The sequence below is a fragment of the Vibrio sp. 10N.237.312.B06 genome, from assembly GCF_041464685.1.
Classification (GTDB): domain Bacteria; phylum Pseudomonadota; class Gammaproteobacteria; order Enterobacterales; family Vibrionaceae; genus Vibrio; species Vibrio tasmaniensis_A.
This window is the reverse complement of record NZ_JBFSPI010000043.1, coordinates 1-40,596: the sequence shown is the minus strand read 5'-3', so window position 1 is coordinate 40,596 and position 40,596 is coordinate 1. Positions and strand designations below refer to the sequence as shown.

Annotated in this window: 32 protein-coding genes and 1 pseudogene; 16 read left to right on the top strand and 17 right to left on the bottom strand. The window is 45.5% G+C overall.

Annotation, left to right across the window (positions count from 1 at the left end):
* Positions 1–92 precede the first annotated feature (92 nt).
* Together AB6C75_RS13140 and AB6C75_RS13135 are read right to left on the bottom strand one after the other, a co-directional pair.
* A complete protein-coding gene (locus AB6C75_RS13140) occupies positions 93–3,524 on the bottom strand; it encodes a PAS-domain containing protein (RefSeq protein WP_372107952.1) in 3,432 nt (1,143 codons plus the stop codon).
* A 117-nt stretch (positions 3,525–3,641) separates the two neighbouring features.
* Positions 3,642–4,838 (bottom strand): 3-phenylpropionate MFS transporter, encoded by a 1,197-nt coding sequence (locus AB6C75_RS13135; protein ID WP_372107951.1) that lies wholly within the window; start codon positions 4,836–4,838, stop codon positions 3,642–3,644.
* A gap of 228 nt (positions 4,839–5,066) precedes the next feature.
* On the opposite strand from AB6C75_RS13135, the gene AB6C75_RS13130 reads away from it, so the two are divergent.
* The 10 genes from AB6C75_RS13130 (at position 5,067) to AB6C75_RS13085 (ending at position 15,994) form a co-directional block, all read left to right on the top strand.
* On the top strand, positions 5,067–6,896 hold the full coding sequence (locus tag AB6C75_RS13130) for a DUF294 nucleotidyltransferase-like domain-containing protein (protein ID WP_372107953.1): 1,830 nt from the start codon (positions 5,067–5,069) through the stop codon (positions 6,894–6,896).
* Positions 6,897–6,907: 11 nt separating this feature from the next.
* Complete coding sequence (locus tag AB6C75_RS13125) at positions 6,908–7,540, top strand: 3'-5' exonuclease (RefSeq protein ID WP_371702828.1); 633 nt, start codon at positions 6,908–6,910, stop codon at positions 7,538–7,540.
* Between the two features lie 218 nt (positions 7,541–7,758).
* Positions 7,759–9,708 (top strand): acetate--CoA ligase, encoded by a 1,950-nt coding sequence (gene acs / locus AB6C75_RS13120; protein ID WP_009844693.1) that lies wholly within the window; start codon positions 7,759–7,761, stop codon positions 9,706–9,708.
* Positions 9,709–10,031: 323 nt separating this feature from the next.
* Entirely contained in the window at positions 10,032–10,481 is a 450-nt protein-coding gene (gene aroQ, locus AB6C75_RS13115) for a type II 3-dehydroquinate dehydratase (RefSeq protein WP_009844692.1), read from the top strand.
* A 74-nt stretch (positions 10,482–10,555) separates the two neighbouring features.
* Entirely contained in the window at positions 10,556–10,999 is a 444-nt protein-coding gene (gene accB, locus AB6C75_RS13110) for an acetyl-CoA carboxylase biotin carboxyl carrier protein (protein ID WP_102456468.1), read from the top strand.
* Between the two features lie 15 nt (positions 11,000–11,014).
* Positions 11,015–12,358, top strand: a complete 1,344-nt coding sequence (gene accC, locus AB6C75_RS13105) for an acetyl-CoA carboxylase biotin carboxylase subunit (protein WP_009844691.1) — start codon at positions 11,015–11,017, stop codon at positions 12,356–12,358.
* A 188-nt stretch (positions 12,359–12,546) separates the two neighbouring features.
* Entirely contained in the window at positions 12,547–13,434 is an 888-nt protein-coding gene (gene prmA, locus AB6C75_RS13100; RefSeq protein ID WP_012604987.1) for a 50S ribosomal protein L11 methyltransferase, read from the top strand.
* A gap of 140 nt (positions 13,435–13,574) precedes the next feature.
* Positions 13,575–14,543, top strand: coding sequence for a tRNA dihydrouridine synthase DusB (dusB, locus tag AB6C75_RS13095; protein WP_009844689.1), 969 nt, complete (start codon positions 13,575–13,577; stop codon positions 14,541–14,543).
* Between the two features lie 23 nt (positions 14,544–14,566).
* Positions 14,567–14,863 (top strand): DNA-binding transcriptional regulator Fis, encoded by a 297-nt coding sequence (fis, locus tag AB6C75_RS13090; RefSeq protein ID WP_004729744.1) that lies wholly within the window; start codon positions 14,567–14,569, stop codon positions 14,861–14,863.
* A 171-nt stretch (positions 14,864–15,034) separates the two neighbouring features.
* Entirely contained in the window at positions 15,035–15,994 is a 960-nt protein-coding gene (locus AB6C75_RS13085) for a GGDEF domain-containing protein (protein WP_372107950.1), read from the top strand.
* A gap of 47 nt (positions 15,995–16,041) precedes the next feature.
* Here the strand turns inward: AB6C75_RS13085 and zntR are convergent, their stop codons facing one another.
* Positions 16,042–16,482: a Zn(2+)-responsive transcriptional regulator gene (gene zntR / locus AB6C75_RS13080; protein WP_009844687.1), complete on the bottom strand. Its 441-nt coding sequence runs from the start codon at positions 16,480–16,482 to the stop codon at positions 16,042–16,044.
* A 325-nt stretch (positions 16,483–16,807) separates the two neighbouring features.
* Here zntR and purH point away from each other — a divergent pair, with 325 nt between their 5' ends.
* Both purH and purD read left to right on the top strand, forming a co-directional pair.
* Complete coding sequence (purH, locus tag AB6C75_RS13075) at positions 16,808–18,418, top strand: bifunctional phosphoribosylaminoimidazolecarboxamide formyltransferase/IMP cyclohydrolase (RefSeq protein WP_009844686.1); 1,611 nt, start codon at positions 16,808–16,810, stop codon at positions 18,416–18,418.
* 282 nt (positions 18,419–18,700) lie between these two features.
* Positions 18,701–19,990 carry a phosphoribosylamine--glycine ligase gene (purD, locus tag AB6C75_RS13070; RefSeq protein ID WP_017103309.1) on the top strand — a complete coding sequence of 430 codons (1,290 nt, stop codon included), beginning with the start codon at positions 18,701–18,703 and terminating at the stop codon, positions 19,988–19,990.
* Between the two features lie 169 nt (positions 19,991–20,159).
* On the opposite strand, the gene AB6C75_RS13065 is transcribed toward purD, so the two are convergent.
* Together AB6C75_RS13065 and hupA are read right to left on the bottom strand one after the other, a co-directional pair.
* Entirely contained in the window at positions 20,160–20,858 is a 699-nt protein-coding gene (locus AB6C75_RS13065) for a DUF1481 domain-containing protein (RefSeq protein WP_372107949.1), read from the bottom strand.
* A 47-nt stretch (positions 20,859–20,905) separates the two neighbouring features.
* The gene (hupA, locus tag AB6C75_RS13060; protein WP_004729753.1) at positions 20,906–21,178 is read right to left on the bottom strand and encodes a nucleoid-associated protein HU-alpha; all 273 of its coding nucleotides are present in this window, start codon (positions 21,176–21,178) and stop codon (positions 20,906–20,908) included.
* A 270-nt stretch (positions 21,179–21,448) separates the two neighbouring features.
* Here hupA and AB6C75_RS13055 point away from each other — a divergent pair, with 270 nt between their 5' ends.
* The gene (locus tag AB6C75_RS13055; protein ID WP_280603728.1) at positions 21,449–22,600 is read left to right on the top strand and encodes a hemolysin family protein; all 1,152 of its coding nucleotides are present in this window, start codon (positions 21,449–21,451) and stop codon (positions 22,598–22,600) included.
* Positions 22,601–22,683: 83 nt separating this feature from the next.
* Here AB6C75_RS13055 and AB6C75_RS13050 read toward each other — a convergent pair whose 3' ends face one another.
* On the bottom strand, positions 22,684–23,271 hold the full coding sequence (locus AB6C75_RS13050) for a YjaG family protein (protein ID WP_017055908.1): 588 nt from the start codon (positions 23,269–23,271) through the stop codon (positions 22,684–22,686).
* Positions 23,272–23,342: 71 nt separating this feature from the next.
* Between AB6C75_RS13050 and AB6C75_RS13045 the strand changes: the two genes are divergently transcribed.
* Positions 23,343–24,269 (top strand): D-2-hydroxyacid dehydrogenase, encoded by a 927-nt coding sequence (locus AB6C75_RS13045; protein ID WP_017096515.1) that lies wholly within the window; start codon positions 23,343–23,345, stop codon positions 24,267–24,269.
* Entirely contained in the window at positions 24,269–24,862 is a 594-nt protein-coding gene (locus tag AB6C75_RS13040; RefSeq protein ID WP_017096514.1) for a uracil-DNA glycosylase family protein, read from the top strand. The genes AB6C75_RS13045 and AB6C75_RS13040 overlap by 1 nt, the downstream gene beginning before the upstream one ends.
* 110 nt (positions 24,863–24,972) lie before the next feature.
* Here the strand turns inward: AB6C75_RS13040 and hemE are convergent, their stop codons facing one another.
* Both hemE and nudC read right to left on the bottom strand, forming a co-directional pair.
* Positions 24,973–26,040 carry a uroporphyrinogen decarboxylase gene (gene hemE / locus AB6C75_RS13035; RefSeq protein WP_004729761.1) on the bottom strand — a complete coding sequence of 356 codons (1,068 nt, stop codon included), beginning with the start codon at positions 26,038–26,040 and terminating at the stop codon, positions 24,973–24,975.
* Positions 26,041–26,339: 299 nt separating this feature from the next.
* On the bottom strand, positions 26,340–27,149 hold the full coding sequence (nudC, locus tag AB6C75_RS13030) for an NAD(+) diphosphatase (protein WP_009844679.1): 810 nt from the start codon (positions 27,147–27,149) through the stop codon (positions 26,340–26,342).
* 164 nt (positions 27,150–27,313) lie between these two features.
* Between nudC and AB6C75_RS13025 the strand changes: the two genes are divergently transcribed.
* A complete protein-coding gene (locus tag AB6C75_RS13025; RefSeq protein ID WP_012604999.1) occupies positions 27,314–27,811 on the top strand; it encodes an Rsd/AlgQ family anti-sigma factor in 498 nt (165 codons plus the stop codon).
* A 338-nt stretch (positions 27,812–28,149) separates the two neighbouring features.
* On the opposite strand, the gene rpoC is transcribed toward AB6C75_RS13025, so the two are convergent.
* The 9 genes and pseudogenes from rpoC to tuf form a co-directional block, all read right to left on the bottom strand.
* Positions 28,150–32,352: a DNA-directed RNA polymerase subunit beta' gene (gene rpoC, locus AB6C75_RS13020; RefSeq protein WP_009844676.1), complete on the bottom strand. Its 4,203-nt coding sequence runs from the start codon at positions 32,350–32,352 to the stop codon at positions 28,150–28,152.
* Between the two features lie 90 nt (positions 32,353–32,442).
* A complete protein-coding gene (gene rpoB / locus AB6C75_RS13015) occupies positions 32,443–36,471 on the bottom strand; it encodes a DNA-directed RNA polymerase subunit beta (RefSeq protein ID WP_009844675.1) in 4,029 nt (1,342 codons plus the stop codon).
* A 234-nt stretch (positions 36,472–36,705) separates the two neighbouring features.
* Positions 36,706–37,071 (bottom strand): 50S ribosomal protein L7/L12, encoded by a 366-nt coding sequence (gene rplL, locus AB6C75_RS13010; RefSeq protein WP_009844674.1) that lies wholly within the window; start codon positions 37,069–37,071, stop codon positions 36,706–36,708.
* A gap of 57 nt (positions 37,072–37,128) precedes the next feature.
* Entirely contained in the window at positions 37,129–37,623 is a 495-nt protein-coding gene (gene rplJ, locus AB6C75_RS13005) for a 50S ribosomal protein L10 (RefSeq protein WP_009844673.1), read from the bottom strand.
* Positions 37,624–37,865: 242 nt separating this feature from the next.
* Positions 37,866–38,570, bottom strand: a complete 705-nt coding sequence (gene rplA / locus AB6C75_RS13000) for a 50S ribosomal protein L1 (protein ID WP_012605004.1) — start codon at positions 38,568–38,570, stop codon at positions 37,866–37,868.
* Positions 38,571–38,574: 4 nt separating this feature from the next.
* A complete protein-coding gene (rplK, locus tag AB6C75_RS12995; protein WP_010435555.1) occupies positions 38,575–39,003 on the bottom strand; it encodes a 50S ribosomal protein L11 in 429 nt (142 codons plus the stop codon).
* A gap of 212 nt (positions 39,004–39,215) precedes the next feature.
* The gene (nusG, locus tag AB6C75_RS12990; protein ID WP_012605006.1) at positions 39,216–39,764 is read right to left on the bottom strand and encodes a transcription termination/antitermination protein NusG; all 549 of its coding nucleotides are present in this window, start codon (positions 39,762–39,764) and stop codon (positions 39,216–39,218) included.
* 13 nt (positions 39,765–39,777) lie between these two features.
* A complete protein-coding gene (gene secE / locus AB6C75_RS12985; protein ID WP_017096511.1) occupies positions 39,778–40,155 on the bottom strand; it encodes a preprotein translocase subunit SecE in 378 nt (125 codons plus the stop codon).
* A 223-nt stretch (positions 40,156–40,378) separates the two neighbouring features.
* Positions 40,379–40,596: pseudogene (tuf, locus tag AB6C75_RS12980) on the bottom strand (elongation factor Tu); the annotation flags it as partial.

Below are 40,596 nucleotides of genomic sequence, written 5' to 3'. Positions count from 1 at the left end.
GAAGTACATCGAGCGTTTTAGTCAATCAAGTGTCAACCCATATCAGGACGGGTCACGTTCATTAATTAGAAATTTAAGCTGATTACTCTTAACTAACTCACCCGATTTAGAACCGCTCTGAGTTTTAGTGGCTTCACAGGTTTAGCAATAAAGCTAAAGCTGTTAGCCTTTATCGCTGCCAACATGTCATCGGTTCTATCTGCACTGATGATGACACCTTCAAAAGAATCTCCAAGGCGCAAACGACACTGCTGCAATACTTCGAGCCCCGTTCGGCCATTATCGAGGCGATAATCAGAGAAAATCACATCCGGCTGCCAATCATCATCGAGACACTTCAAACTTTCGACTAAGTCGACGGCGGTCTTAACCTCACAGCCCCAACGACCAATCAAGTTCTCCATGCCGACTAAAATCTCGCGCTCATTGTCGACACACAGTATTTTCAGGTGCTCGATGTCGCTTGTCGCCATTGGCGTCGAAGCTTGTACAACCGGAGCCACCTGCTCTGCTCTCGCTAAGGTGATGGAAAAGACGCTGCCTTCTCCCGGCCATGAACGCATCGATATTTGATGACCAAGCACATGAGCAATCCCTTTCGAAATCGCCAACCCTAATCCTAACCCCTGATCGGCTCGTACTTGGCTACCACGCGTAAACTCTTCGAAGATCTCTTGTTGCTTGTCTTCATCAATACCGGTTCCGTTATCCCACACATCAACGCGTACTTGACCATTGACTCGTCTCGCACCGAGTACCACTTTTCCTTCAGGGTTATAGCGAAACGCATTCGTTAAAAAGTTCTGAATCACTCGTCTTAATAACTTAGGGTCAGAGTGAATAAACAGTGACGATGGGATCATCTGGAATTGGATCTTCTGTTGCGTTGCTAAAGCACTAAATTCCGCATTCAAGTTGGTCAGCACATCATGCACGGCAATCGCGTGAATGTTGGTTTCTAATTTTCCTGACTCCAATCGCGAGATATCAAGCAGGTCGCCAATCAGATCTTCAGCCGCACCAAGCGCACTTTCGATATGAGAAGAAAGCTGCTTCTCCTCTTGTTCTTTTGCCACCTCAGACAATGACGAAGCAAATAGACGCGCGGCATTGAGCGGCTGCATCAAATCATGACTCACCGCAGCTAAGAATCGACTCTTAGATTGAGATTCTTGATCCGAAATTTGAGTGGCTTTAACTAAACGTTGGTTAAGCTTTTCGAGCTCTTGAGTTCGCTCATGAACTCTCGACTCCAAGCTTTCATTGGCATCTTTCAGCGCTTGTTCTGCTTGTCGGAATACCGTGATGTCGGTAAAGCTCATGACGAAGCCACCACTTGGCATTGGGTTACCTTGCACCTCAATCACTCGACCATCAGGACGAATACGAGATGAGGTGTGTCGCGTGCCTTGCTCAAGGTGATAAACACGGCGTCGAACGTGATCTTCTGGGTCGCCTGGGCCACATAAACCTTGCTCAGCATTGTGACGAATTACATCTGAAATGGGTCGACCCACCTGAATCAAGCCTGCAGGGAACTCAAACAGTTCTAAGTAACGTTGATTCCACGCCACCAGCCTCATTTGTTTGTCAATTACTGCAATGCCTTGACCAATATGTTCAATCGCACCTTGCAGTAAACCACGGCTGAAATCGTACAGTTCAGAGGCTTCATCAACGATGGTCGCAACTTCTTCAAGCTGCATATTTCTGCCCTGCAAGGCCGAAGTAAGTACTAACTTAGCGGAAGATGCACCGAATACACCAGCGAGCACACGTTCTGCATGTCGAATCAGGCTTGCGGGCGCTTGTTGGTTAGGAAGTAGCGGCTGCCCGTGCTGTTGCCAATAACTCTGTAAGGCACTTTTCGCACGCTTGCGCCCCACAAAACGAGACGCTAGCATCTCTAATTCAGCGACCGTCACACGGCTCTGATAGAGGCTGATGTTCTCATTTTCTGGTAATGGTGTGCCAATAAAAGCAGCCGATTGTAAACGCTCACTTAGGCTTGGTCTGGTCACCATCGAAACCACGGCATAACACAAAGTATTCAGCAAAATACTCAGCACAATCCCCCAGTTTGAACTGCTGATCTCCCAACTGTTGAGCAACTCTGGTGGCGTGATAATCCACAGTAAAAGGTTACTTTCACTATCGCCCGCCAGCATACTGGTTTGGCTCATCAGGGTGATCAGCCAAATCAACGAGCCCACCATTAAGCCGACATAAACCCCCTTCCGGTTGCCCGGACGCCAGTACAAACCACCAATAAGTGCTGGCGCGAATTGAGCAATCGCCGCAAAGGAAAGAAAGCCAATCGCCGACAGTGAGTGAATGGTATCGAGCGCTTGATAGAACAGCCAAGCACCAAGTAACAGCAGTAAAATCAACCCGCGTCGAATCACCAGCAACATGCCAGAAAAATGTCGATGGGTTCTTTGAGTTAGACGCATACGGCGCAGCAGCAATGGCATTACTAAATCATTCGATACCATGATCGCTAATGCGATGGTCGAGACAATCACCATGCCACTCGCCGCCGAAGTACCTCCGAGGAAAGCTAACAAAGCAATGTGATTCGCACCTTCTGCCATTGGTACACTGATCACGTAAGTATCAGCCGGCATGTCGGTGAGCAGCCCTTGTCCTGCCCAAGCAATTGGCAGCACAAACAGGCCCATCAAAATCAGATAAAGTGGAAACAACCAGCGAGCGGTATGCAAATCTTGAGGACGTTCGTTCTCAACCACCATGGTGTGGAATTGGCGGGGCAGACAGACAATCGCCAACATGGTCAAAACGGTGTGAATAATTAAGGTCGGAATATTAGGCGATTCGTAGGTAGAAGCAGCCACATCAAACAAGTCAATTTTGTCACTGCTCATCGCCAGATAGATAATAAATAGGCCAACAATCAGGAATGCCGCTAGCTTAACAATTGACTCAAACGCCACCGCCATCATCATGCCACGGTGATGCTCTGTGTTATCGATATGCCGAGTACCAAACAGCATGGTAAAAATGGCCAAAGCACCGACCACAAACCAAGACACGTGATAATCCTGATAGCCGAAATCAGACGCTAGGTTTGGCGCAACAATATCTAGCCCCATGGTGATACCACGCAGCTGTAGCGCGATATAAGGAAGAATACCGACCACGGCAATCACGGTGACGGCAACAGCCAAGCCCTGAGATTTTCCATAACGAGCCGCGATAAAATCGGCAATTGAAGTGATGTGTTCACGCTTTGCAATCAGGATCAACCGCGCCAAGATCCGCCACCCGAGTGTAAAGACCAGAATGGGGGCGAGGTAGATGGGTAAAAAGGACCATGGGTTATTGCTCGCCTGTCCGACCGTTCCATAGAAAGTCCAAGAGGTACAATACACTGCAATCGAAAGACTATAGATCCATGGGCGCCAACGCGATAGCCAACGAACCTGCCTGTCTCCATACCAAGCGATCAGAAATAACACGCCCAAATAGGCTAAAGAGACTGGAATTACTATCCATCCTTGCATTAAAAACCCTTTTTCATCCATAAAAAAACCTCTCCATAAGGGAGAGGTTTCATTTAACTAAGGATGGGTCATTAACTCAATCGAATCGCTTAAATTCTGTGCTTCAGACTCTAATTATCAGCATTTGCTGTTAGATTCTAATTGTTCCGTACCTGATTGATTAATCTCAACCACTGAACTTCTCTCGTCCAACTTAATGAACAGAGCAAGAGCCCCCATCGCGGCCATACCCCAGAAGATGTTTGCCCCCCAAAGCTCATAGCCCCAACCACTTAAGGTCGTCATTAGTGCGATAACAGCCCCCAATGGGATCGCGTTATACAGAGCTTGCAGCGCGACCATTTTATTCTGTTCTTCTGATTGAATGTATTGAATGGCTGCGATGTGCGCCATAGCAAACGTCACACCATGCAGCATTTGCACCATAACCAAGGCGAAAATCGCCGTTGTTGATGCGGTAATCCCCCAACGAGCCATCACACCGATTGCAGCTACCACGAATAGAGTACGCATTGACCAGCCAGAGAATAAGCGCTTACTGAGAGCAAACACAGCCACCTCAGCAACAACGCCTAGGCTCCATAAATAACCAATAATCGCTTCTGAGTGACCGGCTTCTTTCCAGTAAATCGCACTAAAACTGTAGTAAGCCGCATGGCTACCTTGCAGCAACGCCATCAAGGCCAAAAATTTAACCACAGACGACTCACGCAGTAACTCACCTAATTTTGGTCGCACTGCTTGTTTCTCAGATTGCGTTACTGGCATCACGTTAGGGTTTCTCATCGCCAACACTAACGACAACAGCACACCAACAAGCGCTGTATACAAAATCATATCAGTGCCGAACTGTGCGACTAAATAACCCACCACGGTTGAACCCGCAATAAAAGCAATCGAACCCCATAAACGAGTGCGTCCATAGTCAAGCATCTTAAGACGACTGTAATGGTTAGCCATTGCGTCAGAAAGAGGGATAACCGGCCCACAACACAGGTTAAACAATACTGTTGCCAACAGCATCAATAGAAAACTGCCTCCAGTAAAGAAGTGGAAACCAACAAATAACAAGGAGGCGAAGCTCAACCAGCGCAGAGCGGGCAAAAGATTCTCTACGTTATGGATGCGCGGCGTAATCACAAGGTTAGCAACACAGCGAGTCGCAAAACCAATACCAATCAATACACCGATGTCCCCTGCAGAAACGCCTTGGTCTTCAAACCACAACGCCCAAAATGGCAAGTACACACCATACGCAAAAAAGAAACCAAGAAAATACTGAGATATCCATCCGTAAGGAGAGGGGCTAAACATAAATAACCTATAAAGTGTGCGGAAAAAGGCGGCTCCAATTATGCCTATCTAGAGTAGGATGAAAAAGGGAATTATTACTGGGATAGCATTCCTATATTCAATTAGCCTAGATATCACTTATCACCAAGCTATATCACGTTCATCGATATCTAGTCTGCATTTAGACTAAAGTCGTCTGGAGCTTCGCTGGTATTTTGTCAGACTGATTAAAGACTCCCACTTCTTGTGATGCTTATGCCTGAAAAATTTAATATGCAGCACCCACCCTTCGATAGCCTGTCCGATACGGAACAATTGAAGCTTCGCTCTTCATTAGACGTGGTGTATTACCGCTCTCAAGAAGTGATACTGGAAGCAGATAGGCCGAGCAGACACCTGCATATCCTGATCAAAGGAGCCGTTGAAGAGCGCGCGAGCAGTGATGGTGAGATTTACGCACATTACGCCAATGACGATATTTTTGATGTGCGCAGCCAGTTTGAACCTCACACCAAACATCAATATATCGCACTCGAAGACACCTTAAGCTACCTACTGCCTACCGATGTTTTTCTCGATCTTTATCACGCCAATGGTCAATTTGCCGCCTACTTTGATAGTAACCTGTCGACACGGAAAGCTCTGATTGAGGCCGCTCAGCAGCAACAAAACCTTGCCGAGTTTATATTGACCAAAGTGGATGACTCTATCTATCACCCACCACTGATTCTTGAGCCAGGGCAACCCATCAACCAAGTAACTCAAATCCTAAAAGAGCAAGGCTTAGACTCGGCGCTGGTGCATTTAGACGACAAAGGCATAAAAGATTTTGGTTCAGGCTCCTTACCGTATGGGATTGTCACACGAACCAATTTATTGCACGCTGTAATGCTCGATAACTTCCCACAGGACGCGCCCGTCGGCGAGATTGCAACATTTCCAGTGATGCACGTAAACCAAGGGGATTTCTTATTTAATGCCATGATTACCATGACCAGAAACCGGGTAAAAAGGTTGATGGTTTGTGACGGTCTAAATGCTGTAGGCATGGTGGATATGACACAAATCCTCAGTGCATTCTCCACTCACTCTCACGTGCTCACTTTGCGTATTGCGCGCTCCACCAGCATTGAAGAGCTCGCATTAGCCTCCAACAAACAACGTCAACTGGTCGAAAGCCTACTCAGTAACGGCATTCGCACGCGCTTCATCATGGAGCTAATTTCAGCTGTTAATGAACAGATAATAGAGAAAGCGTTTGAGTTGGTTATCCCACCCGCACTGCATAATCATTGCTGCCTCATCGTGTTGGGTTCCGAAGGCCGTGGAGAACAAATCCTCAAAACCGATCAAGACAACGCGCTAATAATTCAAGATGGCTTGGAGTGGCACCAATGCCAGAACGCCATGAACGACCTCACTCATACATTGCAGCAATTGGGCTATCCACTCTGTCCGGGCAACGTGATGGTCAACAACCCCAAATGGGTGCATTCAGAACAAGAGTGGAAACAAACCCTCACCCGTTGGGTAAAAAAAGCCACGCCAGATACCGTGATGGATATCGCGATCATGGCGGATGCACACGCCGTTGCGGGCAATAGAGAGTTATTAAAACCCGTAAAGCAGCACCTAAGTGATTTGATGCTCGGACAAGAATTGATTCTGACTGAATTCTGCCGACCGGCTCTGAACTTCTCAGTACCCCTCACCCTGTTTGGCAATGTTAAACAATCCAAGTCAGGGCTCGATATCAAACAAGGCGGTATTTTCCCTATCGTGCATGGTGTGAGGGCACTCTGTCTTGAGCATGGTGTCACGGTAAACAACACCTTCGAACGCATTGAACAGTTGGTCTGTAAGAAAGTGCTTGAGCAAAGTACCGCCGATAACCTTAGTGAAGCACTCAAACAGTTCTTTAAGTGGCGCTTAGCCCAAAGACTTTCTCAGCAGCACAGTAGCAACAAGATTAACGTCAAATTGATGGAGCGAGCAGACAGAGACCTGCTTCGCCATAGCTTGCATGTGGTCAAAAAATTCAAGCAATGGCTTGGCTACCACTATCAGATACGGGATTAGGCGATTGAACGATGAATAGATTGGTTCGTTATTACTGGCATCATAAACTCAAAGGCTCTACTTATCAGCCTCTGTTTACTGCGCCTGCTAATCACGAATACGTATCTCTCGATTGTGAAACCACCAGCCTCGACCCCAATCAGGCAGAATTAGTCACCATTGCCGCAACCAAGATCATCGGCAACCGAATCATTACCAGCCAACCTTTTGAAGTCCGATTGCGCGCCCCTCAATCGCTCGATTGCAATTCAATAAAAATCCACCGTATTCGCCATCAAGATCTAAAGCACGGCATCGAAGAAAAACAGGCTTTAATCGAGCTACTGAACTTCATTGGAAATCGTCCTTTAGTCGGCTATCACATCCGCTATGATAAAAAAATCCTCGATCGCGCCAGTTTAAAACAGCTTGGATTTCCACTGCCTAACCGATTAGTCGAAGTAAGCCAACTTTATCAAGACAAGCTCGAAAGGCAGCTGCCCAATGCCTATTTTGATCTCAGTATGGACGCCATCTGTCGCCAGCTCGATTTACCTATCCCCGTCAATAAACATGATGCATTACAAGACGCTATCTCCGCCGCCCTGATCTTTGTTCGCCTGAAACATGGTGATCTGCCCCGTTTCAACTCTTCTTATTCTTAATTCAACCACTGGCGCTTCACATAGAGAGCAACATCTCAAAAATGAACTTAACTCGCTATTTTGTAAGTGAAAAGCACCGTCTCATCCTAAAGTCTAATTGTGGAAATCGCCGTCCTAGTCGAGAGTGATAACACAAAGATGGTTCTGTAATAGACCTAGAAACTGAACACAAAGGAAGTTGCCAGTTCATTAGGAATGTAGGCACAAGGAGAGATGCAATGAGTGAAGCCCACGTTTATCCGGTAAAAGAAAATATTAAATCAACCACACACGCGGATAATGACACTTACCTAGCCATGTACCAGCAATCTGTTTCTGACCCTGAAGGCTTTTGGGGTGAACACGGAAAAATCGTTGATTGGATTAAACCTTTCACACAGGTAAAAAATACCTCTTTCGACCCTGGCCACATTGATATTCGCTGGTTTGAAGATGGCACGCTTAACGTTTCGGCTAACTGTATCGACCGCCACCTTGCTGAACGCGGCGATGAAGTCGCTATTATCTGGGAAGGCGATGACCCGGCAGATGACAAAACTCTAACTTTTAATGAACTACACAAAGAAGTGTGCCTGTTTTCGAATGCTCTGAAAGAGCAAGGCGTGCGCAAAGGCGATGTGGTTTGTTTATACATGCCAATGGTTCCTGAAGCTGCAGTAGCCATGCTGGCGTGTACCCGTATAGGTGCGGTTCACACAGTAGTATTTGGTGGTTTCTCACCAGAAGCACTGTCTGGTCGTATTATCGATTCAAATTCTAAAGTCGTTATCACTGCCGATGAAGGCGTGCGTGGCGGCCGTGCTGTTCCACTGAAGAAAAATGTCGATGAAGCACTGACGAATCCTGAAGTGAAGAACATCGAAAAGGTTGTAGTATTCAAACGTACTGGCGGCGATGTTGCATGGCACGAACACCGCGATGTGTGGTGGCACGATGCTATTGCTAATGTATCTGCAGATTGTCCTCCAGAAGAGATGAACGCAGAAGACCCACTATTCATCCTTTATACGTCAGGCTCAACAGGCAAACCTAAGGGTGTTATGCACACCACCGGTGGTTACCTTGTTTATGCAGCAATGACCTTCAAATACGTATTCGATTACCAAGAAGGCGAAACTTTCTGGTGTACAGCCGATGTGGGTTGGATTACCGGTCACACATACCTTGTTTACGGACCGCTTGCCAATGGTGCAAAAACCATTCTGTTTGAAGGCGTGCCGAACTACCCGAACACAAGCCGCATGAGTGAAGTGGTCGATAAGCACCAAGTTAATATTCTTTATACGGCGCCAACAGCTATTCGTGCATTGATGGCGAAAGGCAATGAAGCCGTTGAAGGCACGTCTCGTGACAGCCTAAGAATCATGGGCTCAGTGGGTGAACCTATCAACCCAGAGGCGTGGGAGTGGTACTACAAAACAATCGGTAATGAGCAGTCTCCAATTGTTGATACATGGTGGCAAACAGAAACGGGCGGAATCTTGATTGCACCGCTACCAGGCGCAACAGACCTAAAACCGGGTTCAGCGACGCGTCCATTCTTCGGTGTACAACCCGCGCTGGTTGATAACATGGGTAACATTATTGAGGGTGCAACAGACGGCAACCTAGTGATTCTTGACTCTTGGCCAGGCCAGATGCGTACCGTTCATGGCGATCATGACCGTTTCGAACAGACTTACTTCTCGACCTTTAAAGGCATGTACTTCACCAGTGATGGTGCTCGTCGTGATGAAGACGGTTACTACTGGATTACTGGCCGTGTTGATGACGTTCTGAACGTATCAGGTCACCGTATGGGTACCGCTGAGATTGAATCGGCTCTAGTCGCATTTGATAAGATCGCAGAGGCTGCGATTGTAGGTATCCCTCATGATATTAAAGGCCAAGCGATTTACGCTTACATCACGTTGAATGATGGTGAATTCCCGACCGCAGAGCTTCATAAAGAAGTGAAAGACTGGGTACGCAAAGAGATAGGCCCAATCGCAACGCCAGATGTACTGCACTGGACCGACTCATTACCAAAAACTCGTTCAGGTAAAATCATGCGTCGTATCCTGCGTAAGATTGCCACTGGCGATACTGGCAACCTAGGCGATACGTCGACACTCGCAGACCCAAGCGTGGTCGATAAGCTGATTGCAGAGAAAGCGGAACTGGCATAAGCAACCCGTCACATTACGTAATTACTGTTTAAAACAACTCCTTTCTAAACCGTCACCTATGTGGCGGTTTTTTTATGGCTGATCTTGATCTCAAATATCCTCGACAAAATTAAGGCTAAGGCGCTTTTTTGTTAAGTTGGTAACAATCTCACACTCTCTCAATAGGAGATTAGACCAGTAAATTGCTGCGATTTGCGCTGAATTAGCTATAATCTGGTTCTAATTTTTAAATTTGGGTTTTTCTTACTGGAAATTATCCCCAAATTTTCAATAAAATGGCAACATTCACGTTCGTAAACACGATAAAGGAAGATACCCCCACAATGTCTACAAAGTTTCGCATTCTAGTTTTAAATGGACCAAACCTTAATCTGTTAGGCCTTAGAGAACCTGCACACTACGGTTCTCAAACACTTGACCAGATTATTAGCTCATTGACCGAGCAAGCGAAAACACACGATGTTGAGCTATCTCACTTACAGTCAAATCGTGAGTATGAGCTGATTGAAGCTATCCATAGTGCTTATCAAAATGTTGATTTCATTATTATCAACCCAGCGGCCTTTACACATACCAGTGTGGCGTTGCGTGATGCACTACTTGGTGTTGCTATCCCATTTATTGAGGTTCACCTATCGAATGTTCACGCACGTGAACCATTCCGTCACCACTCTTACCTGTCTGATAAAGCAGAAGGTGTGATTTGTGGCTTAGGTGCCCAAGGTTATCAATTTGCTTTGACAGCTGCGCTCAACAAGCTCAACGCAAAGTAAATAAAAACAACGAACTATTACTAACCTACTCAGTCAAAGAGTAAGTTCAATCAACAGATAAAGAGAAAGAAACAATGGATATTCGCAAAATCAAGAAGCTAATCGAATTGGTTGAAGAGTCTGGTATTTCTGAGCTAGAGATCTCTGAAGGTGAAGAGTCAGTACGAATCAGTCGTAACAGCCCTGTATCTGCAGCGCCTATTCAATATGCAGCAGCTCCAGCTCCTGTAGCGGCAGCAGCACCTGCGGCGGCACCTGTAGCGGCAGCTCCTGCGGTTCCTGCTGGTCACCAAGTTCTTTCTCCAATGGTTGGTACTTTCTACGGCGCTCCAAGCCCAGATGCAAAACCGTTCGTTAAAGTGGGTCAATCTGTAACTGCTGGCGAAACACTATGTATCGTTGAAGCTATGAAAATGATGAACCAAATCGAAGCTGATAAATCTGGTGTTGTAACGGCTATCCTAGTTGAAGACGGTCAACCAGTAGAATTCGACCAAGCTCTAGTAATTATCGAATAATAGAGAGCACTCATTATGTTAGATAAATTAGTAATCGCGAACCGTGGTGAAATTGCACTGCGTATTCTGCGAGCATGTAAAGAGCTTGGCATCAAAACGGTAGCAGTTCACTCAACCGCTGACCGCGATCTTAAGCACGTACTGCTTGCTGACGAAACAATTTGTATCGGTCCAGCTCGTGGTATCGATAGCTACCTGAACATCCCTCGTATCATCAGCGCTGCTGAAGTAACGGGTGCAGTTGCTATTCACCCAGGCTACGGCTTCCTATCTGAAAATGCAGACTTTGCAGAACAGGTAGAGCGCAGTGGTTTTATCTTCGTTGGCCCTAAAGCTGAAACCATTCGCATGATGGGTGACAAAGTGTCAGCTATCACGTCAATGAAAAAAGCGGGTGTACCTTGTGTACCAGGTTCTGACGGCCCTCTTGACGACGACGAAGCGAAAAACAAAGCGCACGCTAAGCGCATTGGTTTCCCTGTAATCATCAAGGCTTCTGGCGGCGGCGGCGGTCGTGGTATGCGTGTTGTTCGTACTGAAAAAGAACTAACAGAAGCTATCGCAATGACTCGTGCTGAAGCAAAAGCATGTTTCAATAACGACATGGTTTACATGGAAAAATTCCTAGAAAACCCACGTCACATTGAAGTACAAGTGCTTGCAGATGGTCAAGGTAATGCTATCCACCTAGGTGAGCGTGACTGTTCAATGCAGCGTCGTCACCAGAAAGTTGTGGAAGAAGCACCAGCACCAGGTATCACTGAAGAAATGCGTAAATACATCGGCGACCGTTGTACTCGTGCATGTCTTGAGATTGGTTACCGCGGCGCAGGTACATTTGAATTCTTATACGAGAACGGTGAGTTCTACTTCATCGAAATGAACACTCGTATCCAGGTTGAGCACACGATTACTGAAATGGTAACGGGTATCGATCTAGTGAAAGAGCAACTTCGCATTGCTGCTGGTCAGCCTCTATCATTCACACAGGATGATATTAAGCTGCGCGGCCACTCAATCGAATGTCGTATCAATGCAGAAGATCCCGTTCGTTTCCTACCCTCTCCGGGTAAGATCACGCGTTTCCATGCTCCAGGTGGTATGGGCGTACGTTGGGAGTCTCACATCTACACGGGTTACACAGTGCCACCACACTACGATTCAATGATTGGTAAGCTGATCACTTACGGTGAGAACCGTGATGTTGCTATCGCTCGTATGAAGAACGCATTGGGTGAAATGATTGTTGAAGGTATTAACGTTAATACTGAGCTTCAACTGTCTATTATGAACGACGAAAACTTCCAACACGGTGGGGCAAACATCCACTACCTTGAGAAGAAGCTTGGTCTACAATAGACGCTAGCCTTCCGTAATTCGTTCTCTGTAGAACAGTAATAAATGCTCACTTCGGTGAGCATTTTTGTTTGTAAATACTCGCAATAATCAATTCATCATCCCCATTATATTCCGTGGGGTTTTGGTGAATTTGCTCATATTTTCTGCTAGACTCGCCATCCAATTTTTCTCATATAGAAGATGCAGCCATGCCTTGGATTCAAATCAAGCTTAATGCTACCAATGAAAATGCCGAACAAATCGGCGACATGTTAATGGAAGAGACTGGTGCTCTTTCTGTAACTTTCCTGGATGCACAAGATACCCCTGTATTTGAGCCTCTGCCGGGCGAAACTCGCCTTTGGGGTGATACTGACATTCTCGCGCTTTACGACGCTGAGACTGACACTGGTGTCGTTCTAGCGCAGATTAAAGCAAGCAACATGTTCCCTGCAGACTTTGCTCACAAAGTAGAGCAAATTGAAGACAAGGATTGGGAACGTGAATGGATGGACAACTTCCACCCAATGAAGTTTGGTGAGCGTTTATGGATCTGTCCTAGCTGGCGCGATATCCCTGAACCTGACGCTGTAAACGTAATGCTGGATCCCGGTCTTGCATTCGGTACCGGTACTCACCCAACAACAGCATTGTGTCTTGAGTGGCTTGAAGGCCTAGACCTGACAGGTAAAACCGTGATCGATTTCGGTTGTGGTTCTGGCATTCTTGCGATCGCTGCGATCAAACTTGGCGCGGCAAAAGTTGTCGGGATCGACATTGATCCTCAAGCTCTGCTTGCATCAAAAGACAATGCACAACGCAATGGTGTTGCTGAGCAACTAGAGGTGTTCTTGCCACAAGATCAACCGGAAGGTTTGCTCGCTGACGTTGTTGTTGCCAACATTCTTGCCGGTCCATTACGCGACCTTTCTGGCATCATTAAAGGTCTAGTAAAGCCAAATGGTGTACTAGCAATGTCGGGTGTTTTAGATACACAAGCGGAAGATGTTGCAACTTATTATCGTGATGAGCTTCACATTGATCCAATCATTGAACAACAAGAATGGTGTCGAATCTCTGGTCGCAAGCAAGGCTAGGTAAGACTTTGGGCGCTAATTGACTGAAATTTAAACGAATTACAAAAACAAATTGTAAATGCTCAAATATTAGTCTTTTCACGCAGCGAAAAAATGCGTAAAATGCGCGCCCTTGCTGGTACAGAACTGTGATGACATTTTTGAAAATCGGAAATTATCAACTTAAGAACAATCTAATCGTCGCTCCTATGGCTGGCGTAACGGATAGACCATTCCGTGAGTTGTGTCTTCGTTACGGTGCGGGGATGGCAGTCAGTGAAATGATGTCCTCCAATCCGAAAGTTTGGAAAACGTCAAAATCTCAGCAGCGTATGGTACATGAAGGCGAATCGGGCATTCGTTCAGTACAAATCGCTGGTGCAGATCCACAGCTTATGGCCGAGGCTGCTCAATTCAATGTTGCTAACGGTGCGCAAATCATCGATATCAATATGGGTTGCCCAGCCAAAAAAGTGAATAAGAAGCTTGCGGGCTCAGCCCTACTTCAGCATCCAGAACTCATTGAAGATATTCTGAAGGCTGTCGTAAATGCTGTCGACGTTCCAGTAACGTTGAAAACGCGCACAGGCTGGGATACAGACAATAGAAACTGTGTCCAAATCGCGAAAATAGCCGAAGACTGCGGCATACAAGCTCTTGCCCTTCACGGGAGAACTCGCGCTTGTATGTACAAAGGTGAGGCAGAATACAAACACATTAAAGCAGCGAAACAAGCAGTATCTATTCCGGTTATCGCTAACGGTGATATCGATAGTCCGGAAAAAGCGAAGTTTGTGCTGGAGTACACCGGCGCTGATGCTTTAATGATAGGTCGACCTGCCCAAGGACGTCCTTGGATTTTTAACGAAATCCTACACTATTTGGAAAACGGCACCACGATGGACCCACTCCCGATTTCGGAAGTGAAAGACATCATGCTTGGTCATGTGCTCGCTCTACATGAATTTTATGGAGAGTTTTTAGGCCCTCGCATCGCTCGTAAGCATGTGGGTTGGTATCTAAAAGAGCATGAACAAGCGAGTGAGTTTCGCCGTACCTTCAACGCATTCGAAGCAGGTGATCTGCAGCTTGAAGCGCTAGAAGGTTTTTTTGATAACGTTGCACCATAATTACGAGAAGAGCTAGACCGAATATGTTCGAACAAAATCTGACTTCAGAAGCATTGACAGTAACTACAGTTACATCACAAGACCAAATCACGCAGAAGCCACTACGTGACTCAGTTAAAGCATCATTGAAAAATTACCTTGCTCAATTAAACGGTCAAGAAGTCAGCGAGTTATACGAATTAGTATTAGCTGAAGTTGAACAGCCACTACTAGACACTATCATGCAGTACACTCGCGGTAACCAAACTCGCGCAGCAACCATGATGGGTATTAACCGCGGTACTCTTCGCAAGAAACTTAAAAAATACGGCATGAACTAATCGTTCTTTCGTAATTTATTGAATTAGAAGCCGAGCTCTTTATTGAACTCGGCTTTTTTTTGTTTAGATGGCAACAAGCGAACAATTATCAATCAATTAATGAGATGTAACGATTGATAACGTAATCACTACCGATATAATGGCCCATTAATCTAATCGTCTGGAAGCTACATGCTTGATATGAAAAGGGAAGAATGGCTTAGCACACTGATCCGTGAACTGCCTGATCGTCATCTTCTGTTGGATACATCCGGACGTATTGTTGAAAACTTTGACAATCCAAATCACCACACAGTTTCAGAACTGTTGCCTCCCGCGGTTGAAAAGCAGCTGTTAGAGGCGGCAAAGCAAGCTTATTCCAGTCGCGAAATTCAATACATTCGATACTCTCTTGCGCCCTGTCAGCAACTTCAGCTTTCTATTGAACAACTTTTCGCTCAAGGGGAAGAATCTGCAGAATCAGACGATCGATATTTTGAATCGACATTAAAGCCATTGTACCTCTCGCCAGAAAAGCAATACGTGCTGTGGCAAGAGCGGGATATTACTAAAGCACAGCAACGTGAAGCTGAGCTGATAGAACTCGCTGAAATCGATGAGCTAACTGGGATTTTAAATAGACGTGCCTTTTTACTTGGGTTGGAAAGAGAGTTCAGTCAATCGCCTAAGCAAAGCTTAACGTGTTTGATGATAGACATAGACCACTTCAAAGAGATCAATGATCAAATTGGCCACCTTTCTGGTGATGAGGTAATCGTTCAAGTCGCGAGTTTATGCCAACAGTCAATAGACTGCGATGATTATCTAGGTCGCTTGGGTGGCGAAGAATTCGGTGTCATCCTCACACACACCAGTGCCATTGAAGCTTATTACGTTGCAGAGACGATTCGTAAAACGATTGAATCAACACCATGCACCGTAGACGGCCACATCATCTACCCAACAGTCAGCATCGGTGTTGCTGAATACACACCACATCTTAAAACCATAAAAGAACTATTGGCTCAAGCTGATAGAGCCATGTATTCTTCAAAGCAGACTGGCCGCAACCAAGTCACGCTTTACCATAATAACCTACCCACTTTAAAAATTGACGCTCAACTAAGAGCCAAAATACTGCAAGCTTCCTAGGGTTATTAACCGTAGTAAACCTCTCTCCCTAACGGGGACCTTCTCAGCTATTTACCATCAGCAGCACAGCATGAGCTTTGTTTATCTTCGCTCGCCAAAGCACCTAAGATAGAACAATGGCTCGCATCGTCATCTACATGACCGCAGCAAGCATCATTAATCTTCTTTAATGCCGTGCGTATTCTGCCAAGTTCACTGATTTTTTCATCAATAAGTGTCAGCTTTGCCGTTGTGATGGCTTTCACTTCTGAGCAACTGTGCTGCGTTGCTTCCAAGCGAATCTCGAGCAATTCCTTAATTTCATCTAAACTCAGCCCTAACGCTTTAGATTTAAGAATAAAGGTCACCTGTTTTTGATTGTTTTCATCATATAAGCGATATCCTGAGTCACTGCGACTGGCAGGAGCAATCAGGTTACTTTTTTCATAAAACCGCAAGGTATCGGCTGTCACACCGCATCTTTTCGCTAATTCACCGATCTGAAACATGTTTTTTCCTACTGTTCCGTCCATTCCACAATTAACCTTATCGTTACTTTTCAGGCTGAAATGGCACTTTTCATAATTAATTTTGAGATGCCAAACGATTGCGCGAGCTTTTTTGTAATAAATTAGTTAGAATCTGCGCCATCAAATTTGGAGTTGGTTATCTTATTGCTTAATCATAAGACAAACCCAAAAGGTCTTTACCAAAACTGGCCAATATTTTATCTCTTACTGGTATCTAAGATAATCCACGCTAAGAAGATAGAAACAAGTTCTTTTTTGGCAAATATCTTTATTTTAACCCCATGAATTTGAGGAAGATGGAAGCATGAATAACGCTCGTCCAATTCGCCGCGCTCTAATCAGCGTATCAGACAAAACTGGTATCGTTGAATTTGCACAAGCTCTTGCTAACCGTGGTGTAGATATCCTATCTACCGGTGGCACTGCTCGCCTGCTTGCTGAAAAAGGCATCTCTGTTACAGAAGTATCTGATTACACTGGTTTCCCAGAAATGATGGATGGCCGTGTTAAGACTCTGCACCCAAAAGTTCATGGTGGTGTTCTAGGCCGTCGTGGCCAAGATGATGACGTGATGGAAACTCACGGTATCAACCCTATCGATATGGTTGTTGTAAACCTATACCCATTCGCAGAAACCGTTGCTAAAGAAGGTTGTACCCTTGCTGACGCTGTTGAGAACATCGACATCGGCGGTCCTACAATGGTTCGCTCTGCAGCGAAAAACCACAAAGACGTAACTATCGTTGTTAACGCACACGACTACGAGCGCGTTGTTGCTGAAATGGACGCGAACGAGAAATCTCTAACGCTAGAGACTCGTTTCGACCTCGCTATCGCAGCATTCGAGCACACAGCTTCTTACGACGGCATGATCGCAAACTACTTCGGCACTATGGTTCCATCTTACGGTGCCTCTCTACTTGATGAAGAAGGAAAGAAGGCTGATGAAGAGTCTAAATTCCCTCGCACGTTCAACCAACAGTTCGAGAAGAAACAAGACATGCGCTACGGTGAGAACAGCCACCAAGCGGCAGCATTCTACGTTGAAGCGAACCCTGAAGAAGCGTCGGTTTCTACTGCTCGCCAAATCCAAGGTAAAGCGCTTTCTTACAACAACATCGCTGACACTGACGCAGCACTTGAGTGTGTGAAAGAGTTCGACCAGCCAGCATGTGTAATTGTTAAGCACGCTAACCCATGTGGTGTTGCACTAGGTGAAGACATCCTAGAAGCTTACGACCGTGCATTCAAAACAGACCCAACGTCTGCATTTGGCGGCATCATCGCTTTCAACCGTGAGCTAGACGCTGCAACAGCAACGGCTATCACTGAGCGTCAATTCGTTGAAGTTATCATTGCACCATCTGTTTCTGCGGAAGCAGTAGCAATCGTAGCGGCTAAGAAAAACCTTCGCCTGCTTGAGTGCGGTGAGTGGACAACTAAGACAACTGGTTTTGACGTGAAACGCGTTAACGGCGGTTTGCTAGTTCAAGACCGCGACCAAGGTATGGTTTCTGAAGATGACCTGAAAGTGGTTTCTAAGCGTCAGCCAACAGCTGAAGAATTGAAAGATGCTCTATTCTGCTGGAAAGTAGCGAAGTACGTTAAATCTAACGCTATCGTTTACTCGAAAGGCGACATGACTATTGGTGTAGGCGCAGGCCAAATGAGCCGCGTTTACTCTGCGAAAATCGCAGGTATCAAAGCGGCAGACGAAGGTCTACAGGTTGAAGGTTGCGTGATGGCATCAGATGCATTCTTCCCATTCCGTGACGGTATCGACGCGGCAGCAGAAGCGGGCATCAAGTGTGTTATCCAACCGGGCGGCTCTATGCGTGATGACGAAGTTATCGCAGCAGCAGACGAACACGGCATGGCGATGATCTTTACGGGCATGCGTCACTTCCGCCACTAATTTCCTCTTCGTATTTGGCACTGTGGCGTCGTTAGCTGCTTTCGCCCACCCCGGTCACATAGCGAGCTATGCTTCCGGGGATGGGCTCAATTGCTGCCTAGCCACATCACCAACTACTTTGAGCAAAACTTATAATTTTGTTTTTTAAATATTCCGATATTTGAAATACGTAGAGCAAGTCAGTGACTTTAGTTCAAGGAAAACACGCGGAGCTTATGACCATAAGTGAGCATGTTTGACACAGAAATAAAGGCTCTGAAGCAGCTATAAGGATTTTAAAACATGAATGTATTGATTATCGGTGCCGGCGGTCGTGAGCATGCACTTGGTTGGAAAGCGGCACAAAACCCAAATGTTGAAACAGTATTCATCGCTCCAGGTAACGCAGGTACTGCGCTTGAACCTAAACTTGAAAACGTAAACATCGGTGTTGAAGACATCGCTGGTTTAGTCGCGTTTGCTCAAGAAAAGAAAATCGAACTGACTATCGTGGGCCCTGAAGCACCATTGGTTATTGGTGTGGTTGATGCATTCCGCGAAGTGGGTCTACCAATCTTCGGCCCAACTCAAGCGGCAGCACAGCTTGAAGGCTCTAAAGCATTCACCAAAGACTTCCTAGCTCGTCACGATATCCCAACAGGTTACTACTCAAACTTCACTGAGATCGAGCCAGCTATCGCTTACGTTCGCGAGCAAGGTGCTCCAATCGTAGTAAAAGCTGACGGCCTTGCGGCGGGTAAAGGCGTTATCGTTGCGATGACACTTGAAGAAGCTGAAGACGCAATCAAAGACATGCTAGCGGGCAACGCATTTGGCGAAGCAGGCAGTCGCGTGGTTATCGAAGAGTTCCTTGAAGGCGAAGAAGCAAGCTTCATCGTAATGGTTGACGGTTCTAGCGTGCTTCCTATGGCCACCAGCCAAGATCACAAACGTGTTGGCGACAAAGACACTGGCCCTAATACTGGCGGCATGGGTGCTTACTCTCCAGCTCCAGTGGTAACTCCTGAAATCCATAACCGCATCCTTGAGGAAGTTATCTATCCAACGGTACGTGGTATGGACGCAGAAGGCGCACCTTACACTGGTTTCCTTTACGCAGGACTAATGATCGATGCTGACGGCACACCTAAGGTTATCGAATACAACTGCCGCTTTGGCGACCCTGAAACGCAACCTATCATGATGCGTATGGAGTCAGACCTTGTTGAACTTTGCCTAATGGCTATCGATGAGAAGCTAGACGAAGCAGAATCAAAGTGGGACCCACGCGCTTCTATCGGTGTTGTTCTTGCTGCTGGCGGTTACCCTGCTGACTACGCAAAAGGTGACGTTATTTCACTGCCAACCAGCGAAGTTGAAGGCCAAAAGGTTTTCCACGCGGGTACGACAAATAACGAAGCTGGCGACGTTGTGACAAACGGTGGCCGTGTACTTTGTGCAACGGCACTGGGTAATACGGTTTCTGAAGCTCAGGAGCGCGCTTACGCGTTGACGAAGCAAGTTAGCTGGAATGGTATGTTCCACCGCAATGACATCGGTTACCGTGCGATTGCGCGCGAGCAAGAACAGTAATCAGTCTACGACTCGCTTATGTTCGAATGACCGCAAGCAAGTAACAACAGAAAAGGCGCCTCGATTGGCGCCTTTTTTATTGCTTAATCTGTCCTGGGGTCTGTTCCTGTACACACAAATAAGCACTGACCTACAGCGGGTAAATTCTCTTAACCCTTTTAAATACGCTCTATTCTTTCAACAATGATGGTCTTGTAACACACTGATGGTTGTCATCTGCCAACATCAAAAATTCAGCAACAGATAGTTTTCTGAGAGACTCCTTGCCGACAAAAGCACCATAGCTCTCTACAGACGACAAACGGTTAATCACAAAATTAGGTAGTGTTTGATTAAATTCAATGTCAGAAAATTGCTTACCAGAGCAAGTCTGGAACGTTTTGCCATTCCAGTAACCCTGAACCAGTCTGAGCCCTTCGTCATGCTGCTTCATCGTAGTTTCTAAAACCGACTTGGCTTCTTTCTGGTAGCTTTCAAGTTGCTTAACTTGGATAGGCAAAATTTTGCTATCAATACGATACTGCTGATATACAGCTTCGCCTGACTTATTAAAACGCACATGGACACTATACGGAACCAGCTCATTAGAAGAATTACGTTGCTCACCTTCACGAATAAATTCACGCAGTACACCACCGGACCAAGCATAATCGGTTTTGTACCAACCATAGTCGCCCATAGTGACGTAATCAGCAGAAGTGTGTGGTTGTGTTAGCTTGTTTGTAACCCAGTAGAAACTTGTCGCGTCGCCCATGACTTGGCCGCCGGTATGAGTTTCAAATTGCTCTAGGTTTTTGCGAGGGCTGGTTGATGAACAGCCAATGAGAAATGTAGATAATATTGAAACGAGAAGAAATGCTTTTTTCATAAAAACCTGTACCGAGGTGGAATACGACTACCTCGGTACAGTTTAGATTATTTCACTGAATCTTTCAGCGCTTTACCTGCAACAAATGCTGGAACATTTGCAGCAGCGATTTGGATCTCGTCACCAGTTTTTGGGTTACGACCAGTGCGAGCTGCACGGTGGTTTACTTTAAAAGTACCAAAACCAATTAGCTGAACTTGATCGCCATCTTTAAGAGCATCTGTAACACCGCCAAGAGTCGCTTCTAGAGCAGCTTTAGCTTGTGCTTTAGAAAGGTCCGCTTTTTCAGCAATAAAGTCGATTAATTGAGTCTTGTTCATTTTAGGTTTCCCTTCTTTGTATTTTTGAATTCGATTCACTCTAAAACATAAATGCCCCATCTGGCAAAGGTTTGTCGTCGATCTTTAGCTCTAATGCCGTAGTTTTAGCCATAATATGAGTAATAACTCACAATTTGTTACTGATTTTACTGAGCAAGCCCTTGTTTAAAAGGGGCTGAGAGCAAAATTAATGATGACCTAGCCACTACTTATTCTCTATAATCCACGCTGAATCGCTGCTAAAGCGTACAATTTAATTTAAGGGCAAACATGCTGCTGCTAACTATTTACGTCTCCATTGCTATTGGAGTTTCTTTCATTTGTTCTGTTTTGGAAGCTGTACTTTTGAGTATTAGTCCGAGCTACATTGCTCAACTAAAACAAAATGGGCACCCTGCAGCAGAGTCATTAGACAAACTGAAAACCGATATTGACCGCCCGCTTGCGTCAATTTTAACGCTCAACACCATCGCACACACCATCGGTGCTGCGACAGCGGGTGCACAAGCAGCAGTCGTTTTTGGTAGCCAATGGTTAGGCGTATTCTCTGCCGTATTAACTCTGGGTATTTTAGTTCTGTCTGAGATTGTTCCAAAAACCATTGGCGCGACCTACTGGCGTCAACTTGCTCCAGCATCATCAAATGTGCTTCGCTGGATGGTCTTTTTCCTAACACCATTTGTGTGGTTCTCAGAGCAAATCACCAAACGTTTAGCTCGCGGCCACCAGGCACCAAAAATGCGTGATGAGCTATCTGCAATGGCTATTTTGGCAAAAGAGAGCGGTGAATTTGCTGAAGGTGAATCAAAAATTCTGAGCAATCTGTTAGGTATTCAAGATGTGCCCGTGACTCAAGTCATGACACCACGCCCTGTTGTATTCCGCGTCGATGCAGAAATGAGTGTCAATACGTTCCTAGAACAACACAAAGACACGCCATTCTCACGTCCTTTGGTCTACAGCGAACAAAGTGACAATATCATCGGTTTTGTCCACCGCTTAGAGCTGTTTAGATTGCAACAAGCGGGTTGTGGTGAGAAGGCTCTGGGTGAAGTGATGCGCCCTATCCACGTCTTGCTAAACAACATGGGCTTAGCTAAGGCCTTTGACCAAATGATGGCAAACCGCCTGCAACTGTCTTTAGTTGTGGACGAGTACGGCACAATTCAGGGCATCATCACCCTAGAAGATATCTTTGAACACCTAGTGGGTGAAGAGATTGTCGACGAAGCAGATAAAACCACAGACATGCAAGAACTGGCGTTCCAACGCTGGGAAACGTGGAAAGAGACACACGGTGTTATCGAAAACCGCGATGAAGAGGACGAGCTAGAAGAAAAAACTCTAGCAGACAACGACACCTCAGACTCAAAGTCAGCGGATGAAAGCAAGGTTCAAAAAGAAGACAAGAAAGACGCTTAATCTAAATTTGATAGCGTCAGATACAACAAAGGCTCCCTAGGGAGCCTTTGTTTTTTATTCTATTCGCTACAACTCAACATCCGTTATAACGCAACACCAATGTTGCTCACTGGGTCTTCACGCAGTTCGTGGCGTAGGTCTTTGATCAGCTCTAAGTCACGCTCAGTCGTTTCACGTAGAGGTCGGAAAATGGCCCACTGAACGTCCCACTCTTCACATACCGCTTCGTTTTCTTTCTGGTTTTCGTTCGTCACTTCTTCAGCGCCTTGAGCAAACTCAAGCTCAGCAACCGTCTTCACCGATTGTTGACTCACTTTAATTACCGCTTCCAACATATGCTCACGATCAAGTAGACCATGGATTAATGTTGCTAAGCCTTGGCATGCGTCCATTGCAGGGTAAACACCATAGAAATCAAAATCATCTGCGCTAGGGAATAGCTCTTCTACTTTCTCAAGTTGACGCTCAAAGTTCACCTTTGCCGTTTTAACGGTTAGGATTTCCCAAATGCTATCCAAAACATCACGGTAGATTCGAGCTTCCGCAAATTCTGTATTCTCACAAAACATGGCATAGTTAGGATACATACGCTCACATAGACACGCCATAAAAGTAATTTGTTGCCAAGGTTCTAACTTTTCAAGACGAACCTGCAGTGGATTCTGAAGCATAGTCACTCAATAATTGCAGAAAAAGACAGCGAAAGTGTACTTGATAAACCCTGGGGGGAAAAGGTAAGCCGATGAACAATTTTACGAATAAGCTCTATATTCTTACCGAGCATGACGATACCTATACGCAACTGATTCTAAACCAAGGGTTACCTGACCTCGAAATCACTCAAAACCCCGAATTAGCTGAGATCGTACTGGCTGCTCCTCCTTTAATAGTGGAGCGACTTAATGAGTTTAAAAAGCTAGACTGGGTGCAAAGTACCTATGCTGGAATCAATAAACTCACTCAGCCGGATCTTCGCCAAGATTATACGCTGACCAACGTCAAAGGCATCTTCGGCCCTGCGATTGCTGAATACGTGTTGGGTTACACGATCAGCCACTGTAGACACTTTCCTCACTACCACCAGCAACAAGTACAACGAAACTGGCAGCCGCAGCTTTATACCAGCCTAACTGACAAAACCATGGTGATTTTAGGAACGGGGTCAATTGGCAGTCATTTAGCTAAAACCGCTGCTGCTTTTGGTATTCACACCATAGGTGTCAACCGGACAGGTATCCCATCAAAGCAAGAAACCTTCAAAGACACTTTCCACATTAATGAACTAGAAGCCGCCCTCAAGCAAGCGGATATTGTAGTGAACACCCTGCCATCAACGGATGAGACCTACCAACTACTGAATCAAACCACCTTAAGCTACTGCTCTAACGTATTGCTGTTTAATGTGGGTCGCGGGGAAAGCGTAGACAATAAAGCGTTACTGCTTGCGATTAAGAATAAATGGGTTGAACACGCTTTCTTAGATGTCTTTGAATGCGAACCTCTCACACAAGAACACCCGTTTTGGACGTTGCCGCAAGTGACCATCACACCACACATTGCGGCTCTAAGTGAGCCAAGACAGGTCGTGGAGATCTTCGCCAATAATTACCAACAATGGCGAGATGGTTTTACACTGAATAACACCATTGATTTTGATAAAGGCTACTGATGTTCTCGTCACTGCTCACCGAGATACGACAATGCACCGCTTGTGAACCTCATTTATCACACGGTGCAAACCCAGTGATTCAGGCACACCCAAACGCGCGCTTGTTAATCATAGGCCAAGCACCCGGTATCAAGGTTCATCAATCATCTATCCCTTGGAACGACGCCAGTGGCGAGCGATTGAGAGAATGGCTAGAGATGGATAGCGATACGTTTTATGACGAACAAAAAGTCGCGATTGTCCCGATGGGCTTTTGCTATCCAGGAAAGGGAAAAAGTGGCGATCTACCGCCTCGAAAGGAGTGCGCTGCACTATGGCACCAAAAAGTACTGCAATCACTGCCCAACATCCAAATGACCTTGCTGATTGGTCAGTATGCGCAAAACTATTATCTAAAAGATAAAGCCACCAGCACACTCACTGAAACGGTACGTAACTGGCAGGCTTGGGCTCCAGAATTTTTGCCACTTCCCCACCCTTCACCACGTAATAATATCTGGCTCAAGAAAAACCCATGGTTCGAAAGTGAAGTCATTCCCTATATCAGGAAGCACGTATCAGAGCATTTGGCCTGCCATGATCCAAATGCCTAATTAGCTCTGCACATCAACGATGATTTAGCCGATATTGAGTGCGGATAGAAAGATAATAAAAAAGCGCTGCCGATTTCTCGACAGCGCTTTTTCTAAAAACACATACTGAATTACTTATGGTATGGCTTAGATAGGTCGTGAACTGCGTCCACAAATACACCAGCATTTTCTGGTGGCACATCTAGGTGAATACCATGGCCAAGGTTAAATACGTGGCCAGTACCGCCGTCACCAAAACCTTCAAGGATAGTGCCGACTTCTTCACGAATACGCTCAGGTTGTGCGTAAAGTACTGATGGGTCCATGTTGCCTTGTAGAGCCACTTTATCGCCAATACGTGCTTTTGCATCAGCAATATTGATTGTCCAGTCTAGCCCAACTGCATCACAGCCAGTCGCTGCGATAGATTCTAGCCACATGCCACCGTTCTTAGTGAACAGAGTAACCGGTACACGGCGACCTTCATTTTCACGAATTAGGCCATCGACAATTTTGTGCATGTACTGCAGTGAGAACAGGTTGTAGTCACGCGGAGTAAGTACACCACCCCATGTGTCGAATACCATTACCGATTGTGCGCCTGCTTTAATTTGCGCGTTCAGGTATTCAATAACAGTGTCAGCCAGCTTATCTAGAAGTAAGTGCAGCGTTTGTGGCTCTGCATACATCATCTTCTTGATCTTAGTGAACGCCTTCGAGCTGCTGCCTTCAACCATGTAAGTTGCCAATGTCCAAGGACTACCAGAGAAACCAATCAGTGGCACTTCGCCTTTCAGGTCTTTACGGATCTGACGAACGGCATTCATTACGTATTGAAGTTCACCTTCAGGATCCGGTAGGCCAATCTTTTCTACGTCTGCTTTACATGTGATAGGGCGTTCAAACTTAGGGCCTTCACCTGTTTCGAAGTACAAACCTAACCCCATCGCATCTGGGATAGTTAGGATGTCAGAGAACAAGATTGCCGCATCAAGCGGGAAACGACGTAAAGGTTGAAGTGTTACTTCTGATGCTAGTTCAGCGTTTTTGCACAAAGACATGAAATCGCCCGCTTCAGCGCGCGTTGCTTTGTACTCTGGAAGATAGCGGCCAGCTTGGCGCATCATCCATACCGGTGTGTAATCAACAGGCTGTTTTAAAAGTGCGCGTAAATAGCGATCGTTTTTTAATTCGGTCATTCCGTTAAATTCCAATTCAATCTTGTCTAGTTTTGATGGCAAGTATTCTAACACTGATTGAAGGGTAAAAGCTGTGTGCTTTGCAACCTAGATCAAGTTATTAACTTTTAAATCCATGCTTAATTTGCACCCAATTACAGGAGCATGTTAAAAATTTGTTCGCTAGCGAAAATTACAATTATAACAACTGAGTAGTCACTACTCAGCATCTCATAACGACATCTTACTTACCCCCTCCACTTGTGGAGGGTTTTTTTTAGTGTTTGACCACCCATAGGCCAAATACTATCACAGGTAATTTAATGTTCTAGTTCTTGCTCCGCGACGCCGGCTTTCCTTATGTCATCGACTGTATTCTCAATCAATTGTCTCGCAATCGTTCCGACTGGAGCAACATCAGGTAGGCTTGTTACGTCAAACCATTGGGCATCCGACAGTTCACTGTAATCGGGTTTAAGCGTACCACCAGCATAATCTGCAAGAAAGCCCATCATCATACTCGATGGAAACGCCCATGGCTGGCTACCAAAGTAACGAATGTTACTCACATCGATCCCCGTTTCTTCTTTGACTTCTCGCGCCACACACTGCTCTAGGGTTTCTCCAACCTCTAGGAAGCCCGCTATTACCGTGTACATACCCGTTTTATGCCTTGGGTGCTGCGCAAGTAATATCTTGTTGTCGTTTCGTACAGCGACAATGATGCACGGGAAGATACGAGGGTAATGAAGCGTTCGGCAGTCTCCACACTGCATCGCCACCTGATTATGATTGAGATGATTACGACCGCCGCACTGAGGGCAAAAACGCATACTTTGTGTCATGTTCCCATACTGGATAGCTTTGCTTGCGATCAGAAAACTTGATTCAGGCCAGTGAAGCAAATCTCTTAGGCTGACCATGCTCAGATCAATCTCCACATCGCAATCGTTGAGCCAATACACCTTACGACCTTGATGCTGACCAATGCAGATTGCATGCTCGACATCCAGCCCTAGCTCTTCAGCTGAGCCATAAGGGAACTGATCATTATTAACCCAAATATCACTACCTGAAACGACGCACCAATAAGCTTGCTCTGTCATTTTGTTATCACTTTTTTTTAACATCCCTATGCCTCATTGCTTGCAGTTCGTTCATTTTACTGGCAATCTGATTTCATACTAGAGTTGTAGCAGAGAATAATTCAAACTATTACTTTTAGTAGATACCAATAAATGGACCCTGCTTAGGCAATTACTTGATCACAAGGTTGTGATCAGATCATGAGGACATGGTCATGCTAAATAAATTCAAACAAATACAAGAACAATGGGGTGGCTCTAATGAGGTCATCGATCATTGGCTCGAAACTCGACAGTCTCTAATCGTTGAGTATTGTAAGCTAGGTGCCTTGCAGCCAGCTAGCAATGGGCAATCAAACGTTGTTGAACTCCCTTCTCCTAAAGAAATAAGCTCATTCTGCGATCATGTTGTCGATTATATCTCAGAGGGTCATTTTAAGATCTACGATATGGTCATGAAAAAATGGCAAGCAACAGGCTTTAAAACCAATGACGAGATTGATACAACTTACGCGAAGATCGTACTTACAACCGAGCCGCTTCTAGAGTTCAATGATAAGTACGTTAAAGTAAGTGCAGACGATGAGTTGCCTAACTTCGAAGGAGATATGTCAAAAGTAGGTGAACTACTCGAAGTACGTTTTGAAGTAGAAGATAATCTTATCCAGCTTATTGCAGACAGTTTAGCGATTCCACCAGGCGCTTAGTTAGCTGAATCCTTAATAAGCTTGCCTCTGTGCAAGCTTTTTGTTTTGTCTGTAGCGTTACCTAAAACATCCAACTCTTCTGCCAGAGCCTATTATTCGTCCCTACTCTGATGTGTTGTGATAACCAGACGTAATACTTGTCACCAGTTTCATCCTCACGCTCTCCCTGTAAACATCTAAAGCAGCCGACGAGAAAATACTCGTGACTAAGTCTACCAGCCATTTCAACGTCTAATCTATAAGCCTCTCGTTAAACACCAATACATCCAATACGACAGATACAAAAAAGGCACCCGAAGGTGCCTTTTTTCTTATCTCTTAGAGACTACTCGTAGAGCTTACTCTTCTGAAGAGAAACCAGCGTTTAGAAGTGCTGCTAGATTGTCAGTAGCTTGCTCAGCTGAAGGACCTTCTTGCTCTTCTTCACGTTGCTTTTGACGCTCTTGGTGGTATGCGAAACCAGTACCAGCTGGGATCAGACGACCAACAATTACGTTCTCTTTCAGGCCGCGAAGGTCATCACGCTTACCAGAAACCGCAGCTTCTGTTAGTACGCGAGTCGTTTCTTGGAACGATGCAGCTGAGATGAATGACTCAGTTGCAAGAGATGCTTTAGTAATACCTAGTAGGTCACGTTCGAAACGTACTAGTTCTTTACCTTCAGCTTCTAGCTTACGGTTAGCAATCTTAACATTGTGGTACTCAACTTGTTCGCCAGGTAGGAACGGAGAGTCACCAGAATGAGTGATTGTACACTTACGTAGCATTTGACGAACGATAGTCTCGATGTGCTTATCGTTAATCTTTACGCCTTGTAAGCGGTAAACTTCTTGAACTTCGTTCGCGATGTACTGAGTTACTGCGTGGATACCACGTAGACGCAGGATATCGTGTGGAGTTTCAGGACCGTCGGCGATTACATCACCACGTTCAATCTTCTCACCTTCGAACACGTTCAATTGACGGTGCTTAGGAATCATCTCTTCGTAAGCGTCACCGCCTTCACGAGTGATTACTAGACGACGCTTACCTTTCGTTTCTTTACCAAACGACACAGTACCTGTGTGCTCAGCAAGGATCGCAGGCTCTTTAGGCTTACGAGCTTCGAATAGGTCAGCTACGCGTGGTAGACCACCGGTGATATCTTTGTTTCCGCTCGATTTTTGAGGGATACGAGATAGTGTGTCACCAATGCCAACTTCAGCGCCATCTTCGATGTTTACAATCGCTTTGCCAGGTAGGAAGTAGTGAGCTGGCATATCAGTACCAGGAATCATTACGTCGTTACCTTGCTCATCAACAAGTTTGATAGCTGGACGCATATCTTTACCTGCTGCTGGGCGAGCTGCTGCGTCTGTTACTTCACTTGAAGAAAGACCCGTTAGATCGTCAGTTTGACGAGAAACTGTAATACCATCGATCATATCTACGAATTGGATACGACCTGCCACTTCAGTGATGATTGGCATGGTATGCGCTTCCCAGTTAGCTACAACTTCACCAGCAGTAACTGCTGCGTTGTCGCCTTTGGTTAGCATAGAACCGTAAGGAAGTTTGTGCTTCTCTTTAGTACGGCCGAATTCATCAATAATCGTCATCTCAGATGCACGAGAAGTGATAACCAGTTTCTTATCTTTGTTAACTACGAACTTAGCATTGTGAAGTTTCACAGTACCAGTTGTCTTAGCTTGGATGCTATTCTCTGCTGCTGCAGTAGATGCCGCACCACCGATGTGGAACGTACGCATCGTTAGCTGTGTACCCGGTTCACCGATAGATTGTGCAGCGATAACACCAACTGCTTCACCTTGGTTCACTAGGTGACCACGTGCTAGGTCACGACCGTAACACTGTGCACAACAACCGAAGTCTGCATCACAGGTAACAACAGAGCGCACTTTCATGCTATCTACTGAGTTGTCTTCCATGATTTGACACCACTTCTCATCAATCAGAGTATTACGTGGAATCAGTACATCTTCAGTACCAGGCTTAAGAACGTCTTCAGCTACTACACGACCTAGAGCAAGCTCAGAAAGTGCAACTTTAACGTCACCACCTTCGATGTGAGGCATCATGTCGATACCTTCATGCGTGCCACAGTCATGTTCGTGTACTACAACGTCTTGAGCAACGTCTACTAGACGACGAGTTAGGTAACCCGAGTTTGCTGTTTTCAGTGCTGTATCCGCAAGACCCTTACGAGCACCGTGCGTTGAGATAAAGTACTGAAGGACGTTTAGACCTTCTTTAAAGTTCGCTGTGATCGGCGTTTCGATGATTGAACCATCTGGACGCGCCATCAGACCACGCATACCTGCTAGCTGACGAATCTGAGCTGCAGAACCACGTGCGCCCGAGTCAGCCATCATGTAGATGCTGTTGAACGATTCTTGCTGTTCTTCTTCGCCGTCACGGTTGATAACTGTTTCAGAAGATAGGTTATCCATCATTGCTTTCGCAACGCGGTCATTCGTAGATGCCCAGATATCGATAACTTTGTTGTAACGCTCACCCGCAGTAACAAGACCTGATTGGAATTGCTCTTGGATTTCACGAACTTCTTCTTCAGCAGATTCAATTTCATCGTATTTCGCTTGAGGAACAACCATATCGTTGATACCTACAGAAACACCAGAAAGTGCCGCGTATGCGAAACCTGCGTACATGATTTGGTCAGCAAATACTACTGTATCTTTTAGACCAAGCTTACGGTAACACTCGTTAAGAAGAGTAGAGATCTGCTTCTTACCTAACTTTTGGTTAACGATGCTGTACGGTAGGCCAGCTGGAACGATCTGCCATAGCATTGCACGACCTACAGTCGTATCAACTAGGCCAGTATTCGTTGTGCTATTGCCGTCTTCATCTACTACAGTTTCAGTGATACGTACTTTAACGCGAGCGTGTAGCTCAGCAGTCTTAGTACGGTATGCCTTTTCAGCCTCAGCAGGGCCAGCAAGGTACATACCTTCACCTTTCACGTTGATCTTGTCACGTGTCATGTAGTAAAGACCCAATACAACGTCCTGAGAAGGTACGATGATTGGATCACCTGATGCTGGCGACAGAATGTTATTCGTCGACATCATTAGGGTACGAGCTTCAAGCTGTGCTTCTAGAGTTAGAGGCACGTGTACAGCCATTTGGTCACCATCGAAGTCGGCGTTGTATGCCGCACACACTAGTGGGTGAAGCTGAATCGCTTTACCTTCGATTAGTACTGGTTCAAACGCTTGGATACCTAGACGGTGAAGTGTAGGTGCACGGTTAAGCAGTACTGGGTGTTCACGGATCACTTCGTCTAGGATATCCCAAACGATCGCTTCTTCGCGCTCTACCATTTTCTTAGCAGCTTTGATTGTCGTAGCCATGCCACGAGTTTCTAGCTTGCTGTAGATGAACGGCTTAAATAGCTCAAGTGCCATCTTCTTAGGAAGACCACACTGATGTAGACGAAGGTATGGACCAACTGTGATTACAGAACGGCCAGAGTAGTCTACACGTTTACCTAGAAGGTTCTGACGGAAACGACCTTGTTTACCCTTGATCATATCAGCAAGAGATTTCAGAGGACGCTTGTTAGAACCCGTGATCGCACGACCGCGACGACCGTTATCTAGAAGGGCATCAACAGACTCTTGCAGCATACGCTTTTCGTTACGTACGATGATGTCTGGAGCCGCTAGCTCTAGAAGACGCTTCAAACGGTTGTTACGGTTGATCACACGACGGTAAAGGTCGTTCAGATCAGATGTCGCAAAACGACCGCCATCTAGTGGTACTAGAGGACGTAGATCTGGCGGTAGCACTGGAAGTACAGTTAGGATCATCCACTCAGGCTTGTTGCCTGACGAAATGAACGCTTCAACTAGCTTCAAACGCTTAGTAACTTTCTTACGCTTAGTTTCAGAGTTAGTTGTTTCCAACTCTTCGCGCATTTCTTCCACTTCTTGATGAAGGTCCATTGTTGAAAGCAGATCTTTGATCGCTTCAGCACCCATCTTAGCAGTGAATTCGTCACCCCACTCTTCTAGACGATCCAGATACTCTTCTTCAGTAAGCATCTGAGATTTTTCTAGATCAGTCATACCCGGTTCAGTTACTACGTACATTTCGAAGTAAAGAACACGTTCGATATCACGCAGAGGGATATCCATTAGTAGACCGATACGAGACGGTAGTGATTTTAGGAACCAGATGTGAGCAACTGGTGAAGCAAGCTCGATGTGGCCCATACGGTCACGACGAACTTTAGTTTGTGTAACTTCAACGCCACACTTCTCACAGATAACACCACGGTGCTTCAGGCGCTTGTATTTGCCACAAAGACATTCGTAGTCTTTAACTGGACCAAAAATACGTGCACAGAACAGACCATCACGTTCAGGTTTGAACGTACGATAGTTAATTGTTTCTGGCTTTTTAACTTCACCAAAAGACCACGAACGGATCGTGTCTGGTGAAGATAGACCGATTTTGATTGCATCAAATTCTTCGGTCTTATGCTGTGCTTTTAGAAAGTTTAATAAGTCTTTCACGTTCAGCTCCTGTAAGGAGTTAAAGGAGCTCACCGACTAAAGTGAGCCCCCTTTACCAAGTAATCCAATCTTCTTTATAAAAAAGAGGGATTACTCTTCGTCTTCTAGCTCGATGTTGATACCTAGCGAGCGAATCTCTTTCAACAGTACGTTGAACGACTCTGGCATGCCAGGTTCCATGCTATGGTTACCATCTACGATGTTCTTGTACATCTTAGTACGGCCGTTAACGTCATCCGACTTAACTGTTAGCATTTCTTGTAGAGTATATGCAGCACCGTATGCTTCTAGTGCCCATACTTCCATCTCACCGAAACGCTGACCACCGAACTGAGCTTTACCACCAAGTGGTTGCTGAGTTACTAGGCTGTAAGAACCAGTTGAACGAGCATGCATCTTGTCATCAACCAAGTGGTTCAGTTTCAGCATGTACATGTAACCAACAGTTACAGGACGCTCAAACGAATCACCAGTACGACCATCAAACAGTTTAAGCTGACCAGATTCTGGCAGATCACCCAGTTTAAGTAGTTCTTTGATTAGAGACTCAGAAGCACCGTCGAACACAGGTGTAGCAATCGGTAGACCGCCACGTAGGTTCTTGATCAGTGTACGAACTTGATCATCAGACAGTTCAGCAATATCAACTTTCTGACGAGTATCGCCAAGATCGTAAACCTTCTGTAGGAACTCACGGAACTTATGCAGTTCTTGTTGTTCCTTAACCATTTGGTTGATCTTGTCACCGATACCTTTCGCAGCCAAACCTAAGTGAACTTCTAGGATCTGACCGATGTTCATACGCGATGGTACACCCAGCGGGTTAAGTACGATGTCTACAGGCTGACCTTTCTCATCGTATGGCATGTCTTCAACAGGGTTAATCTTAGAGATTACACCTTTGTTACCGTGACGACCGGCCATCTTATCACCAGGCTGGATACGACGTTTAACCGCTAGGTAAACTTTAACAATCTTAAGAACGCCAGGCGCTAGATCATCACCTTGAGTGATTTTACGACGCTTAGTTTCAAACTTCTTATCGAAGTCTGCTTTTAGCTCATCCCACTGCTCAGCAAGTTGCTCAAGCTGTGTTTGTAGCGCATCGTCTTCTAGAACTTGCTCTAGCCATTGCTTACGACCGATAGTATCAAGCTTAGCTTCAGAGTAACCACCAGACAGAAGTACAGCTTTAACACGGTTAAGAAGGCCACCCTCAAGAATTTGGAACTCTTCAGTTAGATCTTTCTTAGCTTCTTTAAGCTGCATCTGTTCGATTTCAAGTGCACGTTTGTCTTTCTCTACGCCATCGCGAGTGAAGACTTGTACATCGATGATAGTACCCGAAACAGAGTTTGGTACACGTAGAGAAGTATCTTTAACATCAGATGCTTTCTCACCGAAGATAGCACGTAGTAGCTTCTCTTCAGGAGTCAGTTGAGTTTCACCTTTAGGGGTTACTTTACCAACTAGGATGTCGCCACCCTTAACTTCAGCACCAATGTAAACGATACCTGACTCGTCTAGTTTAGACAGAGCAGACTCACCTACGTTTGGAATATCAGCTGTGATCTCTTCAGAACCCAGCTTAGTATCACGAGCCACACAAGATAGTTCTTGAATGTGGATTGTCGTGAAACGGTCTTCTTGAACTACGCGCTCAGATACTAAGATCGAGTCTTCGAAGTTGTAACCGTTCCAAGGCATGAATGCGATACGCATGTTTTGGCCAAGAGCTAGTTCACCAAGGTCTGTTGAAGGACCGTCAGCAAGAACATCGCCGCGTGCAACTGGTTCACCAGGAAGTACAGTTGGACGTTGGTTAATACATGTGTTTTGGTTCGAACGCGTGTACTTAGTCAGGTTGTAGATATCGATACCAGCTTCGCCAGGTACCAATTCATCTTCGTTAACCTTAACTACGATACGAGAAGCGTCAACAGACTGAACTTGACCACCACGTTTAGCAACCGCTGTAACACCAGAGTCAACTGCGATGTTACGTTCGATACCCGTACCTACTAGAGGCTTATCAGCTCTCAGTGTTGGTACAGCTTGACGTTGCATGTTGGCACCCATCAATGCACGGTTCGCATCATCGTGTTCTAGGAACGGGATAAGCGAAGCAGCGATAGATACTACTTGGTTTGTCGCAACGTCCATGTAGTCAACGTGATCGCGTGGGTGAAGACCAGATTCACCTTTTTGACGAGCTGTGATTAGCTCATCTGCAAACGTACCTTCTTCAGTAAGAATTGTGTTTGCTTGCGCGATTACGAATTGACCTTCCTGGATTGCAGACAGGTAATCAACTTCTTCTGTTACTACACCATCTACTACACGACGGTACGGAGTTTCTAGGAAACCGTAATCGTTACAACGTGCAAATGCAGATAGCGAGTTAATTAGACCGATGTTTGGACCTTCAGGCGTTTCGATCGGACATAGACGACCGTAGTGAGTTACGTGAACGTCACGTACTTCGAAGCCTGCGCGCTCACGAGTAAGACCACCAGGACCTAAAGCAGAGATACGACGCTTGTGCGTAACTTCTGACAATGGGTTGTTTTGGTCCATAAACTGTGAAAGCTGTGAAGAGCCAAAGAATTCTTTAACTGCAGCAGAGATCGGCTTAGCGTTGATAAGGTCTTGAGGCATGATTGCATCAAGGTCACCAAGGCTTAGACGTTCTTTAACGGCACGTTCTACACGAACTAGACCAACACGGAATTGGTTTTCTGCCATTTCACCTACAGAACGGATACGACGGTTGCCAAGGTGGTCGATATCGTCCACTTCACCAATGCCGTTACGGATACCAATCAGTTTCTTCATCACTTCGATGATGTCTGATTCATCCAGAGTACCGCGCTCTTCTTCTTCTTCACGCTCGATAGAGCTGTTGAATTTCATACGGCCTACAGTTGATAGGTCGTAACGATCTTCAGAGAAGAATAGGCTTTCGAACAATGATTCTGCAGCTTCTTTCGTTGGTGGCTCGCCAGGACGCATCATGCGGTAGATTTCTACCAATGCAGAGATGCGATCTACTGTGCTATCCGCACGTAGAGTGTCTGACATGAATGGACCATGGTCTAGGTCATTCGTGAACAGCACTTCTAGAGTCTTGTGACCTGCTTGAGACAGGTTAGCAAGTGCTTCTAGGCTAATCTCTTGGTTTGCGCCAACGATGATCTCGCCAGTTGCTTCGTTGATGTAATCTTTCGCAGCAATCTTTTCAACGATGTACTCTACTGGTACTTCGATGTGCTCAACGCCATCTTTTTCAAGTTGACGGATATGGCGAGCAGTTACACGACGACCAGTCTCAACGTAAGTTTTTCCGTTTGCTTCGATGTCGAATGACGCAGTTTCACCACGTAGACGATCAGGAACCAACTCCATAAGTAGAGTTTGGTCTTTCACTTCGAAGTTCACTTTGTCGAAGAACAGATCTAGGATCTCTTCAGTCGATTTACCAAGTGCACGAAGGATAATCGATGCTGGTAGCTTACGACGACGGTCGATACGTACGAATAAGTTATCCTTAGGATCGAACTCAAAGTCTAACCATGAGCCACGGTAAGGAATTACACGTGCGTTATAAAGAACTTTACCTGATGAGTGGGTCTTACCCTTATCACTGTCGAAGAACACGCCTGGGCTTCGGTGCAGCTGGGATACGATAACCCTCTCGGTACCATTAATTACGAAAGTACCATTGTCTGTCATAAGCGGAATTTCGCCCATGTAGACTTCTTGTTCTTTAATGTCTTTTACAGTACCTGCTGGTGCATCTCGATCAAAGATAACTAGACGTAGTTTTACGCGTAGTGGCTTTGAGTAAGTAACACCGCGGATTTGACATTCTTTAACGTCAAAAACTGGCTCACCAAGACGGTAGCTAACGTATTGCAGCTCAGAATTGCCGTTGTAGCTCTGAATTGGAAATACAGAACGGAAAGCAGCTTCAAGACCGTATTGACCTTCAGGATCCTGTTCGATGAATTTGTCGAAAGAATCAAGCTGGATCGATAACAGGTATGGAATGTCCAAAACTTGTGGACGAGTACCAAAATCCTTACGGATGCGCTTTTTCTCGGTATAAGAGTAAACCATGGGGTTCCTCAGCTCGCTGATAAGTGACCCAAACCACCCAAAACACTCTTCAGAGGGGGCGGTGACAAACAGCTGTTTACTGTAGTGAACAATCATTTCGAAAAAATGACTGTTTTTTTGCTTGGATTATGACGGTTAAACAGCGGAAATTTCGTCATAGCCCTACAGCGCAAAAAGGCCGGTGGTTAATAAACCACCAGCCATTAGCCTTGCGGCTAAGAAATTAAGTAATAATTACTTAACTTCAACAGAAGCGCCAGCTTCTTCTAGCTGTGCTTTAAGAGCTTCAGCTTCAGCTTTGTCAACGCCTTCTTTAAGCGCTGCAGGAGCTGAGTCTACAAGACCTTTAGCTTCTTTAAGACCTAGGCCAGTTGCGCCACGTACAGCTTTGATAACTTGTACTTTGTTAGCGCCAGCAGCAGTTAGGATTACGTCGAATTCAGTTTGCTCAGCAGCAGCTTCAGCAGAAGCACCACCAGCTACAACTGCAGCAGCAGCAGTAACACCGAATTTCTCTTCCATAGCTTCGATAAGCTCAACAACTTGCATTACAGACATTTCTGCAACTGCGTCTAGGATTTGCTCGTTAGTAATAGACATAACAATTCTCTTTTAAGTCAACAATAAGTTTAAATAGCAACCAGTGAAAAGCAAGGCTTAAGCCGCAGCTTCTTCTTTTTGGTCGCGAACAGCAGCGATAGTACGAACCAGCTTGCCAGCAGAAGCTTCTTTCATGCACATCATTAGGCGTGCGATAGCTTCGTCGTAAGTTGGTAGTGTCGCTAGTACTTCAGCATCAGTAACTGCGCCTTCAAATGCAGCAGCTTTGATCTCGAAATCTTTATTCTCTTTAGCGAAGTCTTTGAAAAGACGCGCTGCAGCACCTGGGTGCTCATTAGAGAATGCGATCAGAGTTGGACCAGTGAAAGTGTCAGTTAGACACTCGTAGTCTGTACCCTGAATCGCACGGCGTGCTAGTGTGTTACGAACAACTCTCATGTAAACACCCGCTTCGCGAGCTTGTTTACGTAGAGAAGTCATTGCGCCAACAGTAACGCCACGAGAATCAGCTACAACTGCAGAAAGTGCACCACTGGCAGCTTCGTTGACTTCAGCAACAATTGCTTTTTTGTCTTGAAGATTTAAAGCCATTTGGATTAACCTCTGGTTGTGATTACAGCACTCATACAAAATGTAATGAGCGTTTACGATGTTATTTAAAAATGAATAAATTCACTTCAAACCACAACATCGCCTACGTAGGTTTTATTAAGCCATACCTCCGAAGAGTACAGCGCCTACGGTCTTGGGACGGATGACCTGAATTGCTTCAAAAATCACCCAACCACAAATATTAGGCGCAGAAGTATACACTAAATCTGCGCCGAAGCAAATTAGTTTGCTTGAGTGTCAAGACTAGCTTGATCAACAGTAACACCAGCACCCATTGTAGTAGAGATGCTTACTTTCTTCAGGAAAGTACCTTTCGCTGAAGAAGGCTTAGCTTTCTTAAGAGCTACTAGAAGTGCTTCTAGGTTCTCTTGAAGCTGGTTAGCTTCGAAAGATGCTTTGCCGATAGTAGTGTGGATGATACCGTTCTTGTCGTTACGGTAACGAACCTGACCAGCTTTAGCGTTCTTAACCGCTTCAGCAACGTTAGGAGTTACAGTACCAACTTTAGGGTTTGGCATAAGGCCGCGTGGACCTAGGATTGTACCTAGTTGACCAACAACACGCATTGCATCAGGAGAAGCAACAACAACGTCGAAGTTCATTTCGCCTTTTTTCACTTGCTCAGCAAGATCTTCCATACCAACGATATCTGCGCCAGCTGCTTTAGCTGCTTCTGCGTTTGCACCTTGAGTGAACACAGCAACGCGGATGTCACGGCCAGTACCGTGAGGTAGCACAGTTGCGCCACGTACGTTTTGGTCAGATTTACGAGCATCGATGCCTAGGTTAACAGCAACATCTACAGACTCAACGAATTTAGCAGTAGCTAGTTCTTTAAGAAGAGCAACAGCTTCGTTGATTTCGTATTCTTTAGTTACTTCAACTTTGTCGCGGATTACGCGCATACGCTTAGTAAGTTTTGCCATGATCTTATCCCTCTACCACTAGGCCCATTGAACGAGCAGTACCAGCAATAGAACGCTTCATTGCTTCGATGTCAGCACCAGTCATATCAGCAGCTTTAGTTTCTGCGATTTCCTGAACTTGAGCGTCAGTTACAGTACCAACTTTCTCAGTGTTTGGACGACCTGAACCAGACTTAACGCCAGCAGCTTTCTTAAGAAGAACAGCAGCAGGTGGAGTCTTAGTTACGAACGTGAAAGAACGGTCGTTGTAAACAGTAATTACTACTGGAGTAGGTAGACCTTTCTCAACAGATTCTGTTTTTGCGTTGAACGCTTTACAGAATTCCATGATGTTCACGCCGTGTTGACCTAGAGCAGGACCAACCGGTGGACTTGGGTTTGCCATACCAGCTGCAACTTGCAGTTTGATATAAGCTTCAACTTTCTTAGCCATGATATTTCCTAATTTTTGGGTACATGCGCTAGCCCTGAGGCAAGCTCCCCTTAATTTCAATTAACTCTTTCTTACTTCGATAGAAGTAAAAAGGCGCGAAATTATAATCATAATTCGCGCCTTTAACAACCCTAAAAAGGTGGTTTTTTATACTCTTTTATTTTGAACAACTTATGAAGTATTTATCCACAGCTTGTTCAAAAGTTAGAGTTTTAGTCCAGCTTTTCAACTTGACCAAATTCAAGCTCAACCGGTGTTGCACGACCAAAGATCGATACAGATACCTTAATGCGGCTTTTCTCGTAATCTACTTCTTCAACTGTACCGTTGAAATCAGCAAACGGACCATCGTTCACACGAACCACTTCACCCGCTTCGAACATTGTCTTAGGACGTGGAGACTCGCTCGCTTTCTCTAGACGGTTCAAGATAGCATCAGCTTCTTTGTCAGTGATTGGTGCAGGACGATCAGAGGTACCACCAATGAAGCCCATAACACGAGGAATGCTGCGTACTAAGTGCCATGATTCATCATTCATGATCATTTGCACTAATACGTAGCCAGGGAAGAACTTACGTTCGCTTTTACGGCGTTGACCTGCACGCATTTCCACTACTTCTTCAGTAGGTACTAAAACGTCACCAAAGAATTCTTCCATGTCGTGCATTTTAATATGTTCGCGTAACGATTGAGATACACGACCTTCATAGCCAGAAAAGGCTTGAACTACATACCAACGTTTTTTTGGAGCTTCACTCATGAATCAGAACCCTCTACACTCCAGTTGCTAGAGAAACTAAACGGACCATAATGCCGTCAATTCCCCAAAGCACTAGAGACATAACAATACATACAGCTAAAACGATCAATGTAGTTTGCATAGTTTCTTGGCGAGTAGGCCAAACAACTTTACGAATCTCCATACGAGATTCTTTTGCAAAATCGATCGCAGCTTTACCTTTAGTTGTTGTTGCTGCAACGCCTAGTGCGGCAGCAATCAGCACAACTACACCTGCAGCGCGAATTACAACAGACAATTCACCATACAGGTAATTACCCACAACAGCAGCAGCCAACAGTACAAAAGCGACTACCCACTTCATTGTATCTGCTGCACCTGAGCTATCAGGAGTTTCAGCGTTTGCTTTCATAAAACCAACCTGTGATAAGTCTTAAATATAGACGACAATAACCCCGCTGTTGCAGGGCACATTCCTTTGCGTTGCAAAACAACACATCTAACAGTCATTTTAGTTAAAAAGACCGTTTAATTCTTTGCTAAGAGTTAAAATTGATGTCAAAACACCCAACTCTTTTTTCAGCGCAGAAAAAGGGCATCAAATGATGCCCTTTTTACTAGTGGTTCGTCAAATCTTATGCAAAGATTTTAGCTACAACACCAGCACCAACTGTACGGCCACCTTCGCGGATTGCGAAACGTAGACCTTCGTCCATTGCGATTGGAGCGATTAGCTCAACAGTCATTTGAACGTTGTCACCTGGCATTACCATTTCTACGCCTTCTGGTAGAGTGATGTCGCCTGTTACGTCAGTTGTACGGAAGTAGAACTGTGGACGGTAACCCTTGAAGA

What these genes read in the sequence shown, in the direction of transcription:
- AB6C75_RS13040 (WP_017096514.1), top strand. Translation starts at nt 24,269, where the DNA reads ATGTTCTCGTCACTGCTCACCGAGATACGACAATGCACCGCTTGTGAA.
- accC (WP_009844691.1), top strand. Translation starts at nt 11,015, where the DNA reads ATGTTAGATAAATTAGTAATCGCGAACCGTGGTGAAATTGCACTGCGT.
- zntR (WP_009844687.1), bottom strand. Translation starts at nt 16,482, where the DNA reads ATGTTTCAGATCGGTGAATTAGCGAAAAGATGCGGTGTGACAGCCGAT.
- rplA (WP_012605004.1), bottom strand. Translation starts at nt 38,570, where the DNA reads ATGGCAAAACTTACTAAGCGTATGCGCGTAATCCGCGACAAAGTTGAA.
- purH (WP_009844686.1), top strand. Translation starts at nt 16,808, where the DNA reads ATGAATAACGCTCGTCCAATTCGCCGCGCTCTAATCAGCGTATCAGAC.
- rplK (WP_010435555.1), bottom strand. Translation starts at nt 39,003, where the DNA reads ATGGCTAAGAAAGTTGAAGCTTATATCAAACTGCAAGTTGCAGCTGGT.
- nusG (WP_012605006.1), bottom strand. Translation starts at nt 39,764, where the DNA reads ATGAGTGAAGCTCCAAAAAAACGTTGGTATGTAGTTCAAGCCTTTTCT.
- prmA (WP_012604987.1), top strand. Translation starts at nt 12,547, where the DNA reads ATGCCTTGGATTCAAATCAAGCTTAATGCTACCAATGAAAATGCCGAA.
- acs (WP_009844693.1), top strand. Translation starts at nt 7,759, where the DNA reads ATGAGTGAAGCCCACGTTTATCCGGTAAAAGAAAATATTAAATCAACC.
- nudC (WP_009844679.1), bottom strand. Translation starts at nt 27,149, where the DNA reads ATGTTAAAAAAAAGTGATAACAAAATGACAGAGCAAGCTTATTGGTGC.
- AB6C75_RS13025 (WP_012604999.1), top strand. Translation starts at nt 27,314, where the DNA reads ATGGTCATGCTAAATAAATTCAAACAAATACAAGAACAATGGGGTGGC.
- AB6C75_RS13130 (WP_372107953.1), top strand. Translation starts at nt 5,067, where the DNA reads ATGCTTATGCCTGAAAAATTTAATATGCAGCACCCACCCTTCGATAGC.
- secE (WP_017096511.1), bottom strand. Translation starts at nt 40,155, where the DNA reads ATGAAAGCAAACGCTGAAACTCCTGATAGCTCAGGTGCAGCAGATACA.
- rplJ (WP_009844673.1), bottom strand. Translation starts at nt 37,623, where the DNA reads ATGGCTTTAAATCTTCAAGACAAAAAAGCAATTGTTGCTGAAGTCAAC.
- rplL (WP_009844674.1), bottom strand. Translation starts at nt 37,071, where the DNA reads ATGTCTATTACTAACGAGCAAATCCTAGACGCAGTTGCAGAAATGTCT.
- aroQ (WP_009844692.1), top strand. Translation starts at nt 10,032, where the DNA reads ATGTCTACAAAGTTTCGCATTCTAGTTTTAAATGGACCAAACCTTAAT.
- AB6C75_RS13055 (WP_280603728.1), top strand. Translation starts at nt 21,449, where the DNA reads ATGCTGCTGCTAACTATTTACGTCTCCATTGCTATTGGAGTTTCTTTC.
- fis (WP_004729744.1), top strand. Translation starts at nt 14,567, where the DNA reads ATGTTCGAACAAAATCTGACTTCAGAAGCATTGACAGTAACTACAGTT.
- AB6C75_RS13125 (WP_371702828.1), top strand. Translation starts at nt 6,908, where the DNA reads ATGAATAGATTGGTTCGTTATTACTGGCATCATAAACTCAAAGGCTCT.
- hemE (WP_004729761.1), bottom strand. Translation starts at nt 26,040, where the DNA reads ATGACCGAATTAAAAAACGATCGCTATTTACGCGCACTTTTAAAACAG.
- accB (WP_102456468.1), top strand. Translation starts at nt 10,556, where the DNA reads ATGGATATTCGCAAAATCAAGAAGCTAATCGAATTGGTTGAAGAGTCT.
- purD (WP_017103309.1), top strand. Translation starts at nt 18,701, where the DNA reads ATGAATGTATTGATTATCGGTGCCGGCGGTCGTGAGCATGCACTTGGT.
- AB6C75_RS13050 (WP_017055908.1), bottom strand. Translation starts at nt 23,271, where the DNA reads ATGCTTCAGAATCCACTGCAGGTTCGTCTTGAAAAGTTAGAACCTTGG.
- AB6C75_RS13045 (WP_017096515.1), top strand. Translation starts at nt 23,343, where the DNA reads ATGAACAATTTTACGAATAAGCTCTATATTCTTACCGAGCATGACGAT.
- AB6C75_RS13065 (WP_372107949.1), bottom strand. Translation starts at nt 20,858, where the DNA reads ATGAAAAAAGCATTTCTTCTCGTTTCAATATTATCTACATTTCTCATT.
- AB6C75_RS13140 (WP_372107952.1), bottom strand. Translation starts at nt 3,524, where the DNA reads ATGCAAGGATGGATAGTAATTCCAGTCTCTTTAGCCTATTTGGGCGTG.
- hupA (WP_004729753.1), bottom strand. Translation starts at nt 21,178, where the DNA reads ATGAACAAGACTCAATTAATCGACTTTATTGCTGAAAAAGCGGACCTT.
- AB6C75_RS13135 (WP_372107951.1), bottom strand. Translation starts at nt 4,838, where the DNA reads ATGTTTAGCCCCTCTCCTTACGGATGGATATCTCAGTATTTTCTTGGT.
- rpoB (WP_009844675.1), bottom strand. Translation starts at nt 36,471, where the DNA reads ATGGTTTACTCTTATACCGAGAAAAAGCGCATCCGTAAGGATTTTGGT.
- AB6C75_RS13085 (WP_372107950.1), top strand. Translation starts at nt 15,035, where the DNA reads ATGCTTGATATGAAAAGGGAAGAATGGCTTAGCACACTGATCCGTGAA.